Here is a 57273-nt window from a genome sequence, read left to right as displayed (position 1 = left end):
CAACTCACCGTTGGCGGCAGCCCGCGGGATCAGCCCCCGGACGTATCAGATGGTGGTGTTCGGCCTGTCCGGTTTCTTCGCGGGCGTGGCCGGGGCGTTGTACGCGTACGTGTTCGGCGTGGTCTCACCGAGCCTGATGGGACTGGCCCCGATGACACTGCTGGTCACCATGCTCGTGGTGGGCGGGCTCGGCACGGTGATGGGCCCGATCGTCGGGACTGTCATCATGACGTTCGTGCAGGCCCGGCTGCAGAGCTGGCCCGATATCCGGCTGATCGTGCTCGGGCTGATCCTGCTGCTGATGATCATCGCCGTGCCCCGCGGACTGATGCCGGTCGCCGCAGGTTGGAAGAAGCGGCTCGACGACTGGATCGCCGAGGACGAGATCGACGATCAGGACTCGGCCGCTGCGGCCTCTCGCCGCCCCAGCAGTGAATGACGCCGGCCGTACAGCAGATACACGAACACGCCCAGCACCATCCAGACGCCGAACCGGATCCACGTCAGCCCCGTCAGGTTCAGCATCAGCCACACACAGGCGATGATCGACACGATCGGCAACGCCGGAACCCACGGGGCCCGGAATCCGCGTTTGAGGTCGGGCCGGGTGCGGCGCAGCACGATGACGCCCGCGGAGACCAAGACGAACGCGAACAGCGTCCCCACGTTGACCATCTCCTCGAGCCGTTCGATCGGGAACACCGACGCCGCCACCGCGACCACCAGGCCAACCAGCACGGTTATGCGCACCGGCGTTCCCTGCGGTCCGGTCTTGGCCAACCCGCGCGGCAACAACCCGTCGCGTGACATCGCGAAGAGCACCCTGATCTGACCGAGGAGCAAGACCATCACCACGGTGGTGAGCCCGGCGAGCGCACCGATCGAGATGACGGTGGCCGCCCACTCCACGCCGTTGGCGGAGAACGCTGACGCGAGGTTGGCCTGACCGTCCGGTCCAGTCTTGAGTTCGGTGTAGGGCACCATGCCCGACAGCACCACCGACACCGCGACATAGAGCGTGGTCACGATGGCCAACGACAGCAGGATGCCGCGCGGCACGTCACGCTGCGGGTTCCTGGTCTCCTCCGCCGTGGTGGCCACGATGTCGAACCCGATGAAGGCAAAGAACACGATCGAGGCCCCAGCCAGCAGTCCGTACCAGCCGTACGTGCTGCCCTCCGCGCCGGTGATCAGGGAGAACACCGACTGGTCGATTCCTCCGCCGGCCTCACCGCCGGACTCTGCTGGCGGGATGAAGGGCGAGTAGTTGGCCGCCTTGATGTAGAACGCCCCGACGATGACGACCAGCAGGACCACCGACACCTTGATCGCGGTGATGGCAAGGCTGAAGTTGGCCGACAGCTTCGTGCCGCGCGCCAGGAGCAGGCACAGGGCCCCGATGATCAGCAGCGCGCCCCAGTCCAGGGTCACACGTCCGAGGTCCATGGTTCCGCCGGAGAAGCCGAACACCGTGCCCAGATACGACGACCACCCCTTGGCGACGACGGCACCGGCGACCGCGAACTCGAGGATCAGGTCCCAGCCGATGATCCACGCGGTGAACTCACCGAAGGTGGCATAGGAGAACGTGTAGGCGCTGCCCGCGACCGGCACGGTCGAGGCGAACTCGGCGTAGCACAGCGCCGCCAGGCCGCAGGTGATCGCGGCGATCACGAAGGAGACTGAGATGGCGGGCCCGGTCAGGTCGCCGGCCGTCGACGCGGTGATGGTGAAGATGCCCGCGCCGATGACGACGGATACCCCGAACACGGTGAGGTCGCGCCAGGTCAGGTCCTTGCGGAGGCGGGTGTCGGGGTCGTCGGTGTCAGCGATCGACTGCTCGACCGATTTGATCCGCCACCGATCCGTCATGATTCCCCGCCTTCTCTGGCTGTGTGACCGAACCCTACTGAGTAGGGTCCCGGCCACGCCGAGAAATGGGTTGCGCGCTAGAGGCCGACGGTGACCCGAAACAACCTGCTGGGCCGTTCGGCGACCAGACGGATCGGTCCGTCGTCGGCGGCCACCCACGCCGAGGCACCCCGGTCGAGGGTCAGAATGTTCGACTTCGCATGCACGGCAACCGATCCCTCGATGCACAACAGCACCTGCGGCCCGTCGTGCCGGGACGGCGCGTCGACCTGGTGGCCAAGATGATCGCCGTCCACGCTCAGCACCGAAACGGCGAACTCGGGTGCGGGTGTGTCATAGACGAGTTCGAGGCCGTCGCCGATCTCGTGCGGGACGATCAACGACTCCGTGGTCGGGGTGAAGTCAAGCACCCGCAACAGCTCGGGCACATCCACGTGCTTGGGGGTCAGGCCGCCGCGAAGGACGTTGTCGGAGTTCGCCATCACCTCGAAGCCCATGCCGTGCAGGTAGGCGTGCAGATTGCCCGCGGGCAGGTACATGCCCTCACCCGGCGCCAGGCTGATCCGGTTCAGCAGCATCGAGGCCAGCACGCCCGCGTCACCGGGATAGCGCTCCCCCAGTTCCAGCACCGTCTTCGCCTCGGCCTCGTACGTGGTCTGGCCGGAACGGAGGTAGTTGATCGCACCATCGAGCACCACCGGCACCAGCACGTCCAGATCGGGCTGGGGTGCGGTGATCCAGGTGGTGAACAGGGTGCGCAGGCCATCGGCATCCGCCTGCCCCAGCAGCAGGCCGATGTACGGGTCGAGTTCGGGAACGTCCAACGCAGCCATGAGTTCGGCGCTACCCGCGGCCGGCCGGAACCCGGCCAACGCCTCGAACTGCCCGATCGCCACGATCAGCTCGGGCTTGTGGCTGCGGTCGCGGTAGTTGCGGTTGGGCGCGTTGATCGGGAGGTTGAGCCGATCCTCGCGAGCGAAACCCTCCGCGGCCTGGTCCGCACTCGGGTGGGCCTGCAGGGACAGCGGTTCGTCGGCGGCCAGCACCTTGGCCAGGAACGGCAGCGCGTCGCCGAAGCGCTGCCGTGTGGCGGCCCCCAGCTCCCCCTCCGGATCGGCACTGATCACGTCCAGCAGCGAGTGCTCCGTGCCGTCGCCGTCGAGGTAGGCCGGATCCCCCGGATGCGCGCCCAGCCACAGTTCAGCCTCGGGATGCGCTGTCGGGCTTGGCCTTCCAGTGAAATCGGCAATTGCGGTGCGCGATCCCCACGCATAGGTCCGCACCGCGCCACGTAGCAGGTCCACTCGCCTAACCTCGAACAAGTCTCAGGTATGCGGCCGCCATCTCGAGCCGCACTGCCAACATCGCCAACTGCTGTTCGGTTCGCCCGCTCGGCGGCGGCGCCGCGACATCCCCGATGTCCTCGGCGCTGATCGTGGTCGCGTCGTCGAAACCAGCCAGCCTTGTCATTATGCCGGGCCGGTCCCCGTCGGTGGTCAACACGATGGTGCGGACCCGAGCCGGCAGCGGGCCGTCGATCTCCTCATCGTGGAACAGGGAGGTCTCGTAGTTGGCGCCACCGGTCAGTCCGGCGTGCAGGACGACCATGACGTCGGACAGGCTCACCGACGCGACAGGCAGGTGGGCCACCCGCAGCAGCACCGCACTGATGTGGCGGGCCAGAGCCAGCGTGGACGTGTCATGGCCGGCCAGCACGACGGTCCCATCCGACATCCGGTCGGCCAGGGTCTTGGCGGGGTTGGTGAACACCTCGCGGCCGACGCTGTTGCGCAGCGCCTCGGCGTCGAGTTCGTCGGCCAGCGCCGCCACATCGACGTTCATGCCCGGGTCGACGACGTCCAGGGCGACCAGCCCCGCGGCCAGGTAGCGGGCCAGACCGAAGTCGTCGGGAACCCGCAGCCGCGGCGGCAGCAACACCGCTCGACCGGCTGCGACGTCGCGCAGCGGGCCCTCCTCGGGGGCGACGACCAGAACCCGCGCCCCGCGCCGGACACCTGTGGCAGCCGCGGCGACCAGTGCCGGGTCGGCGGCGTCGTCACCGGCCACCACCAGTACGTCGAGCGCCCCGATCCACGGTGGCACCTCGGGGGCGATGACGATCGGCGCGGCTGTGGAGCCACCGAGCACAGCCGCCAGGATCTCTCCCGCCGCCTCCGCGGCCCCGTGGCTGGCCACCCAGATCACGGTGCGCGGCGGCTGTCCGGACCGCAGTGGTTCGAACACGCCCTCCTCGAGCGCCGCCGCGGTCGCCCGCATCTGGGCACCTGCCATGGCGGCGGCACGAAGCAGACCGTCGCGGTCGGCGTCGATCAGGCCGTCGACGTCGTCGAGGTCAATGCCGGCCGCGCGCGAACGCGAGTCCGCATTCACGGGGTGGACCCGCCCGGACCCGGCGTCGCCGAGATCTGCGCACCCACGTGCTCGACGATCTGGTCGACCTCGGCGGTCGTGCGCGCCTCCACGTTGAGCCGCAGCAGCGGTTCGGTGTTGGACGTCCGCAGGTTGAACCAACTGCCCTCGCCGAGATCGACGGTGACGCCATCGAGGTGGTCGATGGCGACGATGTTGCCCTCGTAGGACTGCAGGACCGCGTCAACGCGTGCGGCGGCATCCGACACGGTGAAGTTGATCTCGCCGGATGCCTCGTAGCGCTGATAGTCGGCCATGATCGCCGACAGCGGCCGATCCTGCTCGCCGAGCGCGGCCAACACATGCAGCGCCGCGAGCATGCCGGAGTCCGCACCCCAGAAGGCACGGAAGTAGTAGTGCGCGGAGTGCTCGCCGCCGAAGATCGCGCCGGTCTCCGCCATCAACCCCTTGATATAGGAGTGACCGACGCGCGAACGCACGGCTGTGCCACCGCGTTCGACGATCAGCTCGGGCACCGCCCGCGAGGTGATCAGGTTGTGGATGACGGTGGCGCCGATCTCGCGGCCGAGTTCGCGGCCGGCCACCAGTGCGGTCACCGCCGACGGCGATACCGGTTGGCCCAGTTCGTCGACGACGAAGCAGCGGTCGGCGTCGCCGTCGAATGCCAGCCCGATATCGGCTCCGGTCGCCAGCACGTGAGCCTGCAGGTCGACCAGGTTCGCGGGGTCGAGCGGATTTGCCTCGTGGTTGGGGAACGTGCCGTCGAGTTCGAAGAACAACGGCAGCAGGGTGATCCCGGGAATGGCGCCGAGGACCGCCGGGGTGGTGTGACCGCCCATGCCGTTACCGGCGTCGACGGCCACCCGCAACGGCCTGCCGCTCTCGATGTTCACCAGCGAACGCAGGAAGTCGGCGTACTCAGCCAGCACGTCGCGATCTGAGATGGTGCCCGCAGCACCGTCTGCGGCCGGCACACCGTTGATGACCTCGTCGCTGATGGTCGTCAGCCCGGTGTCCTTGCCGACCGGCTTCGCGCCGGCGCGGCACAGCTTGATGCCGTTGTAGGCGGCCGGATTGTGGCTTGCGGTGAACATGGCGCCAGGACAGTCGAGCCGCCCCGACGCGAAGTAGAGCTGGTCGGTGGAGGCGAGCCCGATCCTGACCACGTCGAGACCCTGGGCCACCACACCTTCGGCGAACGCGGTCGCCAGCGACGGCGAACTCGATCGCATGTCGTAGCCGATCACGACCTGGCGCGCACCCGGAGCGGACTCGTCACGCACCAGCCGGGCGAACGCGCCACCGACGTCGAACACGAACTGCTCGTCGATCTCCTCGCCGACCAGCCCGCGCACGTCGTAGGCCTTGATCACACGGTTTACAGCCGCAGCGGGCCGAGACATAGAGCTCCTTGATTCCCGTAACGGTCTCCGCATCCCCTCGCGAGAATGCACCTGGGGTCAGCCTATCGGCTGGCGAAGTCTGGTGCTGCCGGTCACACCGCGCAGCTACGAATCCGTTTGCGGAAACCAGTCCCAGGGTCCTAGTCCGCGGGGTCGGGCAGCACGCGGAGGTGGCCGCGCCTGCGGCCGTTCTGCTCCGGGCGCTGGGTCGGCGGCGCCATCAGCGCACCGCCCTGGGCCCCGGTCGTGGGGTCGGAGAATCCGGCCACGACGCCGTTGACCTGAAGGCCGCCGTCGCGCCCCTCCCGCACCGCGTCGGCGAGTGCGACGAGGTCATCCTCATCGCTGTGCGCGGGCAACGGGCTGGCGTGCCGAACCAGCTCCCATCCAACCGGCGCCGTGATGCGGCCGGCGTGGACGACGCACAGATCCCAGGAGTGCGGTTCGGAAACGGTGGCCAGGGGTCCGACGACCGCAGTCGAGTCCGAGTAGACGAAGGTCAGCGTCGCCACGGCATAGTGCGGGCACCCAGGCCTGCAGCAGCGACGGGGAACGTTCACGAAGCAGAGGCTATCGCGGGACGCCTCCGCGAGCAGACGGACACGCGCGCCATGGGTCGGCCGATCTCCAACCGTTACGATCGACCAATGGCCGAGTCCAGTCGTTTGGGGCCGCGCCGCCGTAGGGAGATGCGCGGACCGCTGTTGCCCGCCACGGTGCCGGGCTGGCGCAGCCGAGCCGAGCGATTCGACATGGCGGTCCTGGAGGCGTACGAACCCATCGAGCGCCGGTGGACCGAGCGGGTGTCGACCCTTGATGTCGCGGTCGATGAGATACCGCGGATCTCACCGCGGGATCCCGAGAGTGTGCAGTGGCCGCCGGAGGTTATCGCCGACGGTCCCATCGCGTTGGCCCGGTTGATCCCGGCGGGTGTGGACACGCGGGGAAATGCGACACGGGCACGAATCGTGGTGTTCCGCAAGCCGATTGAGCGGCGAGCCAAGGACACCGACGATCTCGCCGATTTGTTACACGAAGTGTTGGTGGCGCAGGTAGCCACCTATCTGGGTGTCGAACCGTCGATAATCGACCCGACGATCGACGACGACTGAGCCGCTCGGCGCGATGAGCGATCGCGCCGACAGCGTCATTTCCGAGGTGAGCCCTCGCGGGCTCAAAACTCAGATGATGCCGCGCTTGAGGCGACGGCGCTCACGCTCGGACAGCCCGCCCCAGATGCCGAAACGCTCATCATTGGCCAGTGCGGACTCGAGGCACTCGTCCTTGACCTCGCATCCCTGGCAGATGCGCTTGGCCTCACGGGTCGAGCCGCCCTTCTCGGGGAAGAACGCCTCGGGGTCCGTCTGCGCGCACAAGGCGCGTTCTTGCCATTCCTCGTCTTCGATGGTCGACCGTTCGGCATCCATCCGCTCCGGCACCAAACTCAACTGGGGACGACCCGGTATCACGTACTGGGCCGGTCCCGTATTGGTGTGCGGTTCGTTGCCTACTGAGCCGAGCATCCGACTGTCAAAACGAATGCTGCTGTCGAAATCGACGCGCTCATAAGACATTTCTCGCCTCCTCACCTGGTCTCGTAGATCGCTCACTGGAGCCCCACCCCCTGCAAGTGCGGCCAAATCAATTCGAACAAGTGATCGAATCTCGGTCTGCGACACCGGAACCGGCCGGCCAACCGCGAAATGACACTGATGTGATTAGACACCGAGTTAGCTGCGCTGGTCAAGCGCCAGGACAGGAATTCATATCATCCTGTGACCAAAGTTCGGCGCGTCGGTAATCCGGCGTGTCGGTCACATACCCCCCGTGGGAGGCGGCCGGGAGGCGTTAACGCCTAGTGTCGGTCGATGTGAAGGTGACGGTTCTGGTCGGCGGGGTGGGTGGCGCGCGCTTCCTGCTGGGGGTTCAACATTTGCTGGGACTCGGCCAGTTCAGTAGCTCACCACCCGTTGAGCAACCTTCCGATGAGCCCGCCGAGCACGTCCTCACGGCGGTGGTGAACGTCGGAGACGACGCCTGGATGCACGGTGTGCGCATATGCCCCGACCTGGACACGTGCATGTACACCCTGGGCGGCGGCATCGACCCGGACCGGGGTTGGGGCCACCGCGACGAGACCTGGAACGCCAAGGAGGAACTGGCGGCCTACGGTGTGCAGCCCGACTGGTTCGGACTCGGCGATCGTGATCTGGCAACGCACCTGGTTCGTAGCCAGATGTTGCGCGCGGGGTATCCACTCTCGCAAGTCACCGAGGCACTGTGCGCGCGCTGGCAGCCTGGCGCCCGCCTTTTGCCCGCCAGCGATGACCGCAGTGAAACCCATGTGGTCGTAACGGATCCCGAAGACGCCGACGGCGGCAGACGCGCCATCCACTTCCAGGAGTGGTGGGTGCGCTACCGCGCGCAGATACCCACGCACGGCTTCGCGTTCGTTGGCGCGGACAAGGCGGCGGCCGGTCCCGGCGTGCTCGAGGCCATCGCCGACGCGGACGTGGTGATGATCGCGCCGTCCAATCCGGTGGTCAGTATCGGTGCCATCCTGGCCGTGCCCGGCATCCGTGGCGCGCTGCGCTCCACCGCCGCGCCTGTTATCGGCTACTCCCCCATCGTCGCAGGTCGTGCCTTGCGCGGCATGGCCGACGAATGCCTTTCGGTGATCGACGTCGAGACCAGCTCGGAGGCCGTCGGCGCGCACTTCGGTGCGCGCAGCGGCACCGGGATCCTGGATGGCTGGCTTATCGACGAGGGCGATGACGCGACGGTCGAGGGCGTCGACGTGCGATCCGTACCGTTGTTGATGACGGAACCCAGCGTGACCGCCGAGATGGTGCGCAGCGGTCTCGAGCTGGCCGGCGTCTCGATGGACGAGCGGTGACCGTCGATCACGGCTCAGCCGGGGCCGTCGAGATCCTGCCTATCACGGGGCTTCCCGAGTTTCGGCCCGGCGACGACGTGGCGGCGGCGATAGCAGGCGCGGCGCCGTGGCTGCGCGATGGCGACATCGTGGTGGTCACCAGCAAGGTGCTGTCGAAGAGCGAGGGCAGGATCGTGCCCGCGCCGACCGACCCCGAGGAGCGCGATGCTCTGCGGCGCAGGCTCATCGACGCCGAAGCGGTGCGCGTGCTGGCACGCAAGGGCAAGACGTTGATCACCGAGAACGCGATCGGTCTGGTACAGGCCGCCGCCGGAGTCGACGGGTCCAATGTCGACGCAACCGAACTTGCCCTGCTGCCAACCGATCCCGACGGCAGCGCCGCTACCCTACGAGACCGGTTGCGCGACATGCTCAACGTCACAGTGGGCATCGTGATCACCGACACCATGGGACGCGCCTGGCGCAACGGCCAGACCGACGTGGCGATCGGCGCGGCGGGTCTGGCAGTGCTGCACGGCTATGCCGGCGCCCGCGACGCGCACGGAAACGAACTCGTGGTGACCGAGGTCGCGGTCGCCGACGAGATCGCCGCCGCCGCCGATCTGGTCAAGGGCAAGCTGACCGCGATCCCGGTGGCGGTGGTCCGCGGACTGAGCCCGGCCGACGACGGGTCCAACGGCCGCACGCTGGTGCGCGCCGGCGAGGAGGACCTGTTCTGGCTCGGTACCGAGGAGGCACTGGCGCTGGGCCGCACGCAGGCGCAGCTGATGCGCCGGTCGGTGCGCAGCTTCGCCGCCGAGCCGGTCGACGGTGCCACCATCGAGACCGCCATCGGCGAGGCGCTGACCGCACCTGCCCCGCACCACACCCGGCCCGTGCGGTTCGTGTGGGTCCGTGACGCCGAAAGGCGCCACCGCCTGCTGGACAGGATGAGTCAGAAGTGGCGCGCCGATCTGAGCGGTGACGGCCGACCCGCGGACGCCGTGGAACGTCGCGTCGCGCGTGGCCAGATACTCTATGACGCACCCGAACTCGTCATCCCGTTCATGGTGCCCGACGGTGCTCACGACTACCCCGACGCCGAACGGAGCGCCGCCGAGCACACCATGTTCACGGTCGCGGTCGGTGCGGCGGTGCAGGCCCTGCTGGTCGCGCTCGCCGTCCGGGACCTGGGCAGCTGCTGGATCGGGTCGACGATATTCGCCGCGGACCTGGTGCGCGCCGAACTCGAGGTCCCCGACGACTGGGAGCCGCTGGGTGCCATCGCGATAGGCCATCCCGCCGAGCCGACCACACCGCGGTCACTGGTCCCCACCGAGGGCCTGTTGGTAATCCGATGAGCCTGCACGCATCGGTGGTCGACACGCTGACTCGTTGGGCACCAGCCGATCCTGCACAGGACTCATTGCGGCACGCCATCATGGCGTTCGTCCTCGCGCGTCCCGATGCCTGCCAGCGGTCGTGCGAGCCGGGACACATCACGGCCTCGGCCCTCGTGCTCGACCACACCGCCAGCCGCACCCTGCTGACGCTTCACCCCCGACTCGGCCGCTGGGTGCAGCTCGGCGGGCACTGCGAGGACGCCGATCCCGATATCGCCGCCGCCGCGCTGCGGGAGGCGACCGAGGAGTCCGGGATATCGGGGCTGACCATCGAGGCGATGCCCACCGCGATGCACGTACACGCGTTGACCTGCTCGCTCGGTGTGCCGACCCGCCACCTCGACATGCAGTTCGTCGTCCATGCGCCGCCAGGCGCAGAGATCACGCGCAGCGACGAGTCACTGGACCTGCGGTGGTGGAGTCTTGACGCGTTACCCGAGGGATCGGACTACGGCTTGACCCAGTTGGTCGCCGCCGCACGCCGCGACGTGCGATCTCAGACGTCCGTCGAGTAGCGAATACCACCGTCGGGAATCGTGACTCCCGGCCACACCCGCGCACCACGCAGCAATTCGCAGCGCGCGCCGATGTTGGCGCCATCGCCGATGACGCCGTCCCGGATCAGGGCGCGCGGCCCGATGCGGGCGCCGAATCCGATGATGGAGCGTTCGATGACGCAGCCAGCCTCGATGCGGGCACCGTCGAAGATCACCGCACCGTCCAGGCGGGCCCCGGGGCCGATCTCCGCTCCGCGCCCGACGACCGTCCCGCCGATGAGAAGGGCGCCGGGGCCGACTGCCGCACCCTCGTGCACCAGTTCCTCGCCGCGGTGTCCGTTGAGCGCGGGCGACGGCGCGATACCGCGCACCAGATCAGCCGAACCACGGACGAAGTCCTCCGGGGTACCCATATCGCGCCAGTAGGTGGCGTCGACGTAGCCGCAGACCTTGAGACCGTCGGCCAGCAGCGCCGGGAACACCTCGCGCTCGACCGACACCGACCGCCCGGTCGGAATCCGGTCGATCACATCGCGGCGGAAGACATAGCAGCCGGCGTTGATCTGATCGGTGGGCGGATCCTGCGTCTTCTCCAGGAACGCGGTCACCACGCCATCGGCATCGGTTGGCACACAACCGAATGCGCGTGGATCACCAACGCGGACCAGATGCAGCGTCACGTCCGCCTTGCGCTCGTGGTGGCTAGCCAGCAACGCGTTCAGATCGGCTCCGGACAGCACGTCGCCGTTGAAGACCAGCGTGGTGTCGTAGCGCAACTTCGGTGCCACGTTCGCGATGCCACCGCCGGTACCGCGCGGCTCCTCCTCGAAGACGTAGTCGATGTCCAGGCCCATGGCCGATCCGTCGCCGAACTCGGCCTCGAACACCTCAGCCTTGTACGACGTCCCGAGCACGACGTGCTTGACGCCCGCCGCGGCGATACGGCTCAGCAGATGGGTCAGGAACGGCAGACCTGCGGTGGGAAGCATGGGCTTGGGAGCCGACAGCGTCAGCGGCCGAAGGCGGGTGCCCTGCCCTCCGACCAGGATGACGGCGTCCGTCTGTGCGGGATCTACGGGGGTTGCCACGGTCAACGCAGTCCTTTCGCCAGTTTGCGCCGAGAGTTGCGGACCACCAGACCCGCTCGCACGGCGAGCGCCGATCGGATGCTCCATCGCAACGGCGCCTGCCACCAACCCGGGTGCCGATCGGCGAGGAAAGTGTAGGTGCTGGTGTGATGGGCAGCCAAGTTGCGGGCCGGGTCGCGTCCAGTCGCGTGTCCCTTGTCGTGCAATATCTCCGCCGACGGTACGTAAACGTTCGACCAACCCGCCGCGGCGAGACGATCTCCCAGGTCGACGTCCTCCATATACATGAAGTAGCGCTCGTCGAAACCCTGCACCTGGTCGTAGGCAGCCCTGCGTAGCAAAAGGCACGAACCCGACAGCCAGCCGACGGTGCGTTCGCTGGGCTCGTGTCGTTCCTGGCGGTACGCGGCGGTCCACGGGTTGCGCTTCCAGAACGGACCGACGACGGCGTGCATACCGCCGCGGATCAGGCTCGGCTGGTGGCGCGCCGACGGATAGACCGTGCCGTCGGGATCACGGATAAGCGGCCCGAGTGCACCGGCCTGTGGCCACCTGGCGGCGGCCTCGAGCATCTCGTCGATGCTGCGCGGGCCCCACTGGACGTCGGGGTTGGCCACCACGAAGAACTCGGCGTCGCCAGAGTAGGACGGATCGCGCAGGTAGGCGTCGACGGCCCGATTCACTGCGCCGCCGTAGCCGAGGTTCGCGCCGGTGCGCAGGAGCTGGACGTTGGGGTAGCGCTCGAGGGCCGCCTCCGGCGCACCGTCGGTGGACCCGTTGTCGGCCATCACGACGGTGACGGGACGGTCGGTGGCATGCGACAGCGTCGCGAGGAACCGATCGAGGTGCGAGCCCGGTGAGTACGTCACCGTCACCACGACTATTTCATCGCTCACGCGAAGGCCACCATTTCACCACTCACGCGAAGGCCACCAAATTCCACTCACGGCGTTGAGGGTAGCGGCCCGAATACAGCTGGACCCAGCGCGTGTCGCGTCGTCGACTCAGCGGGCCAGAACGCCGGCCGTGACCTTGGGCTGCCAGTCCGACGTCAGGAGCGCGCCGAAGTTGGATTCGCGGTCGCCACGGTTGGCCGTGTCGGTGTCTCGGATGCTGTAGATGAACGCCGGACCGCTGTAGGACGTTGCGGCGACGGCGGACAGCACGTCGGTGATCTGCTTGGCCTGTTCTTCCTGGCTGACGCCGTCGGAGTCCTCACTCGTCGGGGCACCCATCTCGGTGATCCAGATCCGCTTGCCGCCGTCGCCGTTAGCGGCCATCACGTCGTGCATCGCCGCGAGGTCGGAGAACCCGTTCTCCGGGTTGGCGGCCAGACCCGAGGGAAAGACGTACGGGTGGGCCGCGGCAGCGTCGAAGCTGCCCTTGGCACCTGCCGCGTACATCTTCTCCATGAACGCCGGTGGCGACTCGTCACCGGGGAGCCTGCTGAGCCCGGCCAGGACGACGGTGCTGTTGGGCTGCGCGGCCTTGATCGCCGGATACGCGGCCTTCACCAGCTCGGTGTAGCGCGGCGCGTTGTGCGGGGTGAAGCCGAAGAACAGCGGCAGGTTGGGTTCGTTCCAGAGCTGCCAGCTCGACACCTTCCCGCCGTACCGGTTGACGACAGCTGTCGAGAAGTCGGCGTAGTCGGCGACGTCATTGGGCGGCGCGGTGAAGTACGACCCACCCGGGCGGGCCCAGTCCGGCGAGAAGGCGATGACGCCGAGGACCTTGAGCCCCCGCGCCGCTGCGGCGTTGACCACCAGGTCGGTCTGGCCCCAGTCGTAGCGCCCTTTGGCTGTCTCGATCTTGGTCCACGGGATCAGGACGCGAAGCCAGGTCGCGGAGGTCTTGGCGACGGCGTCGAGTTCACGGTTGACGTCGGCAGAGCCCAGCCACGTCATCTGGGCGCCGTCACCGAAGCCGTAGCCCCCTGCCGGGACCGCAGGCGGGGCCGCGTTGGCGCTGGGTGTCACGATCGCCGCCACGAGAATGGCCGCGAAGCCGATCGTGAAGCGCTTGAGGACGGTTGCCGACAGTCGACTCATGCTGACGAACCTACCGGAGTCGGTGCGCGGTGACTGCGACGCTTCAGCTACTCCGACAGCGGCACCGACATGGCCTCTGCCAGCCCCTCACGCCAATGCCGCAACGGAGTCAGGCCCGCTTCGGTCGACTGTTGCGACCCGAGCGCCGAGTACGGCGGCCGCGGCGCGGGGCGCGGGTGGCGTTCGCTGTCGACGGGCCGCACGCGCTCCGGATCGGCACCGGCGAGTTCGAACACCGCTCGGGCCTGCTCCCAGCGACTCGCCTCACCCAGGTTGGCGGCGTGCAACACGGGCTGCCGAATGGTGCCCTCGGCGACCTCGAGCAGAGCCTCGACGAGATCGCCGACGTAGGTGGGCGACCCGATCTGGTCGGCGACCACCTCGATGGTCTCGTCACCCGCCGCCTTGCGCCGCATGGTCGCGACGAAGTCCGAACCGGTGCCCGAGAAGATCCAGGCGGTGCGCACGATGAACGCGTCGGGCATGGCGGTCAACACGCCGAACTCACCGGCGAGCTTGCTGCGTCCGTAGGCGCTCAGTGGGCCCGTCAGGTCATCGATCTCATAGGGGCGACGAGCCTCATCACCGAAGTCACCGCTGAACACGTAGTCGGTGGAGATGTGCACCAGATCGGCTCCGGCGCGCGCACAGGCATGTGCGACGTTCTCCGCACCGGTCGCGTTGACCGCCGTCGCCCTGGCCTCGTCACGCTCGGCGTCGTCGACCCTGGTGTAGGCCGCACAGTTGATCACCACGTCCCCGGCCGAGATATGACGCTCGACGGCCGTCGCGTCGGTGACGTCACAGTCGGCCGATGAAAGCGCAAGGACCTCATGGCCGCGGCGACCCGCCTCAGCTGCCAAAACCCGCCCGACGAGCCCTCCTGCACCGGTGATGACCACACGTTGATCCATGTACTCGAGTCTGGCACGCCGGTCGGCGCTAACCACTTCGCGGGCACCTCGCCAGTAGCCTGGGCTGATGCCAGGTCGCATTGCCCGCACCATTGCCGTGGTCACAGCGTCGGTGGTCGTCGTGGGCACCGGCGTCGCCTGGGGCAAGATCCGCTCGTTCGAGTCCGGCATCAACCACATCAGCGCGGAGGCGCTTGGCGGTGGCGGCGAGGACGGAGCCATCGACGTCCTGCTGGTCGGTATGGACAGCCGTACCGACGCACACGGCAACCCGCTGTCCCCCGAGGAGTTGGCCACGCTGCGCGCCGGTGACGACGTGGCGACCAACACAGACACCATCATCCTCATCCGAATCCCGAACAACGGTAAGTCCGCCACCGCGATCTCGATTCCCCGCGACTCGTACGTGGCAGCGCCCGGCTTCGGCAAGACGAAGATCAACGGCGTGTTCGGCGCGGTGAAACTCGACGAGATGAAACAGCTCGTCGAGGTCGAGGGCGAGGATCCGGCGACTGCCGAGCCCAAGGCGGTCGAAGCCGGCCGTGAGGCACTCATCGAGACGGTCGCCGACCTGACCGGGGTGACCGTCGACCACTACGCCGAGATCGGCCTGCTCGGCTTCTCACTGATCACCGATGCCCTCGGCGGTGTCGACGTGTGCCTGAAGGATCCCGTCTACGAACCACTCTCGGGTGCGGACTTCCCCGCCGGCTGGCAGAAGCTGGACGGCCCCCAGGCACTGAGCTTCGTCCGCCAGCGTCATGACCTACCGCGTGGCGATCTCGACCGTGTCACTCGTCAGCAGTCCGTGATGGCCTCGCTCGCCCACCAGGTGATCTCCAGCAAGACGCTGTCCAGCCCGGCGACGCTCAACCGTCTCGAGCAGGCAGTGCAGCGATCGGTGGTGCTCTCGGACGGCTGGAACATCATGGAGTTCGTCGACCAGTTGCAGAAACTGGCGGCGGGTAACGTCGCCTTCGCGACGATTCCCGTTCTGCAGGAGGACGGCTGGAGTGACGACGGCATGCAGAGCGTGGTTCGGGTTGATCCCGATGCGGTGCGCGACTGGGTGAACGGTCTGCTCAAGGATCAGGACGAGGGCAAGACCGAGGTCATCGCCTACTCGCCGGACAAGACCACGACCGAAGTCGTCAACGACTCCGACATCAACGGCCTGGCCGCCGCGGTGTCGGACGTTCTGACCGGCAAGGGTTTCATCGAGGGGCATGTCGGTAACAACGAGGCCGAGCGTGTGCCGTCAAGTCAGGTGCAGGCCGCGAAGTCTGATGACCTTGGCGCCCAGGCCGTCTCGCGGGATCTGGGCAACCTGCAGATCGTCGAGAACGCCGCGGTGCCCCCCGGAACGGTCCGAGTGGTGCTCGCCGATGACTACACCGGCCCCGGTTCGGGTCTGGGAACCGAGGACACCGGCCAGACGGTGGATCAGGCGTCAGGCGAGGCCGCGGTCGAGGCGCCGTTGCCATCACCGGTTCTCACCGCCGGATCGGATGATCCTGCGTGCGTGAGCTGACAGTCACCGGCGCGGTCCTCGACCCGCTGCTCGCGTCCAATTCCGCAGCACCGTTCATCACCTACTACGACGACGCGACGGGTGAGCGCATCGAGCTCTCTGCGGCGACGCTGTCGAACTGGGCCGCCAAGACCGGCAACCTGCTGCGCGACGAACTCGGCGCGGGCGTCAGAACCCGTGTCGGACTGGCACTTCCCGCGCACTGGCAGACCGTCGGCGTCCTGTTTGGCATCTGGTACATCGGTGCCGAGGTTGTGCTGGGAGGTGGTGAGTGCGATATCGCCTGCTGCACCGCCGACCGTCTCGACGAGGCCGATGCCGCTGTGGTGCCGGGCGGTGAGGTGGTCGCGTTGTCGCTGGACGCGTTCGGCAAGCCGGTCGAGGGACTGCCCTTCGGCATCACCGACTACGCCACGTCGGTGCGGGTGCACGGTGACGGCATCACCCCGGAGCCGAACCCGGGCCCGGCCCTGGCGGGCCGATCGGTGACCGAGATTCTCGCCGCGGCAACGGCGCACGCCGAATCGCGCGGCTGGACCGGGACTGATCGCGTGCTGTCCAGCGCGTCGTGGGACACCGCTGACGATGTCGTCAACAACATGCTCGCGGTGTTCGCCGCGGGCGCATCACTGGTACAGGTGGCTCATCCCGACGCCGGGCAGCGCGATCGACGCGTGCAGACCGAGAAGGTCACCACCGAGCTGACGTAGTCAGCAGGCGGTCACTTGAGCAGCGCGCGCGACATGACGACGCGCTGAATCTGGTTGGTGCCCTCGTAGATCTGGGTGATCTTGGCATCACGCATGTAGCGCTCGACCGGGAAGTCGACGGTGTAGCCGTAGCCGCCGAACAGCTGGACGGCGTTGGTGGTCACCTCCATCGCGACATCGGAGGCGAAGCACTTCGATGCCGAGGAGATGAAGCCGAGATCGGGTTCCCCGCGCTCGGCGCGCGCCGCCGCCGAGTAGACCATCAGGCGAGCGGCCTCGATCTTCATCGCCATATCGGCCAACATGAACTGCGTGTTCTGGAAGTCGCTGATCGCCTTGCGGAACTGCTTGCGCTCCTTGGTGTATGCGATCGCCGCGTCCAACGCGCCCTGGGCGATACCGACGGCCTGCGCGCCGATGGTCGGACGGGTGTGGTCCAACGTCGCCAGCGCGGTCTTGAAGCCCGTACCCGGGTCACCGATGATGCGGTCACCGGGGATGCGGCAGTCCTCGAAGTACAACTCGGTGGTCGGAGATCCCTTGATGCCCAGCTTGCGTTCCTTGGGCCCGACACTGAAGCCGGGGTCATCCTCGTGTACGACGAACGCCGAGATGCCGTTGGCGCCCTTGTCGGGGTCGGTGACGGCCATGACGGTGTACCACTGCGAGTGACCACCGTTGGAGATCCAGCACTTCGAGCCGTTGAGTACCCACTCGTCGCCATCGGCCTTGGCCCGCGTGCGCATCGCAGCGGCGTCGCTACCGGCCTCGCGCTCGGACAGCGCGTACGACGCTGAGGCCTCACCCGCGCCGATCGAGGGCAGCACCTGCTGCTTGAGTTCCTCCGAGCCGCGCAACAGCAGACCCATCGTGCCCAGCTTGTTGCAGATCGGGATCAGCGACGAGGACGCACAGACTCGGGCCACCTCCTCGATGACGATGCAGGCCGCGATGGAGTCGCCACCCTGGCCGCCGTACTCCTCGGGGATGTGGATCGCCGAGAAACCCGATGAGTTCAGCGCCGCGAGCGCCTCGTCGGTGTAACGGGCCTTCTCATCGACATCGGCCGCATACGGCGCGATCTCCTTCTCGCACAGGGAGCGCAATACGCTGCGCAACTCGTTGTGCTCGTCGGACAACTTGAAAACGTCGAAGGACGGATTGCCAATCGCCATGCGTGAACTCCTAGCTACTCGCCAGTAACTTTACCCTGGGTGTCGGGCGCACCGAGCAAGCGGTCGCGCAGAGCGGCGTCCTTCTGCAACACCATCGCCTCCAGGTCGGCCTGGAAGCGTTCCATGCGTGCGCGCAGGCCCGCATCCGCTGAGCCGAGGATCCGCACGGCCAGCAGGCCCGCGTTGCGTGCGCCACCGATCGACACCGTCGCGACCGGAACGCCCGCGGGCATCTGCACGATCGACAGCAGCGAATCCATACCGTCCAGGCGCGCCAGCGGTACCGGAACGCCGATCACGGGTAGGGGTGTCGCGGAGGCGACCATGCCCGGCAGGTGGGCCGCGCCGCCGGCTCCGGCGATGATGACCTCGATACCCCGCGCCGCGGCACCGCGCGCGTAGTCGAGCATCCGTCCGGGGGTGCGGTGTGCGGACACCACGCCGACCTCGAAGGGCACCTCGAACTCGGCGAGCGCAGTGACGGCGTCCTCCATGACCGACCAGTCACTGTCACTGCCCATGATCACGCCGACGCGTGGCTCTGAGGTCGACTTGTCTTCGCGCGAGCGCTCATCCACCATGCGGGTCCCATCCGTCCGTCCATATGCCGTGTGACAACCAGTGCGCGGCGCGGGTCGCCCGCTCCCGAACGTCGGCCACATACGCCTCGTCGTCCAGGGCTCCGTGCGCCCCACCGAGGATATTCACGTGGCCGATCTTGCGGCCCGGGCGCTCCGACTTGCCATACAGATGCACCTTCGCGTCGGGCATCCGCGCGAACAGGTGATGCAGCCGCTCGTCCATGGCCATCGCCGGCGCCTGCGGCGCACCCAGGACATTGGCCATCACGGTCACCGGTGCGATAGGCCCGGTGGCGCCCAGCGGGTAGTCCAGGACCGCCCGCAGGTGCTGCTCGAACTGGCTGGTGCCGGCGCCGTCCATCGTCCAGTGGCCGGAGTTGTGCGGTCTCATCGCGAGTTCGTTGACGAGCAGCCCGCCATCGGTCGTCTCGAACAGTTCCACCGCCAGCACGCCGACGACACCGAGTTCACCGGCCAGCCGCAGACCCAACTGCTCCGCGGTGGCCGCCAGTTCTCCGGTGAGGTCCGGTGCGGGTGCGATGACCTCGACGCAGATGCCGTCGCGCTGGACCGTCTGCACCACCGGCCAGGCCGCCCCCTGCCCGAACGGCGACCGGGCAACGAGCGCGGACAGCTCGCGCCGCATGTCCACCCGTTCCTCGACCAGCACGGGCGCACCGTCGGCGAGGTAGCGCTGCGCGGTCTCCCGCGCCTCGGCGAGATCCTTGGCCAGGGTGACTCCTCGGCCGTCGTAACCGCCGCGGGCGGTCTTGACCACGATGGGGCCGCCGACACGGGCAGCGAACGCGTCCACGTCAGCGGGATCGGTGACCTCCGCGAAGCGCGGTATCGGCGCTCCGAGCTCCTCCAACCTCCTGCGCATGACGAGCTTGTCCTGGGCGTGCACCAGTGCCTGCGGCGGCGGGGCGACGTTGACGCCCTCGGCGACCAGAATGTCGAGCAGGTCGGTCGGGACGTGCTCGTGGTCGAACGTCAGAGCCGCGGTGCCGGCGGCGGCCCGCCGCAGTGCCTCGAGATCGGTATGGGCACCGATCACGACGTCGGGGCTGACTTGCGCCGCGGGGTCGCCGGGTGTGGCGGCCAGCACCCGCAGGGTCTGGCCGAGTGCAATGGCGGCCTGATGGGTCATCCTGGCCAGCTGGCCGCCACCAATCATCGCCACGACAGGGGGTGCGCTCACGGTGCCAATGGTGTCACGCCCTCAACGGCCATCCTGACGGCCTGTTGGACGGTCCGTTGCACGGCCTGCCGTATGGGCCGCGACCTGCACGGGTACACGTCGGGCACGTGATTTCCGTACACTCACCATTTGTGTCTTTCGCTGATGCCACCATTGCGCGGCTACCCCGCGTGATCCGGCCATTCGCCGAGCGGCACCATGAACTCATCAAGTTCGCGATCGTCGGTGGCACGACGTTCATCATCGACTCCGCGATCTTCTTCACGCTCAAGCTCACCATCCTCGAGCCCAAGCCCGTCACGGCCAAGATCATCGCGGGCGTCGTCGCCGTGATCGCGTCCTACATCCTGAATCGGGAATGGAGCTTCCGCGACCGCGGCGGCCGCGAGCGGCATCACGAGGCGCTGCTGTTCTTCGGGGTCAGCGGTGTCGGGGTGGTGCTGGCCATGGCCCCGCTGTACTTCTCCAGCTACGTTCTCGGGCTACGGGTCCCCGAGGTGTCGCTCACGGTCGAGAACATCGCCGACTTCATCTCGGCGTACATCATCGGCAATCTGCTGCAGATGGCGTTCCGGTTCTGGGCGTTTCGGCGTTGGGTGTTCCCCGACGAGTTCGGCCGCGCTCCGGACAAGGCCATCGAGGCGACCATGACGGCAGGCGGTATCGCCGAGGTTCTCGAGGACGACTTCGAGCGCCACCATCAGCTGGGCAAATCGGCTGGCACGCAGAACGGCAAGGTGACTCCACTGCGGCGAGCCGCAAATACGCAGGAGCGACGGCACGTGCGACGTGATCAGCTGGGCGATTCCTCGGAGCCGAGGGTGTCAAAGACTTCGTGATACAGCAGTGAGTGAACCTGTTCCACGCGGGGGATGTCGTGGAACTCAAGGGGATCCTGGGCTGCTGACTCGATGATCAAGGTGCCGGTGCGCACCATCCGGTCGAGCAGTCCGTGGCGGAACTCGACACTGTTGATCCGCGCCAGGGGGATGTCGATACCCGCCCGGGTCAGCAGGCCGTGACGGAACATCACCCGCCGATCGGTGATGACGAAATGGGTTGTCCGCCAGTTGAGGAACGGCCACACGGTGAGCCAACCCACGACGATCAGCCAGATCACGCCGATGACGATCATGACGATGTTCTTGGCCATCTGATCCCAGGCGGTGTTGTTCACCACAGCTGCGCCGAACGCCGCGAGGGCCGTCACCAGCAGCAGGATGAGCACGGGACCGATCAGCCGCTTCCAGTGCGGATGGCGGTGCAGCACGACGCGCTCGTCGGCCGCCAACACGTTATCCGGGTATCCCACGGTGTGACAGTACCCAGCGCGCGTCGCTACACGGGTCGAAGATGCACGATGTCACCCGCCGAGACGACGGCGACGTCACTGCCGGTGTCGATGCGCAGCCTGCCCTGATTGTCGACCGCGAGCGCGTCGCCGACCACCTCACGGTCTCCGGGCATCGTCGCGCGCACGCGCGCACCGATCGTGAGGCTGCGGGCGGTGTACTCCTCGACGAGTCGGGCGTCGGCTCCCCCGGTCGTGCGCAGCGCATCGATGCGGCGCGCCATGTGCGCCAGCAGCGCACCGACCAGCGCCGCGCGGTCGCGGTCATGCGCACCGAGCACCTGAAGGGACGTCGCCGCCGGGTCGGGCAGCTCGTCGGCATCGAGCGACACATTGAGGCCAACGCCGACGACGATCACCGACGCGGGCGAGGCCACCTCCGCGAGAATGCCCGCGAGTTTCTGCCGGTCGGGGCCGGCCAGGACGTCGTTGGGCCACTTCAGGCCCGCCGTGACGCCCGTAACCTCGGCGACGGCGTCGACGACGGCCAGTCCCGTCACCAGCGGCACCCACCCCCACGCACTGGCCGGGATGTCGGTGGTCGGCACGCCCATCGACATGGCGATCTGCGCACGGGGCACGCCCGCCCAGCTGCGGCCGTTGCGGCCACGCCCCGCGGTCTGGTGCTCGGCGATCAACACCGCTCCCGCGATGTCCTCACCCGCGGATGCGCGTGCGATCAGGTCGGCGTTGGTCGAACCGGCTTCGGCGATCACGTCGAGGCGGCGCCACATCGGACCCGGTATCGCGCAGGCGGTGATCAGTGCGGTCTCGTCCAGCGCGATGCGATCTAACTCGTGAGCCATGTCACTAGCCTAGGGCGCGTGGAAATCGGAATTTAACCAAGATCAAATTGATGCTTTTAGATGCCATTTGCGAAGGAATCCAGTATCTATCCGCATCAGGACGCCGATAGCGTTGCTGGAAATTTGCTGTCAGTAGGCGCCGGAGCCGGTGGCAACCGTGCGGACGGTCTTCACCGCGATCAGCACGTCATTGGTGATCGACCAGTTCTCGACATACGACAGGTCCAGGCGGACAGAGTCCTCCCACGACAGATCTGAACGCCCGCTCACCTGCCACAGCCCGGTGATACCCGGCAGGACCAGAAGCCGGCGGCGGACCTGATCGTTGTAGGTGTCGACCTCGCGCCGCAGCGGCGGCCGGGGTCCGACGACACTCATATCGCGGTGCAGCACGTTGAAGAACTGCGGCAGCTCATCGATGCTGTACTTGCGCAGGAGCCTGCCGACCGCGGTGACGCGGGGGTCGTCCTTGACCTTGAAGAGCACGCCGCCGACGCTGTCGTTGACGCCCAGCAGGCTGTCGACGTGCTTGTCGGCGCCGTCCACCATGGTGCGGAACTTGATCATCTGGAACGGCTCGCCGTCGAGGCCGATCCGCTCGGACCGGTAGAACACCGGGCCGCGGCTGGTGAGCTTGATGGCGATCGCGGAGGCGAGCATGACTGGCAGCGCGCAGAGCAGGACACCGAGCGAGACGACGTAGTCGAACGCCAGCTTCTGTACCTTCTTGGTTCCGCTGTACTGAGGCTTCTCGACGTGAATCAGGGGCAGGCCTGCCACTGGACGCATGGTCAGACGCGGACCGGCGACGTCGACGACGCCCGGGGTGACCACCAGATCGACACCGAGTTTGTGCAGATTCCAAGACATCTCGCGAACACCCTCGGGACCGAGATGGTCGGTGGTGGTCAGTGCGACGGTGTCGGCATTGGTCTTGAGGATGGCGTCGTGCACCTTGCCCTCGTCACCGAGCACCGGCAGTGTGCCGACGCCGGGGATGTCGATGCTGCCGCCCGAGGTGTGACCGGTCAGGCACACGCCCACGACCGAGTACCCATATCCCCAGCCCCGGGTCAGGGACTGGACGAGGCTGCGGACGGCCCTGATGTCACCGACGGCCAGAACCGTGACGACGCAGCGCCCGCGGCGACGCTGCCTGGCGAGGTAACTCCTGCAGACGTTGCGGCCCACCAGCAGTGCTGCGAGTCCGAGCGGGAAGGCCACGGCGAGATATCCACGGGCGTACTCGGGCCGGAAGATCATCAGGGCGACCGCGACGACGCCGATGGTCGCCAGCGTCGCGGAGACCACCCGCCGGTACTCCTCGACGCCGGCGCCGACGATGCGCGGCGATCGGGTGCGGTAGGCCGCGAGCAGTGCGAGCCAGATGGCGGCGACGAACATCGACAGGATGAGGAAGTAGATCGACGCCGGATCCCCCGCGGTGATCGGTCGACCCAGGCGCACCATCTGCGCACAGGCCAGCGACAGGCTGACCACAATCACGTCACTGAGGACCAACGCAAGGACGTACCGTCGCTGCCACTGCAGTCCGGCCGGGGTGTTAACCGCGCTCAACGGTGTCCGGGCGGGAGCGAAAATCTCGTCTGCCACCGACAAGAGTCGCCACACCTCCTGTTTGCTGGAAGATAATAATCGTTAGCTGGCCCCCGAGCCAGATAACACTATGACACTGTTTGCCAGACAACGCCACACATTCAGTGAATCGCCTGGTCAAGAACATTCGCCCTGCACGACCGCTTTCGCGAGTCCAGCCCATTGGTATGTAAAAATGTATTCCCAGCCGAGTAGCGACAGTTGATAGCGCCGTGGTACCGCGACCATGACCGTCGCGCCCGGTTCGGCAGAGAAACACTGGCGAAATACCAGCCTGGCCCGCGGCAGGTGATAGCGCCAACTGATGACCATGATTTTCGACCAGCCGCGCGCCTGCGCCAGCTGCCGCATCAGGATCGCCTCCCCACGGGTGGTCATCGGGTCGGGGCGCTCGCAGATCACCTCGATGTCGGGTGACTCCCGACATACCCGGGCCATCACGGGGTCACCCGCTTTGTAGGGGTTCGACAACACGACGGTGGGCGCCCATCCGGCACGCGCGAGGTTCAGCCCGTAGTCCTCTCGACCATCGTGCTCACCACCGAGAACGATGATGGCGTCCACCCGCTGGAGCTCGTCGACCTTGGCGTTCGCGAACAGCACATAACCGCTGATTCCCATGTCGACCAGCAGCACGATGAGCACCACGACGAGGACTTGCACCGTTGTGAGGCATCGCCTAAGCCGCGACATGCTCCGCCTGACTAGGGGCACTCATTGACCACGGGTCTGCCGGCGAATCGCTCGACGATCCACGTCAACGCCTCGCCGAAGTCGATGTCGCCGTGCCCCTTTCCGGATTGAAGGTCCCATTCGACCGTGCCGCCGAGCATGCATGCCCGGGCGATCGCATCGGTTGTCCACTGCGCGTCGACCAGGGTGTCGGCACTGCCATAGACGACATACATCGGCGCCGAGAGCGGTTCTTTCGGTAACGCCCACCGTGCCAGCGGCTCGCGCAGTCGGGACGCGGCCTCTCCGGTGGCGGGTTTGATGTCGTTGGGCGCCAGCGGCGCCGAGGCCGCCGGCCGTTGTTCGACAAGTGGTCCCGCACAGGCGGTCAGCACGTCCCAGGACTGGGCGACCCCGCCGCGGCGGTAGTCGTCGCGGTTCACGTCGGGGAAGCGGCGCGCCAGCGATTCGACGACCAGTGTGAACGCAAGACGCTGGTCTTGGGTCAGGGTGCCGGCCGCGGCCTTGTCGACCAGGCCGCTGACGTCGGCGGCGGGTGCCAGCGCCACCGCGCCGACGAGATCGAGTTCCGGCGCGTACTCGCGAGCCTGCTCGTCGGCCGCCCACGCGGCGCCCCCACCCTGGGAGTGTCCCAGTGCCGCCCACTTATTCGACACGTTCTTGAACGTGTGCCCCAGCGCGCGGACGGCGTCGATCATGTTGAACCCGGCCGTGCGCGCGTCGGTGTAGGGATGCACACCGGGCGCACCCAGCCCCTCGTAGTCCGGCATCGCCACGGCAAAACCCTTGCCGGTCAACCCCGCAACGACAGGCGATGTACCCATCAGGGAACTCGACAACGACGGCCCGCACGGTTCATCGATGCCCGTGGTGCCATGACCGAAGGCGACGATCGGCCAGCCACCCGGTGGCGGCGGTCCCAGCGGGACGAACACCGCACCGGACACCACGGTCGGCGACCCGTCGTCCCCCGACGTGGACCGGTACGTCACCCGCGCCGACTGCTGATGCATTCCCTCGGTGGTGGCCGCGAGGTCCGGCATCGTGACGGCAGAGACGAGTGCGCCGGGGCCCGTTCCGGTGAGGTCGGCATGCGCGATCGGAACAGCCTGCGCACCCGATCTCGACAGAAGGCCGATCACGTCGTTCGCGGCCTTCCACGACACCGGCAGGGAAACACCGAGCGCGATGATCCCGACCGCAGTGGTGAGTGTCAGCAACACCCTCCGCAGCGCTTTGCGCATCTATCCCATCCCCTAGATATCGTCTCGACCCTACTGCTGCGGTCCGATGAACGCCGGGCAGTCATTGCGCGCTGGGTCACCAGCAAACCGCTGATTGATCCAGGGAAAGGCCGTTCCGCCGTCGACGTCGGCGTGGCCGCGGTCGGGCTGCAGCTCGATCGCGATGATGTCACCGCGCCGGCACGCCGCGTCGAGGGCTCGGTCGGTCCACACCGGCGGCACCAGTTGATCCTGGCCGCCGTAGACAATCAGCAGCGGAGCCGATGCAGGCACCTTCGGCAGGGACATCGCCTGAAGCCGGGCTCGGAGCAGATCGACCGCTTCCTGGTCGGTGGGGCGCACGTCGTCATTCGACACCTGGTTGGCGAGTTCGTCGCGTTCCCGCACCTGGGGGCCCTTGCACGCCATGAGGACATCCCATTGGTCCTTGGCCAATCCGTGCCGGTAGTCGTCGAGCCTGAAGTCGGCCGACTCGTCGGACAGGCCACCAAGAACCTGCAACAAGACCATCCGTTGCTCCGCGGTGAGCGTTCCATCCACGGCCGCATCGACGAAACCGTCGATGGCAAGGGGCGCCGAGTAGCTAGCCGAGCCGACCAGTTCCAGCTCCGGCGCGTACTGGGCGGCCAGTTCATTGGCGGCCCAGGCCGCCTGGCCGCCTTGGGATCCGCCGAACGCGGCCCACCGGCCGGACGTGGCGGGCACCAGTTTGCGTGCCGCGCGTACGGAGTCGATCAGGTTGTAGCCCTCGGTGGTGGCGTCGAGATAGGGGTGGTGGCTGCCATCCACACCGAGCCCCTGGTAGTCGGACACGGCGACGACGTAGCCAGCCTTGACCAGACCCGTGACGGTGGTCGACATGCCCAGCAGCATGGGGTCCAGTGACGGCGCGCACTCCGGGCGCGTGCCGGTCGTCGGGTGACCGTAGGCGATCACCGGCCATCCCCCCTCAGGAGCGGTACCCGCCGGGGCGAACACCGTTCCGGACACCTCCCTGGTGCTGCCATCGATACCGGATGTCGACAGATAGGTGATCCGCGCCGCGACGGACGCGGCCGTGCTGAGCCGGCGATCGAGGGTCGGCATGCTGCTGGCCGACAGCAGCGAGCCCGCGACGTCGCCGCCCAGCTGGCCCGGCAGCGCCACACCGGCAGCGGCGCTGGCCTCAGGTGCCTCGGCCGGCGCACTCTGACCACACCCCGTCGCGACCATGGCGACGGCGAACGAACTCGCGAGTAGTAGGCGAAGGCGCATCGACAGACCTCTCCCCTCAGTTCCCTGTGATTCCCTGGGCGTCGGCCCGGTAGCGGGCGAGGGACTCAGAACACATCCCGTGGTAGGCCGACCACATCCGGTCGGCCAGTTCGCGCAGACCGGCGGCGCTGTAGTGCCGGTCCGTCTCACTGTTGAACGCCGACCGCGGCCCGGGAACAAAGACTGTGCGGTGCAATCGATTCGGGGTGTCGCGGTGCACCGCGTCGATGCCGTCGTAGGGTTTTCCGCTGCGCTCCATCTCCTCGGGGACCATCTGACCGAGCACTATGGGCGTGTCGGCGCCGTAGCGCCTCCGCAGGTCGGCGATGAGGCCGTCGAGCTTGCCCTGGTAGGTGGTGGGCGACATCAGCGGCACGTCGGTCTCGCCCTGGTGCCACAGGACCGCGGCTACCTCACTGCCCGGGTATCTGGCCAGCGCCGCGTCAATGGCGGCCACGGCCTGCCGGTACAGGTTGACCCGTGTCGAGCGGTCCCCGCCGTCCCAGGTGTAGCCGTTCTTGGGAGTGAACGACGTGTCACCACGCGCCCCCGGGATCAGCAGCACCGACCTGGAGGTCTCATCTGCCAGCCGCTTGGCGAACGTGACACCGAACCCGACTCGCCCAGCTGGGATTTCGTGGAAGAGGGGGTCGACGCCGAGGACCGCGGTGCCCTTGGACGGCCCGCTCATCGCCCATTGGTGGACCGCGGGATGCGCCCGGTCGAGACCCTCGGGATCCAGGCCGAGCCCCATTCCGAAGGCGTTGGACTGCCCCAGGATCGGCACCACCAGGTAGGGCTGCGCCGGCTCATCCACTGCGATACCGGGTTTGGCGATCCGGCGCTTGACGGTGCACTTGGCCTCGATGAGCAACCGCCGCCAGATAGGGCTGTCCCCATCGGGATTCCTACGGGCATTCATTGACAACCGGCCTCCCCTTGAATCGATCGTCGAGCCAGCGCAGTCCGTCCGTCCACTCCACGTCGCCGTGCCCCGCGGCTGGATCCTCGTGCCAGTTCACCACTCCGCCAAGGGCGCAGGCACGCTCGATCGCGGCAATCGTCCACTCCGGGTCGATGAACGTGTCCCGTCCGCCGAACCCGATGTACAACGGCGCCGACAGCGGGTGCTGTGGCAGCGCCCACGCCGCCAGGTAGTCGCGCAGGATGTCGGCCGCCTCGGCTGTGCTGGGTGTGAAGTCATTGGGCCCGAGCTCCCTGGTCGCGCTCGCGCGTGCGTGCACATCGGCGCCACCGCACGCCGACAACACATCCCAGTAGCGCGTCGCCGCGCCGTGCCGGTAGTCATCGAGGTTCAGGGCGGGATGCAGTCGGGCCAGCGAGTACAGGATGCCCTGCAGCACCGGTCCCTGATCCGGTGTCAGGGTGCCCGCGATGGCCTTGTCCACCAGCCCGGTGACGTCGGCGGCGGGTGACACCCCGACGGCACCGACCATATCGAGTTCCGGCGCGTAGATCGCGGCCTGCTCGTTGGCCGCCCACGCCGCTCCCCCGCCCTGGGAACCCCCCATCGCGGCCCACCGGTCAGAGACTCCGTCGAAGGTTCGCCGCAGGGCCCGCGCTGCGTCGATCATGTTGAGACCGGCCGTCTTCGCGTCGCTGTAGGGATGAATGCCCTCCGATCCGAGGCCCTGGTAGTCGGCCATCGCGACCGCGTAGCCGAGGTTCATGAAGCCCTGTACGGCCTCGACCTGACCCAGCAGCGTCACCGACAGCGACGGACCACAGCGCTCCTGCCAGCCCAGCGTGCCGTGGCCGAACGAGACGATCGGCCACCCTCCGGCCGGCGGTGTGCCCATCGGCGTGAACACGGTCCCCGACACCACGGTGGGAGCGCCGTCGTCACCCGAGGTGGACCGATACAGCACCCGGGCCGAGCGAATCGATCGGCCGAAGTTCGTGCGATCGAAGTCGGCCATCTTGACCGCGCTCACCAATGTGCCCGGTCCGTCACCCGAAAGATCCGCGGATGCAATCGGTTCCGGTGCCGGTGCGTCGCCAGCTCGGTCCACCCCGGCGCGACCGGTCAGCAATACTGCCGCCGTGGCGACGATGGCAACGATCACGAGCGGCACCGCGATCAGGAGAGGCTTGCGACGCGTCACCGGCCACCTGGCCCGTTGGCGCCCGCCGTCATTCCTCGTACCACTGCTTGGGACTCAGCTGCAGAACCGGCCCTTCGGCCAACGTGCAGGAACTCTTCGCCTCGACCCCCGCGAAGCGCTGATTCACCCAGTTCAGGGCGGCCCCACCATCGATATCGTCGTGGCCGCGTCCGGGAACCAGATACGCCTCGACGACACCACCCAGCTCGCAGGCCCGCCGCACGGCCTCACCCGTCCACTGCGGTGCGACAACCTTGTCCAACTCGCCGAACAGAACCAGCAGCGGCGCTGCTGCCCTGGTCTTCGGCAGGCTCATCTGGCCGAGGTAGTCGCGAAGGCGATTGGTCGCATCCCGACTGGACGGGCGAAGATCATCGGGCGTCACCTCGGCGGTGATCTCCGTCCGCTGCGCGACGAGCGGACCGGCGCACGCCGACAGGACATCCCACTTCTGCGCGACGATCCCCCGCCGGTAGTCGTCGAGGTCCAAGTCGGGATGTTCGGCCTTGAGTGCCACCAGCACCCACTGCAGCGCAGAGGCCTGCTCCATGGTGAGTTCACCCGCGGCGGCCTGATCCGCGAGGCCGACGACGTTGGCGGCCGGCGAGACGCTTGCCGATCCGACCAACTCCAGACCCTGTCCGTAGTCTCCCGCCAACTCATTGGCGGCCCACGCGGCCTGGCCACCCTGCGAGGAGCCGAACGCCAACCAGCGGTCGGAGGCGCTTGGGACCAACTTCCTCGCGGCCCGGACGCTGTCGATCATGTTGTAGCCGACGGTCGTGGAGTCCAGGTACGGGTGATAGGTCTCGTCGAGGCCAAGGCCTTGATAGTCCGGCATCGTGACCAGGAAGCCGGCGTTGACCAGGGTGACGACGGCCTCGGAGGCGCCGAGGAGGTTCGGCCACAGCGAAGGCCCGCAGTCGTGTTGCACACCCGTGGTGCCGTGTCCCATCGCGATGATGGGCCACCCTCCATCGGGCGGGTTTCCCTTGGGCACGAACACCGATCCCGACACCCGATGGGCGCTTCCGTCGATACCGGACTTCGACTCGTACTCGATGCGTGCTGCCACTGACGTCACCTTGAGCACACGGCGATCGACCGTGGCCAGCGTCTCGGCCGACTTCAGCGTTCCACCGCCGGAACCGGTGAAGTCACCCTCGAGCGGCACACCCGACATGCTCGATCCGTCGGTGGCCGGCGGCGCCGGCGTGACGTTGCGCTGTCCGCAGCCGCCGAGCAGCGGGACGCACACGATGATCGCCGCGAGGACGCCGATGGCGGTTCTGACTCTGCTCACAGCGCGCCCTCCGACCTGTCGTCGACGGTGGAACCGGTTGCGAGGTAGCCGATCTGATCGCGATCGAGGATCCTGTCGCGCCCCGCCCCAAGCGCGAGAACCGCCAGAACGCTCAGTACCAGACCCAGTGCGGCGCCTGTCCCGGCATCCCTCCACCAGGGGCGAGGGACCTCGGGTGCGGACTTGGCATCATCGATCAGCACAAGCGCGGGACCGGCTGCGGAGTCGTGCCACTCCAGCTCCTCCGACGCCGCGATGAGGTTGGCCGTCACGGAGTTCGCGATGGCGACGGTGCCATCGGGGTCGCTGCCGGTGACCGTGACACCGATCAGCACGGAGACCGGGAAGTTGAACCGCGAGAGGGTGTCTGGCACCGACCGGACGGATATCCGCTCGGCCAACTCGGCGGGGGTCTCCTGCAGACCGAGTTCGTCGATGGTCCGCAGTGTCACGATCGAGGACGTGGCCAGCGCGGTGTAGGTCTGAACCCGCACGCTGGCCCCGCGGTTCCCCTCGTAGGCCGCGTGCGTCTGCGCGTCCCCGGGTACGACGGCGAACACCTGTGTTGACGCGGCGTACACCGGGTCCACCAGGAACACTCCGGCTGCGGCGGCGGCACCCGCGGAAAGGCCAGTCGCACATAGAATCACGAGCCAGCTGCGGACGAGCATGCGCCAGTAGTCGCGCACGCGCGGGACGCCGAACGGCGGCCTCACGCCTGGCCCGTGCAGGAGTTGGGGATGGCCTGGCCCGACAGCCGGTCCCGCAGCCACGGCAGCCCGTAGGTACTGTCCAGGTCGCTGTGGCCCTGGCCGATGCTCTTCTCGATCTGGATGTGATCGCCCTGCGCACACGCCCGGGAGACGGCCTGCTCAAACCAGGGCAGGTCGACGAGCGTGTCCTCGGTCCCGTACACCACCATCATCGGCGTGGTCAGCTTCTGCTGCGGTAAAGCCATCTCCGCTAACAGATCCCGCAAGCGGTCTCTGTCCGCCGGCGTCTCCGGCCGCAGGTCCGCGTTCGTCATCTTGGCGCGCACCCGCAGAATGTCGTCCAGGTCCGGGGGCAGGCAGTCCAGCAGCGCGTCCCAGTTCTGTGCCGTGTAACCGCGCCGATAGCGGTCGAGGTCCAGATCGGGATGCGACCATGCCAACGACTGCAGCACGAACACCATCGCCACGCGCTGATCCGCGGTCATGGTGCCGTTCCACGCCGCATCCGCCAGCCCGGCCATATCCGCAGCCGGTGCCATCGACAGCGTTCCCATCAGGTCCAGCCCCCGGCCGTACTCGCCGGCTCGGTCGGCCGCGGCCCACGCGGCCATACCGCCCAGCGAGTGACCGAACGCCACCCACTGCGTGCTGATGTCGGCGCCCACCCGACGCAGCGCGCGCACGGCGTCGATCATGTTGTTGCCGAACGTCTTCCCGTCAAGGAACGGGTGGTAGAAGCCCGGCACGCCCAAGCCCTGGTAGTCGGTCATCGTGACGGCGAAGCCGTTGAGGATCATCGCCTGCATCATGAAACCGTTGCCGGGAAGCGTCGGGAACCGACTTGGCGCGCACTTGTTCAGCACGCCGGTCGTGCCGTGACCGAAGGATATGACGGGCCACCCGCCCTTGGGCGGTGCTCCCGGCGGGACCGCCACGACACCGGACACCTCCGTGGGGGTGTCGTCGATACCGGATGTGGAGCGGTAGACGATTCGGGCGTACGTCGCGTCGGCGTCCTCGAGTTCCTCGCTGCCGTGCATCACCTCGATTGACACCAACGATCCCGGTCCGTCGTCGGTGAGATCCGGGGGGCCGAGCGTGACGGCACCGTCAAACAGGGGTGCGAACGTCTTCACGGCGGGAGTTTGCACCGGCGGTGCGGCCGCCTCGGGCGTGGCGGACGTGCATCCTCCGACGAGGGTCGCGGCTACTACCGCGCAGGACACCATCCGCCAGGCCACCAGGTCACAGACCTTCGCGCTTGGCACCGGACATCCGGTGCGCCCCCGCCTGATTGGTGGATCCCGCTTGGTTGACGGATCCCGCTTGGTCGACGGATTCGGTGGTGTCCGCGGCAGCGCCGTTACCCGCCTGCCGCGTCTCGGCGGCAGAGGGCTTCTGCGCGGCGACGGTCGGGGACTTCGCCTCGGACTTCGCCTCGGACTTCGCCTCGGCCTCCGCCGGCTTCGACAGTTCGCGTCGGTGCCCGGGCTCGCAGGTGACGACCGTCCCGAGCAGACCGGCGTTGGCCACGTCGAGCACCTGCAGCGCCGCACGCAGCGGCTTGGTCTTGGTGTGTCCGATGCGGGCGAGCACGATGGCGCCGTCGCCCAGCGCTGCCACCGCGGCGCCGTCGGAACACGTCGTCAGCGGCGGGGTGTCGACCACCACGTAGTCATACGCACCGCGCAGTGAGTCGATCAGCCGCGGCGCGTTCTCATCGCCCCACAGCTGCCGTCGGGTGGCGGGTGAGGGTCCGGCGGGCAGCAGTGCGAACGCATTACCGCCCGGGGAGTTGATGACGGCCTCGGCGACGTCGTGGTCGCCGGCCAGTGCCGTGCCCAGGCCGCGCTGGCCGGCACGGGTCCGGTCGGCCTCGGTCAGCGCGAGCGCGTCGGCGAGTGTGGGATTGAGCAGATCACCGTCGACGAGGAGGACCGAGCGACCGGCCTCGGCGAACGTAGCGGCGAGGTCGATCGCGGTGGTCGACCGACCGTCACCCCGCGAGGGGCTGGTGACAGCGATGACCCTGGGCCGTTGGCCGGCCGGCGTCCGGGCGAACTGGAGATTGGTCCGCAGTTCCCGCAGCCGCTCGGCGGCCAGCCCGCCGGCCTGGAGGTCCGCCACCGCGACGTCGGGCCGCTGCGGGTCCTCGACGAGGTTGCCAAGCGACTGCGTGCGGGCGATGGCGTCGATCGAGTCACGGGCTCGGAGCCGCGAGTCACTGGCGGCGAGCAGCGCGGCCAGGAGCAGTCCGACCACCAGACCACCCGCGAAGCCGAGGCCAACGGTGGTCAGCAAACCCATTCCGGCTGGCGCGGTCGGGTAGTTCGCGTCGTCGAGCAGTATCGCGCCGGCGGCGGGCGTCCCGCCGCGACGTGAGGTTTCGAGTTCGCTGACCAGCTGTACGAGTTGATCGGCGACGGCGTTGGCGTACGTCTGCGCCAGACCGGGGTCGGGATCGGTGACGGTGACGTCCAGGAGAACGGTCTTGGGCAGCGGAGCCGCGGTGATCTTCGACCGCAGTTCGTCAGGGGCGATGGGCATCTTCAGCTGGTCGACGGCGCGGGCCGCGACCTGCTCGCTGGTGGCCAGTCCGGCGTAGGAAACGACGCGCTCCTGCGAGAACAGGTTGTTCTGGTAGGCATCGCCCACCGAGGTCCCGCTCTGCGTCGTGACGAACAGTCGAGCCGTCGACTGGTACTGCGGGGTGCTCAGGAAGACGGAGGCGTAGCCGATCCCCGCGCCGATGAGTGCGGTAACCAGGACAAGCCACCAGAACCGCCGAAAGGCTCGCAGATAATCCCCGATCGCCAACGGGATCTCCATTCGCTTGTAGTTTGCCGCAACGCAGCCACCTTAGCGGCAGTGCCGCGATAAAGCACACCGCGAGTTCGCTGGGCGAGGTTGCATTCAGCGAACACAACGTTGAGTATTGGTGCCGTGAGACGGGCGATGCGGTCGCATTCCGAACTGTTAACTGGCATCGCCATCGTAATCGCGTGTCCGATCGTTGCAGCTCTGGCGATCGCGGGCGGCACGCCGGTGGTGCTGGCCGTCGGAGCGCTCGCCGCTGTCGTCATCGGCATGTACGTGGGCATACGGCACCCTCAGTGGCTGGCCTGGGGGCTTGCTGTGGTGCTCGCATTCCTACCGTTCGGATATTTCCCCGGCATCCACGTTCCCCTGTACCTGCCGTTTGCTGCCGGCATACTCCTCGCGGCCGTCGTGCACCGTGGTGAACCGACAGCGTTTCATCCGCTGGAAAAATTGCTGATCGTTTTCGTACTGGTCTCGGGCCTGTCGGTTATCGCCACTGGGCGAAGTCTGATCGACGTCGCGGAATTGGTGAAGTGGTCAATTGCCACGTTGGCCGTCGTGGCTTTGCTGAGGTTTCCTCCGGCCGACTTGGCGAAGTTCGGCAGGATCTATGTCTACTTCGTCACGCTCAACGCCGTATTCGGCATCGCCGTGGTGGCGGCCGACCCCAACCACAGGTTCATCAAGCTCTTCAGCCCGTTCGGATACGGCGCGTTCGACACCGGCCGATTCGTGTACACCGAGGAGGGCGCTCAGCGATTCGTGCGGCTCGGCGGGCTGTGGGTGGACCCCAATATGGCTGGTATCGGGATGATGATCGGGCTGGCGCTGGCCGTCGTCCTGCTGACCGGCTCCCAACGCATCGTCATCGCGACCATCCTCTCGGTCGCCATCGTGCTCACGTTGAGCCGCGCAGCCATCTTCAGCGTTCTGGTCGGCGTGTTCCTGGTGCTGCTGTTCCACGGCATGCGCGCACGCAACCGCGGTATCGCCATCGGCGCCATCGGTCTCGTCGCGACAGCCGCCATGCTCACCCCGGCCGTACGGGCGCGCGTCTTCAGTTCGTTCGGCGACGACGACGCGGGCAGCTCCGCCCGCGGTGACGCGTTGCGCGCGTTCCCCGGCCAGATGTCGGGCCACTGGCTGTTCGGGCTCGGCTGGGGACGGCCCGAGTTCAAGGACGGCGGCACGGCATTCACGCTGAACTTCGTGGCGAACGTCCCGCTCATCACGATCTACCGCGGCGGCCTCATCGTCGGCGCCGTGTTCATCGCCCTACTCGCTCTCGGCTGCATCATGAGCGGGCGGGCCATTCGGTCGGACTCGACCGCCAACGCACTGTTCGGCGGCATCTTCATCGGAATGTGCTTCGTGGCACTGCAGCTCGACCACATGGTCGCCACCATTCAGCAGGTGACCCTGATGTTCTCGATCCTGCTGGTGTTCCTGATCGTCGTCGATCAAGATCGACAAAGATCACGACACGCCCCGCAGTCCCCAACGGATTTCGCCAAAGAGCCGTCATACTCGCAGTAACTGCAGTGATCCTCCCGGATCTCGGCGAGTTGGGTGACGCCAGGAAGTCTGAGGTGATCCGTGCGGCGACTCAGACGACGACCGCGTCGTCGGATTGCCACCCAATGCCTTGCCGGTTTCACTGTCGGGTTACTGACGGTCGCGAGTATTTGGCTGGCCCTGCCCGCATCACAGCCCCGGGTCGTCGAGGTCGCGGCGACGGCCCGAATCTCCCCGCTTCCCACCACCATCGGTTTCCACGACCCCGACTCCTACTTCATGTCGGATGCGGATGTGAACCAGACGTTCGACAAGATGCTCACGACGGGTGTGCGGGCGGTGCGCCTGATGATCCCCTGGGCCGGCGTCGAACAGGTTAAGGGACAGCTGAACTGGACCAATGTCGACCGCACCGTGAACGCGGCGGTCAGCCGGAACATGGCAGTCATGGGCATCATCAACGCGACTCCGGCGTGGGCGGTGGTGCCCGGAGCACCCGCCATCACCGGACGCCCCGCATCGCCGGCCCAGTACGGCGACTTCTCCGCAAAGGTCGCCACCAGGTACGCGGGAAAGGTGTCGGCGTATGAGATCTGGAACGAACCGAACGGGGCGCAGTTCTTCGCGCCCAAACCCGATCCGGCCGGCTACACCGATCTCCTGAAGGCCGCCTACCCGAAGGTGAAGGCGGCCGACCCCAACGCCACCGTGATCGGCGGCGTGCTCGGTTCGGTCACCGACTGGGGCCAGTGGCTGATCAACCCGGTGAGCTTCACCCAGCAGATGTACGCCGCCGGCGCCAAGGGATTCTTTGACGCCCTGTCGTTTCACCCGTACCAGTACACGCTCAAGTTCTCCGACGGATACCCGATCGCCAACTCGCCGATGAACCAGGTCATCGCCATGCGGCAGATCATGCTCGCCAACGGCGATGGGGCCAAGAAGATCTGGGCCACCGAGTACGGCGAGCCGATGACGGCCGCGAACGAGGCGACGCAGGCCGCCTTCATCGGCGATCTCATGACCAAGTGGCAGGAGATGCCCTACGCCGGGCCGATCATGATTCACACCACCCGCGACCGCAAGACGGGAAGCACCAACCCCGAGGATGTTTTTGGCGTGTTCCGCACCGACTGGACGCCCAAGGCCAGCCAGCAGACGATGAAGAGCGCCATCGCCGCGGGTATCCCCAAAACGCCGGAGTTCCAACGCTTCAGCGCGATCACCGACCCGTCCTACGGTGAGGTCCTCAGCCCGGTGTATCGGGCGCTTCCGACCGTGTGGGCTCAGGCCCGAACCAGCAGCACGCTGTATGAGACACCGACCGGCATCATCGCGTCACCAAATCCGGTGGCCGAGCGGGCCCGTCAGTTCGGTGTCGTCCCGAAGACACCGTTCAAGGACGGGTATCAGGACATGGACTCGCCGGCGGGGATGCGCGTGTGGTGGTCACCTGCCACGGGGGCGTTCGCCGTGGGCGGCGGCATCGTCGCAGCGTGGACACCCCAGCTCGGACTGGCCCTCTCCGATGAGATACGGCAGGGCTGGGGTGTGCGGGTGAACTTCCAGCACGGCTACATCACGTGGCAGCCGTGGGTCGGTGCGAAGGCCTACCTCACCTGAGCGCGGCGTGCACCAGCGACTCGACGGCCTTGAGCGGACGCTGCTGCTCCCAGTGGTTTCGGTTCACCTCGTACAGCTGATTACCCACGTCGACGGCCGCGTCCCGGTCGAGCAACATGCGCCGGCACTCGGCCACGAAGGCGTCATCGTCGTCGAACGTGGACATCCCGAACAGCGTTGTCAGCGATCCGACCGCGGGGCCGCTGCCCACGACGGGCAGACCCTGGCTGGCCGCGTCGAGCAGCTTCACCCGCACTCCACCGCCGGTCCTGATCGGTGCCATCAGCGCGCGGCACGTCTTGAGGAACTCGGGCAGGTCGTCGACGAAGCCCAGATCCCGGACTCGGTCGGGATACACGGGATCGGTCGACCCCGTCTTCTTCGCGCCGACGATGCACAGCTCGGCGTCGGGTATGCCCTCGGCGATGCGCGGCCACAACCGAAGTGCGATATGGAACGCCTCCTCATTGGGCGGCCAGTCGCGTCCACCGAGGAAGACCAGCCGGCGGCCCGTCTGCGACACGTCGATCTGCTCGATCGGCGGCAGGGTCACCTCCATGAATCGCGCCCCGGGGACACCGTTGTCCCGGTACATCTGCGCTTCCTCGATCTCATAGCAGCCAACACCGTTGGCGAGCTTGGCCACCCGGAGTTCGTCGCGAAGCAGCCGGGGCGCCTCGATCTTGCCGAGCACGCCCCGCGTCGAGAGCCACACCTGGGACTCAGTGTTGATGGTGTTGATGACGAAGCCCTTCTTGCCGAAGTGCTTACTCCGGATGAAGGATTCGGCCATATAGCTGTGCTCGCAGAAGAACACGTCCTCGTCGGCGGCCTCTATCGCCTCGAGAAGCTCGTCGGTGTCGAACCTGACGTGCACGAGACTGCGGCGCTTGCGGACCGAACCGGCGAGCACACCGAGCTTGTCGACCGGATGCTGAGCCACCCGCAGCGTGCGCAGGCCACCCTTGACGACATCGGTGACCAGATCGCCGGAGGGCTCATCAGACAGGCAGATCGCGCGGATATCGAACGCCTCGGCGGCCAGGCGCAGCACCACGCGCGCCAGCTCGATGTCACCGCCGTGCTCGGTCACGGGGTCCTTGGACACCAGGAATGCGACTCTAGTCATGCGCTAGCCCGGTCCTTTCGTCTATAGATGGCAATGAGATAGATGACCAGCAGGATGGCATCGGCGCCCACCGTGGCGACCGCGGCACCGATCGCGCCGAACTGTGCAAGGGCGGCAACGGCTCCCAGCTTCACCGGGACCAGGCTGAGGTTGGCACCGAGCCGGATGGTGTCGCGCCGCTGGGCGTAGAGGATGACGGCGAACACCGAACTCATCGTCCTCATCGCGCAGAACGCCGCCATGATGATCATCGCCACGGCCAGTTCTGTCGGCGCGGGCGTCATGAGCAGCACCACTCCGGTGATGAGCACCAGTCCCCCGGTGCCCAATCCGAGAAGCACGATGTGCCGCAGCGACGGTCCGGTCGACAGCTCACCACCGCTGCGGCGCAGCGGTTCGTGGTAGGTCATGGCGAACGACTGTCCGATGGCGGCCAACGCGACCGTCACGGTGACCGTGAGCGCGTAGTAGCCGACCGTCGTGCTGTCGGTGAGGAAGCCCAGCAGCAGCACGTCCCCCTGAAGGTAGATGCACATGCCGAGCATCTCGCCGACCAGTGCGGCGATGAGCCGCGGGGGGCCGGGAACGCCAGGGCGATGACCCCACACACGGCGTGCCGCCAGGACCAGCACCACCAGATAGGGCGCGCAGTAGAGCAGGCTCGCCACCGACAGGTTGGGGTCGTCGACACCGAAAAGGTATGCGCTGGCGATGGTTACACTGCTCACCTGGCGGATGGTGTCCATCCGCCAGGTCACCTGCGGATGACCGTCCCTGGCGGCCTGACTCTGATAGGACTTGAAGACCATCTCGCCGCCTGCGATCACCAACCCGAACCACAGGATGTAGTTCACGCTGATCAGGCACGCGCCGGCGACCATCAGTGCCAGGCCAAGCAGGAACCTGCTGGTCCGTTCGGCTTGGAAGTGCTGGTCGGACTCCCGCATCGCCCGCACGTTGAACGGGTTGTCCAGCGGCGGCCCGACAACGGCCGACAGGGCGAAGCCCATGCCGTACTTGCCGTAGTCCCCGACGCTCAGCTTGCCGACCAGGGCCAGCGTCCACAGCATGCCGACGCCGCGGCCGCCGTACATCCAGCCCACGGCGACAAGGGTCTTCAGGATGTTGCGCGGGGCGACCTCGCCCTGCGTGGCGGAGTCAGCCACTCTCGTGCTGACGACCCAGGATCTGCGACCACGCCTGCGCGAACGCCTCAGCCGTCCTGGGTGTCGACCTCTCCGCGCGTGTCCGATCGGCGGTCTTGCCCAGTTCGGTCACGCGCGCATCGTCGTTGACGAACGACGCGATGGCGTCCGTGAATCCGGACGGCAGTGCGTTGGGGTCACCCGAACCCATCGGCACCACCACCGCGCCGGTCTCGGCGTCGAACTCGGCGAGCGAGCCGTAGCCGGTGGCGATGATCGGCGTCCGATAGGCCAGTGCGTGCGCTGCCACCGACGAGGCTGGGAACGTGTCGGCGTAGAAGTGCCGCTTGCCATACGGGATCACGATGGCCCGCACCGATTCGAAGAAGGCGTCCTCCTCGGCACCGTCGACACCGCCGACGATCTCGACACCGGCCATGGGCGGCAGCGCCTCGGTGCCGCGGCCCGCAACCCGGATGAGGATGTCGTCGGGAAGCTCCCTGCGGATCTGTGCGATCTGATCGAATCCCTTGCCGCGGTATACGAGTCCGAAGAATCCGATCGCCTTGGGCCGGTCCTCGGGCGGCTTGACGGTCGCCTTCTCCGCGACCCGATAGGGCACGTAGTGGGTGTGCGTGTTCGGGTAGACGCGGTCGATCGAGGCCTGACCGGTCTTGCTGAGCGCGAAGATGTCGCGACGCCCATTCACCCTGCCCTCGAGCCACCGCGAGAGCGGGCGCAGCGGGTAGTGGAAGCCGTGCATCAACAGCTTGTGCCGGGCGACGAACCGCGTGCGTGCGGTGAACCACAGCGCCTGCGGCGGATCGTGCACCGTCAGCGTCACCGGCACACCCGCCAGACCGGCGATCGACCAGAACGGCGACAGCATGCCGCAGCCGATCTCCGAGTGCACCAGCACCTTGCCCGCGGGCCAGGAGGCCACGAGGTCACGAACCTGCTTGCGGACCCGCCGGACATCGGCCCACGTCTCATCACCGGGACCCGAGACACGTACCTCGGCGACATCGCCGAAGTGCGGGCGAAATGCCGCGACCAGATCTTCGGTGTAGTCACCGATCGCCGTGACGTGGTTGCGCGGACCGATGTAGACCAGCCGGTAGTCCTTGAGGTCGACTGCCATTAGAAGAACAACGGGCGGTATGGACTGCTGTACTTGAGCGCGTCCGGGTTGCGCTTGGTGAGCACCTTGGCCGGAATGCCGCCCACGACGTCGAGTGCCTCGATGTCCTTGGTGACCACCGCATGTGCGGCCACCACCGCGCCACGCTTGATGTGCGACGGGAGGATCATCGCCCGGCTGGCGATCCAGACGTAGTCCTCGATGACCGTCGGGATGGGCATGGGCAGGAAGTCCGGGTGGTTGATGTCGTGACCGCCGCCGAGAATGTGGGTGTCGCTGGCGATGTTCACGTTGTCGCCGATCGAGATTCCCGCCCGCGAGTCCAGGAAGCAGCGGAAGCCGATGGTGGTGTAGTTGCCGATGGTGAGGAACTCCGGGTCGAACACCGTGACACCACGCATGAGCGTGGACTTCTTGCCGATGGTCGACTTGCCGAACCACCTCAGGAAGTTCTGCCGGACGAAGTGCGACGGGATGTAGGTGACGATCATGTTGAACAAGATCGTCGAGAGCCGATTGCGCGCCTTGCGCGCAAATGTCATGCCCTGCATCTTGTAGTCCACGACACGACCGTCGGGGCCCAGCTCCCACTCGGGATCCGGCGGCAGTTTCAGGCCGGGCGCCGCCGCGAGCTTTCTGGCCCTGTCTTCGGGATCTGCAACGAACGGTTCTGGGATCACGCGTCTCGCTCCTGTGTCAAGTCCGAGTCGACCATAACAATCACATTTTCGTGGAATGACTTCGTGGGTTTCCACCCGCCCGCAATCTCTTCCCGCAGAAGGAGTTCGGTGAGGTAGCACGCTGTCGTCATGTGCGGCGACCCGCCATGTCGTCGACCGCGGCATGCAGCGCCGCGGCGTAGCGCTCCTCGGTGAACTGCTCGACGTGGGTCCGGACCTTCTCCGGGTCGAATGTCGAGGCCTCGAACCTGTCGATGGCCTCGCCGATCGACGCCGAATCGGGCGTGTCGAAGTAGATTCCGGTGATTCCCTCGGCGACGGTGTCCAGGAAGCCACCCCAGCGCAGGACCACACTCGGCCTGCCCCAGACGCCTGCCTCGATCGGGGTGAGCCCGAAGTCCTCGTAGCTCGCGGCGACCAGAGCCCGGCAATGTGCATACAGCCACGACATCTGCGCGTCGGTGAGATCACTGAGCATCAACACATTGGGCGTCCTCGCGGCCGCGATGCGTTCGGCGTCCGGCCCACGGCCAACGACCACCAGGCGTTGCGGTCGGCCGGCGAAGGCACCCACGACGGCGTCGACGTTCTTGTAGGGCAGGAGGCGCGAAACGCACAGAAAGAACGCCTCGTCCGGATCCCGCTCGTCCTGTGCGGCAAGCCAGCGCTCGAGTTCCGGCACGGATTCGGTTGCACCCGACTGCGTCATCGCCACGGGTGAGGGCAGCACGTCGGCCGAGATCCCATAGGCGTCGGCGATGCGCTGCTGCACGACGGTGGACACCGCGAGGTAGCGGTCGCATGACGCGGCGGCACGGCGATCCCACGCCCGCAGGTAGGTGGACGTGGCGGCCAGCACGGCGCGCTTAGCCAGACCGCTGTCCTCACCGAGGTATTTATCGCTGAGGTAGAGCCAGCGCGCCGGTGAATGGCAGTGCACCAGCTTGTGGCCAGTGGTCCGGAATCCGTGCGCCCAACCGCTCGAACTCGTCACGACGACGTCCGCGTCAACACTCATCGACCCAGCCGCCCACGGCAGTATCGGCAGGGCAGCCCGGTGATATTTCCGGAAGACGCCAAGCCCATTGAGCGGGGAAACTCGAATATCGCGCTCAGCGAATTCCGGATAGGTGTTCGCGGGGTCGTACAGCAACGTGTAGATCGGTGCGTCGGGAAATGCTCTACTCATCGACAGGACGACCTTCTCGGCACCCCCGCGCTGCGTCAGGTAATCGTGCGCAATCGCGACCCGCGGCCCGTCTATGCCGTTGAACTCGCGTTTTGAACGCACGCCGCCCTTCCCTCTCGAAACTATTGGGCCAGTGGCTCCACGGCCTGCCGATCTCGGCGTACCCATTGCTGCAACCATGAAACAGCAAACCCGGGTCACATACAACTCCTGGCAAACATCGCCTGGTCTACCTGGCAATCTTTTCTGGCGGCTTCGGTGTGGCCGCTGCAGTAGTCGCGCCGCGGAGTCGATAACATGCCTACCCATGACAAGCGTTACGGAGCCGGCCAGCGAGCACGAGATCGACATCCACACGACCGCGGGCAAGCTGGCCGACCTGCGCAAGCGTGCCGAGGAGGCACTGCACCCCGTCGGCGAGACAGCCGTGGAGAAGGTGCACGCCAAGGGCAAGCTGACCGCACGTGAGCGCATCTTCGCGCTGCTCGACGAGGGTTCGTTCGTCGAGCTGGACGCGCTGGCACGCCACCGCAGCACAAACTTCGGACTCGGCGAGAACCGTCCGGTCGGCGACGGCGTCGTCACCGGCTACGGCACCATCGACGGCCGCGATGTCTGCATCTTCAGCCAGGACGCCACGGTCTTCGGCGGCAGCCTCGGCGAGGTCTACGGCGAGAAGATCGTCAAGGTGCAGGAACTGGCCATCAAGACGGGCCGCCCGCTGATCGGTATCAACGACGGCGCGGGCGCGCGTATCCAGGAGGGCGTCGTCTCCCTGGGCCTCTACAGCCGAATCTTCCGCAACAACATCCTGGCCTCCGGTGTCATCCCGCAGATCTCGCTGATCATGGGTGCCGCCGCGGGTGGCCACGTGTACTCCCCCGCACTGACCGACTTCATCGTGATGGTCGACCAGACCAGCCAGATGTTCATCACCGGCCCGGACGTCATCAAGACCGTCACCGGCGAGGACGTCACCATGGAGGAGCTGGGCGGCGCCCACACCCACATGTCCAAGTCGGGCACGGCGCACTACGTCGCCTCCGGCGAGCAGGACGCCTTCGAGTACGTGCGCGATCTGCTGTCCTACCTGCCGAGCAACAACTACGCGGATCCGCCGCGGTACGCCGCGCCGCCGCATCCGGGCGCCATCGAGGACAACCTCACCGAGGAGGACGTCGAACTCGACACCCTCATTCCGGACTCGCCCAACCAGCCGTATGACATGCACGAGGTCATCAACCGCATCCTCGATGACGATGAGTTCCTCGAGGTCCAGTCGGGCTACGCGGGCAACATCCTCGTCGGGTTCGGCCGCATCGACGGCAGGCCCGTCGGCATCGTCGCCAACCAGCCCACCCAGTTCGCCGGCTGCCTGGACATCAACGCCTCGGAGAAGGCCGCCCGGTTCATCCGAACCTGCGACTGCTTCAACATCCCGATCGTGCTTCTGGTCGACGTTCCCGGCTTCCTGCCCGGCACGGATCAGGAGTTCAACGGCATCATCCGCCGTGGCGCCAAGCTGCTCTACGCCTACGGCGAGGCGACGGTCGCCAAGATCACCGTCATCACCCGCAAGTCCTACGGTGGTGCGTACTGCGTCATGGGCTCCAAGGACATGGGCGCCGATGTCGTGGTGGCGTGGCCGACCGCGCAGATCGCCGTCATGGGCGCAGGCGGTGCCGTCGGGTTCGTCTACCGCCCGCAGCTCAAGCAGGCCGCCCAGGACGGTGCTGACGTCGACGCGCTGCGCCTGGAACTGCAGCAGGACTACGAGGACACTCTGGTGAACCCGTACGTCGCCGCCGAGCGTGGTTATGTCGACGCGGTCATCCCGCCGTCGCAGACCCGCGGCTACGTCTCGACCGCGCTGCGGCTGCTGGAGCGAAAGATCAGCCAGGTTCCGCCCAAGAAGCACGGCAACATCCCGCTGTGAGCGCAGCGAGCGATTCAGCCGCTGTGAGCGCAGCGAGCGATGCAGCCGCTGTGAGCGCAGCGAGCGATTCAGCCGATCTGAGCGCAGAGAGCGAAGGGGCAGCCGTGACTGAGCCGACCGACGACGCCGTGAGCGGTGCGAGCGCCGAGGCGCACGCGCCCGTCATCCAGATACTCAAGGGCCGGCCGACCGACGAGGACCTGGCCGCACTGGTCACGGTGTTCGCCGGTGCCTCCGGGGGCGGCCCGGCCGACCCCGGTCCGCAGGAGCGCGATCTGTGGGGTCACCCAGTGGACAAGCTGCGCTACTCGATCTCGAGCCTGCAGCGCGTGACGCTCGTGGAGCGCCTACACATCCGTCGATGACGCGGGTTGTCCTTGCGTCGGCCTCCTCGGGGCGGCGCAAGGTGCTCCGAGGCGCGGGGATCGATCCTCATGTGATCGTCTCAGGTGTCGACGAGGACGCGATCGAGGCCGCACAACCCGAGGACGCAGGTCCCGGGCACGTCACAATCGCGTTGGCCGCGGCCAAGGCGAGGGCCGTCGCACCGCTGCTGGATTCTGCTGTTGGGTCGGACTGCGTGGTGATCGGCTGCGACTCGATGCTGTTCCGCGACGGAAGGCTTTGGGGCAAACCGACTTCGGAGGCCGCCGCGATCGAGGGCTGGCAAGCGATGGCTGGCCGCACGGCTCAGCTCTACACCGGGCATAGCGTGATTCGCTTGCGACACAACGAGATCGTGGCCGAGGCCGCCGACCATGCGGTCACAACCGTCCGCTTCGGCAGCCCGTCGTCCGACGATCTGGCCGCCTACGCGCGCAGCGGCGAACCCATTGCTGTCGCAGGCGGTTTCACCCTCGACGGTCTCGGCGGCTGGTTCGTCGATGGCGTGGACGGGGACCCGTCCGCGGTGATCGGCATCGGCCTGCCGCTCACCCTGCGACTGTTCAATCAGGTCGGCCTGTCGATCGCCGAGCTCTGGCGCGCCAACCCCGTCTGACCGCGAGCGCTCTACATCAGGTCGTTGGCGGGCACGTCGTCGCGGTGCTCGCGGTACCACGCCACCGTGCGCTGCAGACCCTCGTCCAGGCCCACCTCGGGCGACCACCCGAGTGACCGCATCTTGGTGATGTCGGCGCATCGCCGGGGCGTGCCACCGGTCGGGGCCTCACCCGGACGGACCTCGAGATCGACACCGACGATCGTGCCGATGCGTCCCGCCAGGTCCAGAATGGAGATCTCCTCATCGCTTCCGATGTGGAAGATCTCGCGATGTCCGCCGCTGGCGTACATCGTCAGGATGCCCTGCACGACGTCGTCGACGTAGCAGAACGACCGCGTCTCGGTGCCGTCACCCTGAATGTCGAAGGGCGCCTTGCCCTGCGGGTTATCTGACGGTAGCGCGTCCTTGGCCGCCAGGGCCCGCATGATGAACTGCGGCTCCACGTGCTTCCACCCCATGTTGGGCCCGAACACGTTGTGCGGCCGGAAGACCTGTACCTGACGGTAGTGATCGCGCCCGTAGTTGAAGGCGATCAATTCGCTGACGATCTTGGAGCCACCGTAGGAGTACCGGGGGTTGAGGCTGTCGGGCAGCATCAGCGGGATGGTCTCGGGAGTCGGTACCACCGCGGGCGTTTGGTATACCTCAGCGGTCGAGGCCACGACCAGATCCGGAACATCCGCTGCGCGACCGGCGTTCACGACGGCCAGCGCGCCGAGCATGCCGACGTCGAGTACGAGTTCGGGCTGCGTGTAGAAGTTCTCGGTGCCGTTGATGGCAGCCAGGTGCATGACCACCTCGGCACCGGCGAACGCCTTCTCCAGCGCCGCCTGATCGCGGACGTCGGACGTGAACAGCTCGACGTCGTCGGCGACCTCGGCGAGGCGGCTCGCGTCACCGCGCACCATCGAGTCCACGACCGCGACATCCCAGCCGTCGCGTACCAGTCGCTTGACGAGGTAGGCGCCGATGAAACCGCAGCCGCCGGTGACGACGACGCGCTTACCCATTCGCGGGCACCGATCCGCTGTTGCCCACGGCGAAGTAGGAGTCACCGAGTTCGGACGACGGCAGGTGGCTGAAGTGGTTCCAGTAGTCGAACACGAAGCCGTCGGGCGCCATGAACTCCTTGATCGTGCGCGGTGAGATGGTGCCGAGCGACGGGTGGTTATTGCCGAGGACGACCACTGAGGCCCCGCTGACCGCGTCACCAAACCGCGAATACGTGTTCTCGTCCGGGAACTCACCGGCCAGCACGTCCTCGGGCGTCACCGGGTCATAGATACCGATCTGCGCGTCGGGGTGGGCCTTCTTCAGCGCGTCGAGAACCCTGATCGACATCGACCCGCGCAGATCGCTGGTCTCCGGCAGGCCCTTGAACGCCATCCCGAGGAGGTTGATCCTCAGCGGTCCAGTCCAACCACGACGCTCGATCTCGCTGCTGATGAAGGAGACGGTCTCCTCGGGCTGACGCTCGTTGACCAATCGGCCGGCCGAGGTGATCTCCAAGGAGATGCCTCGGCTGCGCGCGCTCTCCATCAGGATGTGCGGGTCCTTCTCGAGGCACGGGCCGCCGACCAGACCCGGCATCGGGATGTTGGTTCGGTTGTAGCCGAGCTTGCCCGAGGAGATGACTTCGTGTGCGCTGACACCGAACGCATCGCATATCCTCGCGACCTCGTTGGCAAACGCGAACTGCACATCGCGGAAGGTATTGCTGACGAGTTTGAGGATCTCCGCGGTCTCGATGCTGGAGACCAGCACAATCGAGTTCGTGAGTTTGCGGAAGACCGCCGCGGCACGGTCTGCGACCGCCTGATCGTCGGCACCCACGATTTGCGGGAGCTCACGCAATTCCTGCAATGCCTTGCCCTCGAGTGTCCGCTCCGGGCACATGGCGATATCGAACTGCTTTCCGCTGGCCGCCAGTATCGGCGACACGATGTCGCGCGTGGTGCCGACCTTGACCGTCGAGCGCAGGATCACCAGCGCGCCGTCCCGCATATTCGCAGCAATATCGCGTGCAGCGGACTCGATCATGTCGACGCGGGCCACTCCGTCCGCTGACAGCGGGGTGCCCACGGTGATGATGTAGGTGTCACAGGTGAACGTGTCGTCGAAGGCCTCGGCGGCGACCAGTTTCTTGTGCCGAACGACGCCGGAAAGGGCGTTTGGCAGGCCCGTCTCGGTGAAATGCGGAGTTCCCTCATTGGTCATGTCGACCAGATCGGACCGCTTCTCCACACCGATTACTGTGTTGCCCGCTTCGGCGAGCACCGTGGCCAGGGTCAGACCGACGTAGCCGAGGCCGACGATCCCGATGTCAAACTTTGCTGGCAAACCGCTCATCCCTCAGATTCTTACAGCAGATGAGGTAGCGACGCCAAGTCGGAACCTCATCTGGCGTGTCAACATTTCGGGGTGAGTACGCTCGGTTTCGTGCCACTGCCTGCAGATCCCAGCCCCACGCTGACCGCCTACGCCCATCCCGAACGGTTGGTCACCGCCGACTGGCTGGCCGGCAACCTCGGCCGTCCCGGCCTGGCCATCGTCGAGTCCGACGAGGACGTGCTGTTGTACGACACCGGGCACATCCCCGGTGCCGTCAAGATCGACTGGCACGTCGACCTCAATGACCCGCACGTTCGCGACTACATCAACGGCGCGCAGTTCGCCGAGCTGATGGACCGCAAGGGCATCAGCCGCGACGACACCGTCGTCATCTACGGCGACAAGAGCAACTGGTGGGCGGCGTACGCGCTGTGGGTGTTCACCCTGTTCGGCCACCCCGACGTCCGCCTGCTCGACGGCGGACGCGACCTGTGGGTCTCACATGGCCGGGACACCACCCTCGATGTGCCCTCCAAGCAGACCACCGGTTACCCCGTGGTCGAGCGCAACGACTCCGAGATCCGCGCCTACCGGCAGCACGTCCTCGACATCCTGGGCGAGCAGCCACTCATCGACGTGCGTTCCCCGCAGGAGTACACCGGCGAGCGCACCCACATGCCCGACTACCCGGAGGAGGGTGCGCTGCGCGGCGGGCACATCCCGACCGCGAAGTCGATCCCCTGGGCCAAGGCGGCCGACGACAACGGAAAGTTCCGCACCCGTGCCGAACTCGACGAGCTGTACGGATTCCTCTCCCCCACTGACAAGACCGTCGTGTACTGCCGCATCGGTGAGCGGTCCAGCCACACGTGGTTCGTTCTGACGCACCTGCTGGGCCTGCCCGGCGTGCGCAACTACGACGGGTCCTGGACGGAGTGGGGCAACGCGGTGCGCGTGCCCGTCGCTGTCGGGGAAGAGCCCGGCGAGGCGCCGTGAGCGACGCTTGCGAGCGGACGATGTACCGATGACCATGCCGGCCGCACTGGCTGATGTGGTGTCCGACTTCGCCGACATGCAGGGCCAGGACAAGTTGCAGTTGCTGCTCGAGTTCGCGAATGAGCTGCCGCCGCTGCCTGGCGATCTCGAAGAGGCCGCGATGGAGCCGGTGCCCGAGTGCCAGTCGCCGCTGTTCCTGCACGTCGACGCCGGGGATCGGGCACACGTCCGGCTGTACTTCAGCGCACCGGCGGAGGCACCGACGACGCGTGGGTTCGCGGCCATCCTGGCCGCCGGCCTCGACGACCACTCGGCCGACGAAATCCTCGCAGTGCCCGACGACTTCTACTCCGATCTCGGACTGGCCGCCCTGATCAGTCCGCTGCGGTTGCGGGGTATGTCTGCGATGCTCACCCGCATCAAGCGACATCTGCGTTAAGCGACATCGACGTTAAGCACTGAGTACCAGGGGGTTCGAGTACGGGGTGAGTACTTACCCGTCGGTAACCAGCACCGGCTCGCCGGGGCTGATGTCGCGCGGCTTAAACTGCGCCAGATACATTCTTAAAGACGTTTCTTAGACATGCCACCAGGAGGCCCAGTGCCCAGTCACGCCAGCTCGAAGATCTCCAAGGTGCTCGTCGCCAATCGTGGCGAGATCGCCGTCCGGGTGATCCGTGCCGCCAAGGACGCCGGGCTGGCCAGCGTGGCCGTGTACGCCGACCCCGACGCCGACGCACCCCACGTCCGGCTCGCCGACGAGGCATTCGCATTGGGCGGACAGACCTCGGCCGAGTCCTACCTCGTGTTCGAGAAGCTGCTGGACGCCGCGGAGAAGTCCGGCGCCAATGCCATCCACCCCGGGTACGGCTTCCTCTCGGAGAACGCCGACTTCGCACAGGCCGTCCTGGATGCCGGCCTGATCTGGATCGGGCCCAGCCCGCAGTCGATCCGCGACCTGGGTGACAAGGTCACCGCTCGCCACATCGCCGCGCGTGCGAAGGCTCCCCTGGTACCTGGCACTCCGGATCCGGTCAAGAACGCCGATGAGGTTGTGGCCTTCGCCAAGGAGTTCGGCGTGCCCGTCGCCATCAAGGCGGCATTCGGCGGTGGTGGCCGCGGCATGAAGGTGGCCCGCACCATCGAGGAGATCCCCGAGCTGTTCGACTCGGCGACCCGTGAGGCCGTTTCGGCGTTCGGCCGTGGCGAGTGCTTCGTCGAGCGGTACCTGGACAAGCCGCGCCACGTCGAGGCCCAGGTCATCGCCGACACCCACGGCAACGTCGTCGTCGCAGGCACCCGTGACTGCTCGCTGCAGCGCCGCTTCCAGAAGCTGGTCGAGGAGGCGCCCGCGCCGTTCCTGACCGACGCGCAGCGCAAGGAGATCCACGAGTCCGCCAAGCGCATCTGCAAGGAGGCCGGCTACTACGGCGCGGGCACCGTCGAGTACCTGGTCGGCCAGGACGGCCTGATCTCGTTCCTCGAGGTGAACACCCGCCTGCAGGTCGAGCATCCGGTGACCGAGGAGACCGCGGGCATCGACCTGGTGCGCCAGCAGTTCCGCATCGCCAACGGCGAGGCGCTCGACATCACCGAGGACCCGACCCCGCGCGGCCACTCCTTCGAGTTCCGCATCAACGGCGAGGACGCCGGCCGTGGCTTCCTGCCCGCACCGGGCCCCGTCACCACCTTCACCCCGCCCACCGGCCCGGGCGTGCGCCTGGACTCCGGTGTGGAGACCGGTTCGGTCATCGGCGGTCAGTTCGACTCGATGCTGGCCAAGCTGATCGTCACCGGCGCCACCCGCGAGGAGGCGCTGGATCGGTCCCGCCGTGCGCTGGCCGAGTTCAACATCGAGGGCCTGGCCACGGTCATCCCGTTCCACCGCGCAGTGGTGTCCGATCCCGCCTTCATCGGCGACGAGAACGGCTTCACGGTGCACACTCGCTGGATCGAGACCGAGTGGGAGAACACCGTCGAGCCGTTCACCGCCGGTGAGCCGGTCGACGAGGAGGACAGCCTGCCCCGGCAGAAGGTCGTCGTCGAGGTCGGCGGACGCCGCGTCGAGGTCTCGCTTCCCGGCGATCTCGCGCTCGGCAACGGTGGCGGTGGCGCCGGTGCCGGTGTCATCCGCAAGAAGCCCAAGGCACGCAAGCGCGGCGCCGGCGGTGGCGCCGCAGCGTCGGGTGACTCGGTCACCGCGCCGATGCAGGGCACCGTCGTCAAGGTCGCCGTCGAGGAGGGCCAGCAGGTCGCTTCCGGCGATCTCATCGTGGTGCTGGAGGCCATGAAGATGGAGAACCCCGTCATCGCCCACAAGGACGGCACCATCACCGGGCTGTCGATCGAGGCCGGTGCCGCGGTGACCCAGGGCACTGTGCTGGCCGAGATCAAGGACTAGCGTCCGGCAAGACCATCCCCGAGACTGCGGTGAGATCGCGAAACCTTCGAGTTCGACGATCTCCCCGCAGTTTCGGCGTATCGGGAGGAAGGTGAGGGGCCGATGGATCCCGTCGAGATCAACAACGGCACGTGGTACCTGAGGGGACTGCGCTACGACGACCGCGTCGACGATCGGCCTGCCCTCGCCGATCTGGGCGAGACCGACCTCGACTACGTCCACGACGCCGAGGACGGCTGGGCGGACGACACGCTCTACACATGGGCTGTCTGCGAACCGACGACGGGTGAACTGCTCGCCGAGGTGACGCTCGATCCCAAGACGGCGTTCATGCGCAGCCGCGCGCGACCGGGCCACGAGGACGCCGCGGCGATGTCCGAGGACACGGTGCGGCGCTACGCATCCGAGGTGCTGAACCTGCGCGTTCACACATGACCCGCCCGAAAGTCGTCACCGTCACCGGTGCCGCCGGTCAGATCGGGTACGCCGCACTGTTCCGGATCGGCGCGGGCGCGCTGCTCGGGCGGGGCGTTCCCGTGACGTTGCGGCTGCTGGAGCTGCCGTCCGCGGTGCGCGCCGCCGAGGGCGTCGTGATGGAACTTCAGGACAGCGCATTCGACCTGCTGGCCGGCGTCGAGATTCACGACGACCCGGTCCGCGCGTTCGACGGTGTCGACGTCGCCCTGCTGGTCGGCGCCAAACCCCGCAGCAAGGGTATGGAACGCGCCGACCTGCTGGCTGGTAACGCCGCGATCTTCGCCGAGGCGGGTAAGGCGCTCAATGCGGGGGCGGGCAGCGACGTCCGGATCGTGGTGGTGGGCAACCCGGCCAACACCAATGCCCTGGTGGCCTCGGCCCATGCGCCCGACATCCCCGCCGAGCGGTTCACCGCGCTGACTCGGCTCGACCACAACCGCGCCGTCGCCGCCCTTGCCGCCCACGCCGGCGTCCACGTCACCGATGTGTCGCGGGTGACGGTGTGGGGCAACCACTCTCCGACGATGTATCCCGACATCTTCCACGCCGTGGTCGGAGACCGGACCGGGGCCGAGTACGCCGCCGACACCGACTGGCTGACAACGGAATTCATCCCGACGGTCGCCAAGCGTGGCACGGCAATCATCGAGGCGCGCGGCACGTCGTCGGCGGCGTCAGCGGCCAACGCCGCCATCGATCACGTGCGCGACTGGGTCGACGGCACCGACCCACACGACTGGACGTCGGTGGCGCTGCCCTCCCCCGGCGTCTACGGCATCCCCGAGGGCGTGGTGGCGTCGCTCCCGGTCCGCGCGGTCGACGGTGCGTGGCAGATCGTCGAGGGCCTGGCGATCGACGAGTTCTCCCAGACCCGCATCGACGCGTCGGTCACCGAACTCCTCGAGGAGCGCGCTGCGGTGGCCGGGCTCGGCCTGCTCTGAGCGTTCCGCTAGCGCTCACCTCGCGTCGACGTCGGCTCCGGTGGCGAGGTCGCCGCACTCCACGGCCACCACGTCGTCGCGGGCTGATAGGAATCCCCTCGCGCCCTGATCGCCGTGCAGTGTGGCGCGTAGCGCCGGCCAGTGGCGGGCGGCGATGACGACGGGATGACCGGGCGTGCCGTCGAAAGTGGCGCGGGCCAGGCCCGTTGACGCGGCGGCCGCCAGCACCCGGCTCACCACGTCAGCCCCGATGTCGGGAGTGTCGATCAGACGCAGCACCGCCATATCTGCCCCGGCCGCCGCCGCCAGCCCAGCGCGCAGGGAGGCGCTGGCGCCGTCGGCCCAGTCGTCAGAGACGACCGCGCGGGCAGGCTCGGGCACGTCGACCACGGCTGCGCCGAGCACCACGATCACGTCATCGCAGCCTCCGGAACTGAGCGCCTCGACCGCCAATTCCAGCCACTGCCCTTGCTCGGCAAGGACTTTCGGCATTCCGTATCTCGTCCCGGCACCCGCGGCCAGCACGATGCCTGCGACGGCCGGACTTCTCGATGCCGATGTCGCGGTCAGGGCTACTCCAACTGATCGCGCAGTTGGGCCAGCGACTTGGCGAGAAGTCGCGACACGTGCATCTGCGAGATACCGACCCGCTCGGCGATCTGGGTCTGCGTCATGGATTCGAAGAACCTCAGCACCAGCACCGTGCGCTCGCGCTCGGGAAGCGATGCAAGCAACGGCCGCAACGCTTCTCGATTCTCGATGCGGTCCAGGTTGGTGTCGACGTCACCGAGCGTGTCGGCGATTGCCGGCGCCTCCTCCGAACCGCTGCCGCCGCCATCGATCGACATGGTGTTGTATGAGCTACCCGCGATGAGGCCCTCGACCACCTCTTCGCGGTCCATCTCCAGTTCCGCGGCGAGTTCGGTCGGTGTGGGCGCGCGCCCGAGACGCTGCGAGAGTTCGGCGGTGGCCGCTCCGAGCCGCAGGTGAAGTTCCTTGAGCCGACGCGGCACCTTGACCGACCAGCTGTTGTCCCTGAAGTGCCGTCGAACCTCACCCATGATGGTCGGCACCGCGAACGACACGAAGTCCGAACCGGCGTCGACGTTGAACCGGATGACTGCATTGACGAGCCCCACCCGTGCGACCTGGACCAGGTCATCGCGCGATTCCCCACGACCGTCGAAGCGGCGCGCGATGTGATCGGCCAGCGGCAGACAGCGCTCGACGATCGCGTCACGCTTCCGTTGAAATTCGGGCCCGTCATCGGGAAGCGCCGCGAGTTCGCGGAACTTGTCGATGACGTCCGCGTATTCAGAGTTCGAGCGAGATTGCGAACCCTGGGAGGACGACCGCTTCACCTCAGCGATCTCGCTCGTCTCGTCGTCATCGAGATGCCGACGACCTGCCCCCCATTGGGGCCCTGCCCATCGCTGTACGCGCTGACCTCGTCTGTCAGAGAACTCAGCACATGCCAGCTGAAGCTACCGGGCTCCATGATGTCCTCGGTCGTGCACGTGGTGGACGCGTCGATCACGAGTTCGGCGTCCTTCGGACACACGGCGAGAACCAAGATCGAATCGGGCAGTGCCGACCGAATGAGTCGCGTGCAGGCCTCGTCGACGGCAAGGCGAAGGTCTGAGACGGTGTCAGAATCCAGATCCTCGAAGGTGCTCACCGCCGCGACGAGGGTGCGCAGGATGGCGAGGTTCTCGAGTCTGGCCGCCACTCGAAACTCGACCTTGTTCTCAACGTCTGCCACGCGTCCTCCTGCTGATCTCCACGCGAGACTACCCTCGCCCAAGTCTCGGCTAACCACGAACACACCGGCGAGCCCGTGCTCCGACCACGCGGCGATCGATCTGCCGATTCGCTTGGCGTGCATGCGATGTTCGCGACCCGTGCGCGTACGCCGAATCGGAACCGTACTCGCCGTCACCGCGGCGACAGAGACCGGAGGTCTCCCCGTGCTTACCCAACGAGGCTGACAAGCCCTGACCTCCTCTATGTCGCGCATGTCGCGTCGATTCCGTGAGTGCCCCGCAACACCTCGTCGCAAACCCGATTCAACCAATGGGTTTCCCGCCGGAGGCGACCGCATGTGATCAATGAAGACATCCTCAAAGGCGTTGATCAGCAGTGTGATCGATCCCTCGTGGCTGGCTCCGCCCGCCCTCGTTTAGCCGCCAGCAAGCACGGGAACGCTTGGTTCGAGTCCACCAACGGAAAGGTGATCATGGCCGACAACAACAGTGGTCCAGAAGAAGCCGTCAAGGGCGTCGTCGAGGACGTCAAGGGCAAGGCGAAGGAAGTGATCGGCACCGTCACGGGGCGAAACGACCTCGTCAACGAGGGCCAGGCCCAGCAGGACAAGGCCGACGCTCAGCGAGATGCCGCGAAGAAGGAAGCCGAGGCAGAGGCGGCCCGCGCAGGCGCCGCCGCAGCCGAGAAGCGCCAGGAGTCGCATCAGCGGTCCTGACGCACACACGTCCGAAGGCCCGGCCGGGTACACCCCGGCCGGGCCTTCGTTCTGTGCTCACCCCTCGTCGGGGCGTTCCGCGATGCGCTTGATGGCGGCGAGGCGCTGGTCCCAGCGCCTGCCGATACCGTCGAGCTCACTGGCCAGCGCGCTCAGGCGGGCCCCCAGCGCGCGGTAGCGGATCTCGCGTCCGAACCGCACGGGCTCCACCAGCCCGGCCTCAGCGAGGACGACAAGGTGCTTGGCGATCGCCTGCCGGCTGACCGGCAGGTGAGCTGCCAGCGCACTCGCCGACAGGTCGGCCTGGCCCACCTCGGTGAGAATGCGCCATCGGGTCTCGTCGGCGAGCACCGCGAGGACGGCGGGCATCTCCGCGACGCCGCCGGAGCGCTCGGTCACCGGGATTCCACGAATTCCACCAACTCGGCGAGTTCGGCTTGCCATCCGCCGGTGTTGTCGTCGTGTGCCGCCTGCGGGTTGTCCAGCTCCTCGAAACCCGTCTCGGCCAGAGCTAGCCGGGTCCCGCCCGCGATCTCGGTGAGATCGAAGCGCACGACGGTGGAGTTGCCCGGCGCAGGGACGGCCCCGGACTCGCGGCCCCACCGGTACACCAGGGTCTTGGGCGGGTCGATGTGCTCGACGACGACGTGGCTGCGGTGGTCCTTCCAGCCGAAGACCCCGGTTCCGCCGGGGCTGGCGTCGAACTCGCAGGTGTCACCGAACCACTGCGCGATGAGGTCGGGTTCGGTCAAGGCCGCCCACACCTTCTCGGCCGGGGCGTTGATATCGATCGTGCGGGTGATGTCGAGGCTCGTCACAGGTCTTCTCCCTCTTGGTTTGATGTGCAACTCCATAGTTGCACTGACCCCGAGAGTTGCGCAACCCCCAAGTTGCAATACGTCGCATGCCGAACGTGAGGTTGATTGCGAAGAACTCGCGAGAGTTCGCAAACAACTTCACGTTCGGCGAGGTGTCGGTCCAAGAATCTAGAGTTCGGGCGGTGTGGAGGGTCTATGTGGTGCTGGCCGTTGCGGCAGGCGTCGGCGCGTACCTGGTCGGGCTGAGCGTGCCGCTGAGCGTGGCTGTCGGCGTCTTCGCTCCGGCGCTGCCCGCGTTCCTTGTCGGAATGCTTCGCGGTGCGCGCACCCCGGGGGCCGGTGAGGATCCGGCCACCGCCAAGGAGGCGATGTCGGGCACCGAGTTCGAGGATCACGTCGCGCGGATCGCCCGGACGTGTGGTCTGCCGGTCATCATGACGCCGCTCACCGGCGACTGGGGCGTCGACCTCATCGTCGGGCACCGACCCCATCGGATTGCCATCCAGTGCAAGCGCCAAGCCCGTCCGGTCGGCACGGGCGCGGTTCAGGAGGTGGTGGCGGGCGCGCCGATGCAGGACTGCACCCAGACGATGGTTGTCACCAACCACACCTTCACGCCCGCGGCCCGGCGCCTCGCCGAGATCCACGGGTGCGTGCTCGTCGGTGGGGCAGACCTCACCCGGCTCGCCTCGATCATCCGCGGCCTAGCGGTCAGCCCATCTCGCTGAGAACCTCGCGCACGGTGTCGACGGCGGTGTCGATATCGCGGCGCGACACCGTGAGCGCGGGCCGGAATCGCACACTGTCCGGGCCGCTGCCCAGCATGATGACGCGGCGCTCCCACAGCCTGCCGATGAGATCGTCACGCTGCGCGGGCGACGGCATGCTGAACGCACACATCAGACCGCGGCCGCGCGGGTCGAGCACGACGGTCGGGAACTCCTTGGCAAGACCCTCGAGCCGATCCAGCAGATGCCTGCCCGCCTTGGCGGCGTGCACCATCAGATCGTCGGCCTCGATCACCTCGAGAATGCGACGCGCCCGCACCATATCGGTGAGGTTGCCGCCCCACGTGGAGTTGATCCGCGAGCTGACGGTGAAGACGTTGCCCGCCACCTCGTCGACGCGTCCGCCGGCCATCACACCGCACACCTGCGTCTTCTTGCCGAAGGCGACGACGTCCGGACGAACCCCCAATTGCTGGTAGGCCCAGGGTGTTCCAGTCATACCGCAACCGGTCTGCACCTCGTCGAAGATCAGCAGCGCATCGAACTCATCGCACAGCGCGCGCATCGCGGCGAAGAACTCCGCGCGGATGTGCCGGTCGCCGCCCTCCCCCTGAATGGGCTCGGCGATGAAGCACGCGATGTCATGCGGATTGGCCTCGAACGCCGCGCGGGCCTGCCGCAGCGACTCCGCCTCGAGCGCCGCCATGTCGGCACCGGGCCGCACGTAGGGTGCGTCGATTCGCGGCCAGTCGAACTTCGGGAAGCGGGCAACCTTGTTGGGGTCGGTGTTCGTCAGCGACAGGGTGTAGCCGCTACGTCCGTGGAAGGCCCCACGGAGGTGCAGGACCCCCGTACCCAGTTCGGGATCAAGCCCGCGGGACTCGTTGAGTCGGCTCTTCCAGTCGAATGCCACCTTGAGCGCGTTCTCGACCGCGAGTGCACCACCGTCGACGAAGAACAGGTGCGGTAGCGCGGGATCACCCAGCACACGCTTGAAGGTGTCGACGAAGCGCGCCATCGGCACGCTGTAGACGTCGGAGTTGCTCGGCTTGTTGATCGCGGCCGCCGCGAGTTCCCCGCGGAAGTCGGGATCCTCGGCCAGTGCCGGATGGTTCATGCCCAGGG

At 67.2% G+C, this 57273-nt stretch carries 58 protein-coding genes (2 of these 58 running past the window's edge); 20 read left to right on the top strand and 38 right to left on the bottom strand.

Going from position 1 to position 57273, the window contains the following annotated elements:
* Positions 1-439 carry the 3' portion of a branched-chain amino acid ABC transporter permease gene (locus tag ACZY0X_RS15895; RefSeq protein WP_463771754.1) on the top strand. The gene continues 650 nt to the left of window position 1, outside the view, so the window shows 439 of its 1089 coding nt (coding positions 651-1089); the start codon falls outside the window, past its left edge; the stop codon is at positions 437-439.
* Here the strand turns inward: ACZY0X_RS15895 and ACZY0X_RS15890 are convergent.
* From ACZY0X_RS15890 to ACZY0X_RS15870, 5 genes are all read right to left on the bottom strand, one after another.
* Positions 394-1872 carry an amino acid permease gene (locus ACZY0X_RS15890; RefSeq protein ID WP_463771753.1) on the bottom strand — a complete coding sequence of 493 codons (1479 nt, stop codon included), beginning with the start codon at positions 1870-1872 and terminating at the stop codon, positions 394-396. The two genes, ACZY0X_RS15895 and ACZY0X_RS15890, sit on opposite strands and share 46 nt — an antisense overlap.
* Positions 1873-1949: 77 nt before the next feature.
* Entirely contained in the window at positions 1950-3176 is a 1227-nt protein-coding gene (gene manA, locus ACZY0X_RS15885) for a mannose-6-phosphate isomerase, class I (protein ID WP_463771752.1), read from the bottom strand.
* 4 nt (positions 3177-3180) lie between these two features.
* Entirely contained in the window at positions 3181-4263 is a 1083-nt protein-coding gene (locus ACZY0X_RS15880; RefSeq protein WP_463771751.1) for a TobH protein, read from the bottom strand.
* On the bottom strand, positions 4260-5666 hold the full coding sequence (locus ACZY0X_RS15875; protein WP_463771750.1) for a phosphomannomutase/phosphoglucomutase: 1407 nt from the start codon (positions 5664-5666) through the stop codon (positions 4260-4262). Before ACZY0X_RS15875 ends, ACZY0X_RS15880 begins: the two co-directional genes overlap by 4 nt.
* A gap of 140 nt (positions 5667-5806) precedes the next feature.
* Entirely contained in the window at positions 5807-6226 is a 420-nt protein-coding gene (locus ACZY0X_RS15870; protein ID WP_463771749.1) for a DUF3499 domain-containing protein, read from the bottom strand.
* Positions 6227-6355: 129 nt separating this feature from the next.
* On the opposite strand from ACZY0X_RS15870, the gene ACZY0X_RS15865 reads away from it, so the two are divergent.
* Positions 6356-6778 (top strand): metallopeptidase family protein, encoded by a 423-nt coding sequence (locus tag ACZY0X_RS15865; RefSeq protein ID WP_241405791.1) that lies wholly within the window; start codon positions 6356-6358, stop codon positions 6776-6778.
* A gap of 69 nt (positions 6779-6847) precedes the next feature.
* On the opposite strand, the gene ACZY0X_RS15860 is transcribed toward ACZY0X_RS15865, so the two are convergent.
* Positions 6848-7093: a WhiB family transcriptional regulator gene (locus ACZY0X_RS15860; RefSeq protein ID WP_241405792.1), complete on the bottom strand. Its 246-nt coding sequence runs from the start codon at positions 7091-7093 to the stop codon at positions 6848-6850.
* A gap of 443 nt (positions 7094-7536) precedes the next feature.
* On the opposite strand from ACZY0X_RS15860, the gene cofD reads away from it, so the two are divergent.
* Genes cofD through ACZY0X_RS15845 form a run of 3 tightly spaced genes read left to right on the top strand, consistent with a single transcriptional unit; the run spans position 7537 to position 10459 of the window.
* The gene (gene cofD / locus ACZY0X_RS15855; protein ID WP_463771748.1) at positions 7537-8562 is read left to right on the top strand and encodes a 2-phospho-L-lactate transferase; all 1026 of its coding nucleotides are present in this window, start codon (positions 7537-7539) and stop codon (positions 8560-8562) included.
* Positions 8559-9902, top strand: coding sequence for a coenzyme F420-0:L-glutamate ligase (locus tag ACZY0X_RS15850; RefSeq protein WP_463771746.1), 1344 nt, complete (start codon positions 8559-8561; stop codon positions 9900-9902). Before cofD ends, ACZY0X_RS15850 begins: the two co-directional genes overlap by 4 nt.
* On the top strand, positions 9899-10459 hold the full coding sequence (locus tag ACZY0X_RS15845) for an NUDIX hydrolase (protein WP_463771744.1): 561 nt from the start codon (positions 9899-9901) through the stop codon (positions 10457-10459). Before ACZY0X_RS15850 ends, ACZY0X_RS15845 begins: the two co-directional genes overlap by 4 nt.
* Here the strand turns inward: ACZY0X_RS15845 and manB are convergent.
* The 4 genes from manB to rfbD form a co-directional block, all read right to left on the bottom strand.
* A complete protein-coding gene (manB, locus tag ACZY0X_RS15840; RefSeq protein WP_463771743.1) occupies positions 10441-11529 on the bottom strand; it encodes a mannose-1-phosphate guanylyltransferase in 1089 nt (362 codons plus the stop codon). The genes ACZY0X_RS15845 and manB overlap by 19 nt on opposite strands.
* Positions 11530-11531: 2 nt before the next feature.
* Positions 11532-12425, bottom strand: a complete 894-nt coding sequence (locus ACZY0X_RS15835) for a glycosyltransferase family 2 protein (protein ID WP_463771741.1) — start codon at positions 12423-12425, stop codon at positions 11532-11534.
* A gap of 108 nt (positions 12426-12533) precedes the next feature.
* On the bottom strand, positions 12534-13577 hold the full coding sequence (locus ACZY0X_RS15830) for a cellulase family glycosylhydrolase (protein ID WP_463771739.1): 1044 nt from the start codon (positions 13575-13577) through the stop codon (positions 12534-12536).
* 47 nt (positions 13578-13624) lie between these two features.
* A complete protein-coding gene (gene rfbD, locus ACZY0X_RS15825; RefSeq protein ID WP_463771738.1) occupies positions 13625-14491 on the bottom strand; it encodes a dTDP-4-dehydrorhamnose reductase in 867 nt (288 codons plus the stop codon).
* 67 nt (positions 14492-14558) lie between these two features.
* Here rfbD and ACZY0X_RS15820 point away from each other — a divergent pair, with 67 nt between their 5' ends.
* Both ACZY0X_RS15820 and ACZY0X_RS15815 read left to right on the top strand, forming a co-directional pair.
* Complete coding sequence (locus tag ACZY0X_RS15820) at positions 14559-16022, top strand: LCP family protein (RefSeq protein ID WP_463771736.1); 1464 nt, start codon at positions 14559-14561, stop codon at positions 16020-16022.
* Positions 16010-16732, top strand: a complete 723-nt coding sequence (locus tag ACZY0X_RS15815; protein ID WP_463771735.1) for a TIGR03089 family protein — start codon at positions 16010-16012, stop codon at positions 16730-16732. The genes ACZY0X_RS15820 and ACZY0X_RS15815 overlap by 13 nt, the downstream gene beginning before the upstream one ends.
* Before the next feature lie 11 nt (positions 16733-16743).
* Here the strand turns inward: ACZY0X_RS15815 and ACZY0X_RS15810 are convergent, their stop codons facing one another.
* Genes ACZY0X_RS15810 through ACZY0X_RS15800 form a run of 3 tightly spaced genes read right to left on the bottom strand, consistent with a single transcriptional unit; the run spans position 16744 to position 19665 of the window.
* Entirely contained in the window at positions 16744-17907 is a 1164-nt protein-coding gene (locus ACZY0X_RS15810) for an acyl-CoA dehydrogenase (RefSeq protein WP_354525360.1), read from the bottom strand.
* 14 nt (positions 17908-17921) lie between these two features.
* Positions 17922-18488: a 5-(carboxyamino)imidazole ribonucleotide mutase gene (gene purE / locus ACZY0X_RS15805; protein WP_463771733.1), complete on the bottom strand. Its 567-nt coding sequence runs from the start codon at positions 18486-18488 to the stop codon at positions 17922-17924.
* Positions 18478-19665: a 5-(carboxyamino)imidazole ribonucleotide synthase gene (locus ACZY0X_RS15800; protein ID WP_463772451.1), complete on the bottom strand. Its 1188-nt coding sequence runs from the start codon at positions 19663-19665 to the stop codon at positions 18478-18480. Before ACZY0X_RS15800 ends, purE begins: the two co-directional genes overlap by 11 nt.
* Before the next feature lie 155 nt (positions 19666-19820).
* Between ACZY0X_RS15800 and ACZY0X_RS15795 the strand changes: the two genes are divergently transcribed.
* Positions 19821-20528, top strand: coding sequence for a GtrA family protein (locus ACZY0X_RS15795; RefSeq protein WP_463771732.1), 708 nt, complete (start codon positions 19821-19823; stop codon positions 20526-20528).
* On the opposite strand, the gene ACZY0X_RS15790 is transcribed toward ACZY0X_RS15795, so the two are convergent.
* From ACZY0X_RS15790 to ACZY0X_RS15735, 12 genes are all read right to left on the bottom strand, one after another.
* Entirely contained in the window at positions 20483-21001 is a 519-nt protein-coding gene (locus ACZY0X_RS15790; RefSeq protein WP_241400463.1) for a PH domain-containing protein, read from the bottom strand. The genes ACZY0X_RS15795 and ACZY0X_RS15790 overlap by 46 nt on opposite strands.
* Before the next feature lie 26 nt (positions 21002-21027).
* Positions 21028-21846 (bottom strand): biotin--[acetyl-CoA-carboxylase] ligase, encoded by an 819-nt coding sequence (locus ACZY0X_RS15785; RefSeq protein ID WP_463771730.1) that lies wholly within the window; start codon positions 21844-21846, stop codon positions 21028-21030.
* A 129-nt stretch (positions 21847-21975) separates the two neighbouring features.
* Positions 21976-23460 (bottom strand): sugar transferase, encoded by a 1485-nt coding sequence (locus ACZY0X_RS15780; RefSeq protein WP_463771729.1) that lies wholly within the window; start codon positions 23458-23460, stop codon positions 21976-21978.
* Between the two features lie 120 nt (positions 23461-23580).
* On the bottom strand, positions 23581-24126 hold the full coding sequence (locus ACZY0X_RS15775) for a YdcF family protein (RefSeq protein ID WP_463771728.1): 546 nt from the start codon (positions 24124-24126) through the stop codon (positions 23581-23583).
* Between the two features lie 41 nt (positions 24127-24167).
* The gene (locus ACZY0X_RS15770) at positions 24168-25400 is read right to left on the bottom strand and encodes a lipase family protein (RefSeq protein ID WP_463771726.1); all 1233 of its coding nucleotides are present in this window, start codon (positions 25398-25400) and stop codon (positions 24168-24170) included.
* A 30-nt stretch (positions 25401-25430) separates the two neighbouring features.
* The gene (locus tag ACZY0X_RS15765) at positions 25431-26654 is read right to left on the bottom strand and encodes a lipase family protein (RefSeq protein WP_463771725.1); all 1224 of its coding nucleotides are present in this window, start codon (positions 26652-26654) and stop codon (positions 25431-25433) included.
* A 16-nt stretch (positions 26655-26670) separates the two neighbouring features.
* Entirely contained in the window at positions 26671-27576 is a 906-nt protein-coding gene (locus tag ACZY0X_RS15760) for a sialate O-acetylesterase (RefSeq protein ID WP_463771724.1), read from the bottom strand.
* Positions 27563-28780 carry a lipase family protein gene (locus ACZY0X_RS15755; protein ID WP_463771722.1) on the bottom strand — a complete coding sequence of 406 codons (1218 nt, stop codon included), beginning with the start codon at positions 28778-28780 and terminating at the stop codon, positions 27563-27565. Before ACZY0X_RS15755 ends, ACZY0X_RS15760 begins: the two co-directional genes overlap by 14 nt.
* A gap of 28 nt (positions 28781-28808) precedes the next feature.
* Positions 28809-30083 (bottom strand): alpha/beta hydrolase, encoded by a 1275-nt coding sequence (locus tag ACZY0X_RS15750; RefSeq protein WP_463771721.1) that lies wholly within the window; start codon positions 30081-30083, stop codon positions 28809-28811.
* Entirely contained in the window at positions 30080-30799 is a 720-nt protein-coding gene (locus ACZY0X_RS15745; protein WP_463771719.1) for a YveK family protein, read from the bottom strand. The genes ACZY0X_RS15750 and ACZY0X_RS15745 overlap by 4 nt, the downstream gene beginning before the upstream one ends.
* Complete coding sequence (locus tag ACZY0X_RS15740) at positions 30796-32064, bottom strand: lipase family protein (RefSeq protein ID WP_463771718.1); 1269 nt, start codon at positions 32062-32064, stop codon at positions 30796-30798. The genes ACZY0X_RS15745 and ACZY0X_RS15740 overlap by 4 nt, the downstream gene beginning before the upstream one ends.
* Positions 32042-33625 (bottom strand): tyrosine-protein kinase domain-containing protein, encoded by a 1584-nt coding sequence (locus tag ACZY0X_RS15735; protein WP_463771717.1) that lies wholly within the window; start codon positions 33623-33625, stop codon positions 32042-32044. Before ACZY0X_RS15735 ends, ACZY0X_RS15740 begins: the two co-directional genes overlap by 23 nt.
* A 126-nt stretch (positions 33626-33751) precedes the next feature.
* On the opposite strand from ACZY0X_RS15735, the gene ACZY0X_RS15730 reads away from it, so the two are divergent.
* The gene (locus ACZY0X_RS15730) at positions 33752-35152 is read left to right on the top strand and encodes a hypothetical protein (RefSeq protein WP_463771715.1); all 1401 of its coding nucleotides are present in this window, start codon (positions 33752-33754) and stop codon (positions 35150-35152) included.
* A 60-nt stretch (positions 35153-35212) separates the two neighbouring features.
* A complete protein-coding gene (locus ACZY0X_RS15725; RefSeq protein WP_463771714.1) occupies positions 35213-36754 on the top strand; it encodes a cellulase family glycosylhydrolase in 1542 nt (513 codons plus the stop codon).
* On the opposite strand, the gene ACZY0X_RS15720 is transcribed toward ACZY0X_RS15725, so the two are convergent.
* From ACZY0X_RS15720 to ACZY0X_RS15700, 5 genes are all read right to left on the bottom strand, one after another.
* Positions 36747-37883, bottom strand: coding sequence for a glycosyltransferase (locus ACZY0X_RS15720; protein WP_463771712.1), 1137 nt, complete (start codon positions 37881-37883; stop codon positions 36747-36749). The genes ACZY0X_RS15725 and ACZY0X_RS15720 overlap by 8 nt on opposite strands.
* Positions 37880-39049, bottom strand: a complete 1170-nt coding sequence (locus ACZY0X_RS15715) for a lipopolysaccharide biosynthesis protein (RefSeq protein WP_463771711.1) — start codon at positions 39047-39049, stop codon at positions 37880-37882. Before ACZY0X_RS15715 ends, ACZY0X_RS15720 begins: the two co-directional genes overlap by 4 nt.
* The gene (locus ACZY0X_RS15710; protein WP_463771709.1) at positions 39042-40169 is read right to left on the bottom strand and encodes a glycosyltransferase family protein; all 1128 of its coding nucleotides are present in this window, start codon (positions 40167-40169) and stop codon (positions 39042-39044) included. The genes ACZY0X_RS15715 and ACZY0X_RS15710 overlap by 8 nt, the downstream gene beginning before the upstream one ends.
* Entirely contained in the window at positions 40169-40849 is a 681-nt protein-coding gene (locus tag ACZY0X_RS15705) for an acyltransferase (protein WP_241400479.1), read from the bottom strand. Before ACZY0X_RS15705 ends, ACZY0X_RS15710 begins: the two co-directional genes overlap by 1 nt.
* A gap of 127 nt (positions 40850-40976) precedes the next feature.
* On the bottom strand, positions 40977-42140 hold the full coding sequence (locus ACZY0X_RS15700) for a glycosyltransferase (protein WP_463771708.1): 1164 nt from the start codon (positions 42138-42140) through the stop codon (positions 40977-40979).
* A gap of 205 nt (positions 42141-42345) precedes the next feature.
* Between ACZY0X_RS15700 and ACZY0X_RS15695 the strand changes: the two genes are divergently transcribed.
* The 3 genes from ACZY0X_RS15695 (at position 42346) to ACZY0X_RS15685 (ending at position 44974) form a co-directional block, all read left to right on the top strand.
* Positions 42346-43974: an acyl-CoA carboxylase subunit beta gene (locus tag ACZY0X_RS15695; protein ID WP_241400481.1), complete on the top strand. Its 1629-nt coding sequence runs from the start codon at positions 42346-42348 to the stop codon at positions 43972-43974.
* A gap of 104 nt (positions 43975-44078) precedes the next feature.
* Positions 44079-44339 (top strand): acyl-CoA carboxylase subunit epsilon, encoded by a 261-nt coding sequence (locus tag ACZY0X_RS15690; protein WP_463771707.1) that lies wholly within the window; start codon positions 44079-44081, stop codon positions 44337-44339.
* A complete protein-coding gene (locus ACZY0X_RS15685) occupies positions 44336-44974 on the top strand; it encodes a Maf family protein (protein WP_463771706.1) in 639 nt (212 codons plus the stop codon). Before ACZY0X_RS15690 ends, ACZY0X_RS15685 begins: the two co-directional genes overlap by 4 nt.
* 11 nt (positions 44975-44985) lie before the next feature.
* On the opposite strand, the gene ACZY0X_RS15680 is transcribed toward ACZY0X_RS15685, so the two are convergent.
* Both ACZY0X_RS15680 and ACZY0X_RS15675 read right to left on the bottom strand, forming a co-directional pair.
* Positions 44986-45987: an NAD-dependent epimerase/dehydratase family protein gene (locus tag ACZY0X_RS15680; RefSeq protein WP_463771704.1), complete on the bottom strand. Its 1002-nt coding sequence runs from the start codon at positions 45985-45987 to the stop codon at positions 44986-44988.
* On the bottom strand, positions 45980-47317 hold the full coding sequence (locus ACZY0X_RS15675; RefSeq protein ID WP_463771703.1) for a nucleotide sugar dehydrogenase: 1338 nt from the start codon (positions 47315-47317) through the stop codon (positions 45980-45982). Before ACZY0X_RS15675 ends, ACZY0X_RS15680 begins: the two co-directional genes overlap by 8 nt.
* A 99-nt stretch (positions 47318-47416) precedes the next feature.
* On the opposite strand from ACZY0X_RS15675, the gene ACZY0X_RS15670 reads away from it, so the two are divergent.
* From ACZY0X_RS15670 to ACZY0X_RS15650, 5 genes are all read left to right on the top strand, one after another.
* On the top strand, positions 47417-48304 hold the full coding sequence (locus ACZY0X_RS15670; protein WP_463771702.1) for a sulfurtransferase: 888 nt from the start codon (positions 47417-47419) through the stop codon (positions 48302-48304).
* A 28-nt stretch (positions 48305-48332) separates the two neighbouring features.
* Positions 48333-48743: a SufE family protein gene (locus ACZY0X_RS15665; RefSeq protein ID WP_463771701.1), complete on the top strand. Its 411-nt coding sequence runs from the start codon at positions 48333-48335 to the stop codon at positions 48741-48743.
* Between the two features lie 162 nt (positions 48744-48905).
* Positions 48906-50705, top strand: a complete 1800-nt coding sequence (locus tag ACZY0X_RS15660; protein WP_463771699.1) for an acetyl/propionyl/methylcrotonyl-CoA carboxylase subunit alpha — start codon at positions 48906-48908, stop codon at positions 50703-50705.
* A gap of 102 nt (positions 50706-50807) precedes the next feature.
* Positions 50808-51140 (top strand): hypothetical protein, encoded by a 333-nt coding sequence (locus tag ACZY0X_RS15655; RefSeq protein ID WP_241400488.1) that lies wholly within the window; start codon positions 50808-50810, stop codon positions 51138-51140.
* Positions 51137-52123 (top strand): malate dehydrogenase, encoded by a 987-nt coding sequence (locus ACZY0X_RS15650; RefSeq protein ID WP_463771698.1) that lies wholly within the window; start codon positions 51137-51139, stop codon positions 52121-52123. The genes ACZY0X_RS15655 and ACZY0X_RS15650 overlap by 4 nt, the downstream gene beginning before the upstream one ends.
* Positions 52124-52138: 15 nt before the next feature.
* Here ACZY0X_RS15650 and ACZY0X_RS15645 read toward each other — a convergent pair whose 3' ends face one another.
* From ACZY0X_RS15645 to ACZY0X_RS15635, 3 genes are read right to left on the bottom strand one after another with little or no spacing between them, the layout of a single operon-like run.
* The gene (locus ACZY0X_RS15645; RefSeq protein ID WP_463772450.1) at positions 52139-52693 is read right to left on the bottom strand and encodes a nucleotidyltransferase family protein; all 555 of its coding nucleotides are present in this window, start codon (positions 52691-52693) and stop codon (positions 52139-52141) included.
* Positions 52694-52695: 2 nt separating this feature from the next.
* Positions 52696-53484, bottom strand: coding sequence for an RNA polymerase sigma factor SigF (locus ACZY0X_RS15640; protein ID WP_241400491.1), 789 nt, complete (start codon positions 53482-53484; stop codon positions 52696-52698).
* Entirely contained in the window at positions 53481-53885 is a 405-nt protein-coding gene (locus tag ACZY0X_RS15635) for an ATP-binding protein (RefSeq protein ID WP_463771696.1), read from the bottom strand. Before ACZY0X_RS15635 ends, ACZY0X_RS15640 begins: the two co-directional genes overlap by 4 nt.
* 474 nt (positions 53886-54359) lie before the next feature.
* Between ACZY0X_RS15635 and mbp1 the strand changes: the two genes are divergently transcribed.
* Positions 54360-54602, top strand: coding sequence for a microaggregate-binding protein 1 (gene mbp1, locus ACZY0X_RS15630; RefSeq protein ID WP_463772449.1), 243 nt, complete (start codon positions 54360-54362; stop codon positions 54600-54602).
* A gap of 57 nt (positions 54603-54659) precedes the next feature.
* Here mbp1 and ACZY0X_RS15625 read toward each other — a convergent pair whose 3' ends face one another.
* Positions 54660-54971 (bottom strand): ArsR/SmtB family transcription factor, encoded by a 312-nt coding sequence (locus ACZY0X_RS15625; RefSeq protein ID WP_463772447.1) that lies wholly within the window; start codon positions 54969-54971, stop codon positions 54660-54662.
* Positions 54972-54997: 26 nt separating this feature from the next.
* Complete coding sequence (locus tag ACZY0X_RS15620; protein ID WP_463771695.1) at positions 54998-55420, bottom strand: SRPBCC domain-containing protein; 423 nt, start codon at positions 55418-55420, stop codon at positions 54998-55000.
* 182 nt (positions 55421-55602) lie between these two features.
* On the opposite strand from ACZY0X_RS15620, the gene ACZY0X_RS15615 reads away from it, so the two are divergent.
* Positions 55603-56148, top strand: a complete 546-nt coding sequence (locus tag ACZY0X_RS15615) for a restriction endonuclease (protein ID WP_463771694.1) — start codon at positions 55603-55605, stop codon at positions 56146-56148.
* Here the strand turns inward: ACZY0X_RS15615 and lat are convergent.
* Positions 56132-57273, bottom strand: partial view of an L-lysine 6-transaminase gene (gene lat, locus ACZY0X_RS15610; RefSeq protein ID WP_463771692.1) — the 3' portion only. 205 nt of this gene lie beyond the right edge of the window; the window shows 1142 of its 1347 coding nt (coding positions 206-1347); its start codon lies off the right edge, out of view; it ends in the stop codon at positions 56132-56134. The genes ACZY0X_RS15615 and lat overlap by 17 nt on opposite strands.

It is taken from the genome of Mycobacterium sp. IDUB_39, from assembly GCF_055419205.1.
Note: the sequence above shows the minus strand (reverse complement) of the source record. Positions and strands in the feature narration are given on the sequence as shown.

Coding starts and splice junctions, on each gene's coding strand:
- ACZY0X_RS15710 (WP_463771709.1), bottom strand. CDS start 40,169: ATGGCAGTCGACCTCAAGGACTACCGGCTGGTCTACATCGGTCCGCGC.
- ACZY0X_RS15720 (WP_463771712.1), bottom strand. CDS start 37,883: ATGACTAGAGTCGCATTCCTGGTGTCCAAGGACCCCGTGACCGAGCAC.
- ACZY0X_RS15830 (WP_463771739.1), bottom strand. CDS start 13,577: ATGAGTCGACTGTCGGCAACCGTCCTCAAGCGCTTCACGATCGGCTTC.
- ACZY0X_RS15860 (WP_241405792.1), bottom strand. CDS start 7,093: ATGGATGCCGAACGGTCGACCATCGAAGACGAGGAATGGCAAGAACGC.
- ACZY0X_RS15845 (WP_463771744.1), top strand. CDS start 9,899: ATGAGCCTGCACGCATCGGTGGTCGACACGCTGACTCGTTGGGCACCA.
- ACZY0X_RS15760 (WP_463771724.1), bottom strand. CDS start 27,576: ATGAATGCCCGTAGGAATCCCGATGGGGACAGCCCTATCTGGCGGCGG.
- ACZY0X_RS15625 (WP_463772447.1), bottom strand. CDS start 54,971: ATGCCCGCCGTCCTCGCGGTGCTCGCCGACGAGACCCGATGGCGCATT.
- ACZY0X_RS15875 (WP_463771750.1), bottom strand. CDS start 5,666: ATGTCTCGGCCCGCTGCGGCTGTAAACCGTGTGATCAAGGCCTACGAC.
- mbp1 (WP_463772449.1), top strand. CDS start 54,360: ATGGCCGACAACAACAGTGGTCCAGAAGAAGCCGTCAAGGGCGTCGTC.
- ACZY0X_RS15890 (WP_463771753.1), bottom strand. CDS start 1,872: ATGACGGATCGGTGGCGGATCAAATCGGTCGAGCAGTCGATCGCTGAC.
- ACZY0X_RS15735 (WP_463771717.1), bottom strand. CDS start 33,625: ATGGAGATCCCGTTGGCGATCGGGGATTATCTGCGAGCCTTTCGGCGG.
- ACZY0X_RS15680 (WP_463771704.1), bottom strand. CDS start 45,987: ATGGGTAAGCGCGTCGTCGTCACCGGCGGCTGCGGTTTCATCGGCGCC.
- ACZY0X_RS15730 (WP_463771715.1), top strand. CDS start 33,752: ATGCGGTCGCATTCCGAACTGTTAACTGGCATCGCCATCGTAATCGCG.
- rfbD (WP_463771738.1), bottom strand. CDS start 14,491: ATGGATCAACGTGTGGTCATCACCGGTGCAGGAGGGCTCGTCGGGCGG.
- ACZY0X_RS15865 (WP_241405791.1), top strand. CDS start 6,356: ATGCGCGGACCGCTGTTGCCCGCCACGGTGCCGGGCTGGCGCAGCCGA.
- ACZY0X_RS15810 (WP_354525360.1), bottom strand. CDS start 17,907: ATGGCGATTGGCAATCCGTCCTTCGACGTTTTCAAGTTGTCCGACGAG.
- ACZY0X_RS15655 (WP_241400488.1), top strand. CDS start 50,808: ATGGATCCCGTCGAGATCAACAACGGCACGTGGTACCTGAGGGGACTG.
- ACZY0X_RS15820 (WP_463771736.1), top strand. CDS start 14,559: ATGCCAGGTCGCATTGCCCGCACCATTGCCGTGGTCACAGCGTCGGTG.
- ACZY0X_RS15785 (WP_463771730.1), bottom strand. CDS start 21,846: ATGGCTCACGAGTTAGATCGCATCGCGCTGGACGAGACCGCACTGATC.
- ACZY0X_RS15650 (WP_463771698.1), top strand. CDS start 51,137: ATGACCCGCCCGAAAGTCGTCACCGTCACCGGTGCCGCCGGTCAGATC.
- ACZY0X_RS15800 (WP_463772451.1), bottom strand. CDS start 19,665: ATGATTGGTGGCGGCCAGCTGGCCAGGATGACCCATCAGGCCGCCATT.
- ACZY0X_RS15685 (WP_463771706.1), top strand. CDS start 44,336: ATGACGCGGGTTGTCCTTGCGTCGGCCTCCTCGGGGCGGCGCAAGGTG.
- ACZY0X_RS15770 (WP_463771726.1), bottom strand. CDS start 25,400: ATGCGCAAAGCGCTGCGGAGGGTGTTGCTGACACTCACCACTGCGGTC.
- purE (WP_463771733.1), bottom strand. CDS start 18,488: ATGGTGGATGAGCGCTCGCGCGAAGACAAGTCGACCTCAGAGCCACGC.
- ACZY0X_RS15765 (WP_463771725.1), bottom strand. CDS start 26,654: ATGCGCCTTCGCCTACTACTCGCGAGTTCGTTCGCCGTCGCCATGGTC.
- ACZY0X_RS15695 (WP_241400481.1), top strand. CDS start 42,346: ATGACAAGCGTTACGGAGCCGGCCAGCGAGCACGAGATCGACATCCAC.
- ACZY0X_RS15665 (WP_463771701.1), top strand. CDS start 48,333: ATGACCATGCCGGCCGCACTGGCTGATGTGGTGTCCGACTTCGCCGAC.